At 62.3% G+C, this 56,951-nt stretch carries 51 protein-coding genes; 23 read left to right on the forward strand and 28 right to left on the reverse strand.

Annotated features, from left to right (window positions below):
* From AO064_RS01100 to AO064_RS01120, 5 genes are all read right to left on the reverse strand, one after another.
* On the reverse strand, positions 1–216 hold a 216-nt coding region (locus AO064_RS01100; RefSeq protein ID WP_279615275.1), incomplete at its 3' end, for a biotin carboxylase N-terminal domain-containing protein.
* 17 nt (positions 217–233) lie between these two features.
* Positions 234–695, reverse strand: coding sequence for an acetyl-CoA carboxylase biotin carboxyl carrier protein (accB, locus tag AO064_RS01105; RefSeq protein WP_012721998.1), 462 nt, complete (start codon positions 693–695; stop codon positions 234–236).
* 24 nt (positions 696–719) lie between these two features.
* On the reverse strand, positions 720–1,175 hold the full coding sequence (aroQ, locus tag AO064_RS01110; protein ID WP_012721999.1) for a type II 3-dehydroquinate dehydratase: 456 nt from the start codon (positions 1,173–1,175) through the stop codon (positions 720–722).
* Between the two features lie 297 nt (positions 1,176–1,472).
* Positions 1,473–2,021 carry a methyl-accepting chemotaxis protein gene (locus tag AO064_RS31605; protein WP_405121883.1) on the reverse strand — a complete coding sequence of 183 codons (549 nt, stop codon included), beginning with the start codon at positions 2,019–2,021 and terminating at the stop codon, positions 1,473–1,475.
* A 1,466-nt stretch (positions 2,022–3,487) separates the two neighbouring features.
* On the reverse strand, positions 3,488–5,158 hold the full coding sequence (locus AO064_RS01120; RefSeq protein WP_064052153.1) for a response regulator: 1,671 nt from the start codon (positions 5,156–5,158) through the stop codon (positions 3,488–3,490).
* Between the two features lie 388 nt (positions 5,159–5,546).
* Here AO064_RS01120 and AO064_RS01125 point away from each other — a divergent pair, with 388 nt between their 5' ends.
* The 5 genes from AO064_RS01125 (at position 5,547) to AO064_RS01145 (ending at position 10,655) form a co-directional block, all read left to right on the forward strand.
* Complete coding sequence (locus AO064_RS01125; protein WP_371916678.1) at positions 5,547–6,524, forward strand: DUF2333 family protein; 978 nt, start codon at positions 5,547–5,549, stop codon at positions 6,522–6,524.
* Positions 6,525–6,526: 2 nt separating this feature from the next.
* Entirely contained in the window at positions 6,527–7,063 is a 537-nt protein-coding gene (locus tag AO064_RS01130) for an NUDIX hydrolase (RefSeq protein WP_012722003.1), read from the forward strand.
* A gap of 194 nt (positions 7,064–7,257) precedes the next feature.
* Entirely contained in the window at positions 7,258–7,629 is a 372-nt protein-coding gene (locus tag AO064_RS01135) for a translation initiation factor Sui1 (RefSeq protein WP_012722004.1), read from the forward strand.
* 143 nt (positions 7,630–7,772) lie between these two features.
* Positions 7,773–9,686, forward strand: coding sequence for an arginine decarboxylase (speA, locus tag AO064_RS01140; protein WP_012722005.1), 1,914 nt, complete (start codon positions 7,773–7,775; stop codon positions 9,684–9,686).
* A 75-nt stretch (positions 9,687–9,761) separates the two neighbouring features.
* On the forward strand, positions 9,762–10,655 hold the full coding sequence (locus tag AO064_RS01145; protein ID WP_064052154.1) for an alpha/beta hydrolase: 894 nt from the start codon (positions 9,762–9,764) through the stop codon (positions 10,653–10,655).
* Here AO064_RS01145 and AO064_RS01150 read toward each other — a convergent pair.
* Positions 10,600–11,937 (reverse strand): MATE family efflux transporter, encoded by a 1,338-nt coding sequence (locus AO064_RS01150; RefSeq protein ID WP_064052155.1) that lies wholly within the window; start codon positions 11,935–11,937, stop codon positions 10,600–10,602. The two genes, AO064_RS01145 and AO064_RS01150, sit on opposite strands and share 56 nt — an antisense overlap.
* A gap of 300 nt (positions 11,938–12,237) precedes the next feature.
* On the opposite strand from AO064_RS01150, the gene AO064_RS01155 reads away from it, so the two are divergent.
* The gene (locus tag AO064_RS01155; protein WP_064052156.1) at positions 12,238–17,136 is read left to right on the forward strand and encodes an alpha-2-macroglobulin; all 4,899 of its coding nucleotides are present in this window, start codon (positions 12,238–12,240) and stop codon (positions 17,134–17,136) included.
* Positions 17,137–17,213: 77 nt separating this feature from the next.
* On the opposite strand, the gene AO064_RS01160 is transcribed toward AO064_RS01155, so the two are convergent.
* Complete coding sequence (locus AO064_RS01160) at positions 17,214–17,507, reverse strand: hypothetical protein (RefSeq protein WP_012722009.1); 294 nt, start codon at positions 17,505–17,507, stop codon at positions 17,214–17,216.
* Between the two features lie 90 nt (positions 17,508–17,597).
* On the opposite strand from AO064_RS01160, the gene pbpC reads away from it, so the two are divergent.
* The 6 genes from pbpC (at position 17,598) to AO064_RS01190 (ending at position 24,516) form a co-directional block, all read left to right on the forward strand.
* Positions 17,598–19,928 carry a peptidoglycan glycosyltransferase PbpC gene (gene pbpC, locus AO064_RS01165; protein WP_064052157.1) on the forward strand — a complete coding sequence of 777 codons (2,331 nt, stop codon included), beginning with the start codon at positions 17,598–17,600 and terminating at the stop codon, positions 19,926–19,928.
* A gap of 146 nt (positions 19,929–20,074) precedes the next feature.
* Positions 20,075–20,380 (forward strand): MazG-like family protein, encoded by a 306-nt coding sequence (locus tag AO064_RS01170; RefSeq protein ID WP_012722011.1) that lies wholly within the window; start codon positions 20,075–20,077, stop codon positions 20,378–20,380.
* Complete coding sequence (locus AO064_RS01175) at positions 20,377–21,126, forward strand: methyltransferase (protein ID WP_064052158.1); 750 nt, start codon at positions 20,377–20,379, stop codon at positions 21,124–21,126. Before AO064_RS01170 ends, AO064_RS01175 begins: the two co-directional genes overlap by 4 nt.
* A 24-nt stretch (positions 21,127–21,150) precedes the next feature.
* On the forward strand, positions 21,151–21,753 hold the full coding sequence (locus tag AO064_RS01180) for a DUF4136 domain-containing protein (RefSeq protein WP_064052159.1): 603 nt from the start codon (positions 21,151–21,153) through the stop codon (positions 21,751–21,753).
* Positions 21,754–21,798: 45 nt separating this feature from the next.
* Complete coding sequence (locus tag AO064_RS01185; protein WP_064052160.1) at positions 21,799–22,356, forward strand: DUF4136 domain-containing protein; 558 nt, start codon at positions 21,799–21,801, stop codon at positions 22,354–22,356.
* Between the two features lie 213 nt (positions 22,357–22,569).
* Entirely contained in the window at positions 22,570–24,516 is a 1,947-nt protein-coding gene (locus AO064_RS01190) for a pilus assembly protein TadG-related protein (RefSeq protein ID WP_064052161.1), read from the forward strand.
* Here the strand turns inward: AO064_RS01190 and AO064_RS01195 are convergent.
* Positions 24,501–27,239, reverse strand: a complete 2,739-nt coding sequence (locus tag AO064_RS01195) for a PAS domain-containing sensor histidine kinase (RefSeq protein WP_064052162.1) — start codon at positions 27,237–27,239, stop codon at positions 24,501–24,503. The two genes, AO064_RS01190 and AO064_RS01195, sit on opposite strands and share 16 nt — an antisense overlap.
* A complete protein-coding gene (locus AO064_RS01200; protein ID WP_064052163.1) occupies positions 27,236–27,679 on the reverse strand; it encodes a TadE/TadG family type IV pilus assembly protein in 444 nt (147 codons plus the stop codon). Before AO064_RS01200 ends, AO064_RS01195 begins: the two co-directional genes overlap by 4 nt.
* A 72-nt stretch (positions 27,680–27,751) precedes the next feature.
* On the opposite strand from AO064_RS01200, the gene AO064_RS01205 reads away from it, so the two are divergent.
* Positions 27,752–28,201: a prepilin peptidase gene (locus AO064_RS01205; protein ID WP_064052164.1), complete on the forward strand. Its 450-nt coding sequence runs from the start codon at positions 27,752–27,754 to the stop codon at positions 28,199–28,201.
* Positions 28,202–28,327: 126 nt separating this feature from the next.
* The gene (locus tag AO064_RS01210) at positions 28,328–29,116 is read left to right on the forward strand and encodes a response regulator transcription factor (protein WP_064052165.1); all 789 of its coding nucleotides are present in this window, start codon (positions 28,328–28,330) and stop codon (positions 29,114–29,116) included.
* A 12-nt stretch (positions 29,117–29,128) separates the two neighbouring features.
* Here AO064_RS01210 and AO064_RS01215 read toward each other — a convergent pair whose 3' ends face one another.
* Genes AO064_RS01215 through cpaB form a run of 8 tightly spaced genes read right to left on the reverse strand, consistent with a single transcriptional unit; the run spans position 29,129 to position 36,570 of the window.
* Complete coding sequence (locus tag AO064_RS01215; RefSeq protein WP_064052166.1) at positions 29,129–29,398, reverse strand: DUF3613 domain-containing protein; 270 nt, start codon at positions 29,396–29,398, stop codon at positions 29,129–29,131.
* Positions 29,399–29,401: 3 nt separating this feature from the next.
* Positions 29,402–30,142, reverse strand: coding sequence for a tetratricopeptide repeat protein (locus tag AO064_RS01220; protein WP_064052167.1), 741 nt, complete (start codon positions 30,140–30,142; stop codon positions 29,402–29,404).
* Between the two features lie 10 nt (positions 30,143–30,152).
* A complete protein-coding gene (locus AO064_RS01225; protein WP_064052168.1) occupies positions 30,153–31,040 on the reverse strand; it encodes a type II secretion system F family protein in 888 nt (295 codons plus the stop codon).
* A 1-nt stretch (position 31,041) separates the two neighbouring features.
* Positions 31,042–31,923, reverse strand: coding sequence for a type II secretion system F family protein (locus tag AO064_RS01230; protein WP_064052169.1), 882 nt, complete (start codon positions 31,921–31,923; stop codon positions 31,042–31,044).
* 10 nt (positions 31,924–31,933) lie between these two features.
* Entirely contained in the window at positions 31,934–33,205 is a 1,272-nt protein-coding gene (locus AO064_RS01235) for a TadA family conjugal transfer-associated ATPase (RefSeq protein WP_012722024.1), read from the reverse strand.
* The gene (locus AO064_RS01240; protein ID WP_064052170.1) at positions 33,202–34,395 is read right to left on the reverse strand and encodes a CpaE/TadZ family protein; all 1,194 of its coding nucleotides are present in this window, start codon (positions 34,393–34,395) and stop codon (positions 33,202–33,204) included. The genes AO064_RS01235 and AO064_RS01240 overlap by 4 nt, the downstream gene beginning before the upstream one ends.
* Entirely contained in the window at positions 34,392–35,609 is a 1,218-nt protein-coding gene (locus AO064_RS01245; protein WP_064052171.1) for a type II and III secretion system protein family protein, read from the reverse strand. The genes AO064_RS01240 and AO064_RS01245 overlap by 4 nt, the downstream gene beginning before the upstream one ends.
* A 19-nt stretch (positions 35,610–35,628) precedes the next feature.
* Positions 35,629–36,570, reverse strand: a complete 942-nt coding sequence (cpaB, locus tag AO064_RS01250) for a Flp pilus assembly protein CpaB (protein WP_064052172.1) — start codon at positions 36,568–36,570, stop codon at positions 35,629–35,631.
* Between the two features lie 342 nt (positions 36,571–36,912).
* Here cpaB and AO064_RS01255 point away from each other — a divergent pair, with 342 nt between their 5' ends.
* Together AO064_RS01255 and AO064_RS01260 are read left to right on the forward strand one after the other, a co-directional pair.
* Positions 36,913–37,104, forward strand: coding sequence for a Flp family type IVb pilin (locus AO064_RS01255; protein WP_012722028.1), 192 nt, complete (start codon positions 36,913–36,915; stop codon positions 37,102–37,104).
* Positions 37,105–37,162: 58 nt separating this feature from the next.
* Positions 37,163–37,579 carry a response regulator gene (locus AO064_RS01260; RefSeq protein ID WP_064052173.1) on the forward strand — a complete coding sequence of 139 codons (417 nt, stop codon included), beginning with the start codon at positions 37,163–37,165 and terminating at the stop codon, positions 37,577–37,579.
* A 388-nt stretch (positions 37,580–37,967) separates the two neighbouring features.
* On the opposite strand, the gene AO064_RS01265 is transcribed toward AO064_RS01260, so the two are convergent.
* The 4 genes from AO064_RS01265 to AO064_RS01280 form a co-directional block, all read right to left on the reverse strand.
* A complete protein-coding gene (locus AO064_RS01265; RefSeq protein WP_064052174.1) occupies positions 37,968–39,650 on the reverse strand; it encodes a ShlB/FhaC/HecB family hemolysin secretion/activation protein in 1,683 nt (560 codons plus the stop codon).
* Between the two features lie 185 nt (positions 39,651–39,835).
* Positions 39,836–41,332 (reverse strand): collagen-like triple helix repeat-containing protein, encoded by a 1,497-nt coding sequence (locus AO064_RS01270; protein ID WP_082893850.1) that lies wholly within the window; start codon positions 41,330–41,332, stop codon positions 39,836–39,838.
* Between the two features lie 303 nt (positions 41,333–41,635).
* Positions 41,636–42,484 (reverse strand): MaoC/PaaZ C-terminal domain-containing protein, encoded by an 849-nt coding sequence (locus AO064_RS01275; protein WP_064052175.1) that lies wholly within the window; start codon positions 42,482–42,484, stop codon positions 41,636–41,638.
* A 2-nt stretch (positions 42,485–42,486) separates the two neighbouring features.
* Positions 42,487–43,830 (reverse strand): 3-oxoacyl-ACP reductase, encoded by a 1,344-nt coding sequence (locus AO064_RS01280; RefSeq protein ID WP_064052176.1) that lies wholly within the window; start codon positions 43,828–43,830, stop codon positions 42,487–42,489.
* Positions 43,831–43,944: 114 nt separating this feature from the next.
* On the opposite strand from AO064_RS01280, the gene AO064_RS01285 reads away from it, so the two are divergent.
* Complete coding sequence (locus AO064_RS01285; protein WP_064052177.1) at positions 43,945–45,222, forward strand: acetyl-CoA C-acetyltransferase; 1,278 nt, start codon at positions 43,945–43,947, stop codon at positions 45,220–45,222.
* 134 nt (positions 45,223–45,356) lie between these two features.
* Positions 45,357–46,256 carry a PA4780 family RIO1-like protein kinase gene (locus AO064_RS01290; RefSeq protein ID WP_012722035.1) on the forward strand — a complete coding sequence of 300 codons (900 nt, stop codon included), beginning with the start codon at positions 45,357–45,359 and terminating at the stop codon, positions 46,254–46,256.
* Between the two features lie 83 nt (positions 46,257–46,339).
* Here the strand turns inward: AO064_RS01290 and cueR are convergent, their stop codons facing one another.
* From cueR to AO064_RS01305, 3 genes are all read right to left on the reverse strand, one after another.
* A complete protein-coding gene (cueR, locus tag AO064_RS01295) occupies positions 46,340–46,741 on the reverse strand; it encodes a Cu(I)-responsive transcriptional regulator (RefSeq protein WP_046033989.1) in 402 nt (133 codons plus the stop codon).
* Positions 46,738–48,939, reverse strand: a complete 2,202-nt coding sequence (locus AO064_RS01300) for a heavy metal translocating P-type ATPase (protein ID WP_064052178.1) — start codon at positions 48,937–48,939, stop codon at positions 46,738–46,740. The genes cueR and AO064_RS01300 overlap by 4 nt, the downstream gene beginning before the upstream one ends.
* 66 nt (positions 48,940–49,005) lie before the next feature.
* Complete coding sequence (locus AO064_RS01305; protein ID WP_064052179.1) at positions 49,006–49,386, reverse strand: hypothetical protein; 381 nt, start codon at positions 49,384–49,386, stop codon at positions 49,006–49,008.
* A gap of 147 nt (positions 49,387–49,533) precedes the next feature.
* On the opposite strand from AO064_RS01305, the gene AO064_RS01310 reads away from it, so the two are divergent.
* Together AO064_RS01310 and AO064_RS01315 are read left to right on the forward strand one after the other, a co-directional pair.
* Positions 49,534–49,731 carry a heavy-metal-associated domain-containing protein gene (locus AO064_RS01310; RefSeq protein WP_012722039.1) on the forward strand — a complete coding sequence of 66 codons (198 nt, stop codon included), beginning with the start codon at positions 49,534–49,536 and terminating at the stop codon, positions 49,729–49,731.
* An 85-nt stretch (positions 49,732–49,816) separates the two neighbouring features.
* Positions 49,817–51,010 carry a multidrug effflux MFS transporter gene (locus AO064_RS01315; protein ID WP_064052180.1) on the forward strand — a complete coding sequence of 398 codons (1,194 nt, stop codon included), beginning with the start codon at positions 49,817–49,819 and terminating at the stop codon, positions 51,008–51,010.
* An 8-nt stretch (positions 51,011–51,018) separates the two neighbouring features.
* Here AO064_RS01315 and AO064_RS01320 read toward each other — a convergent pair whose 3' ends face one another.
* From AO064_RS01320 to AO064_RS01330, 3 genes are all read right to left on the reverse strand, one after another.
* Positions 51,019–51,201: a hypothetical protein gene (locus tag AO064_RS01320; protein WP_064052181.1), complete on the reverse strand. Its 183-nt coding sequence runs from the start codon at positions 51,199–51,201 to the stop codon at positions 51,019–51,021.
* Between the two features lie 146 nt (positions 51,202–51,347).
* On the reverse strand, positions 51,348–52,361 hold the full coding sequence (locus tag AO064_RS01325; protein WP_064052182.1) for a zinc-binding alcohol dehydrogenase family protein: 1,014 nt from the start codon (positions 52,359–52,361) through the stop codon (positions 51,348–51,350).
* Positions 52,362–52,385: 24 nt separating this feature from the next.
* Positions 52,386–52,679 (reverse strand): putative quinol monooxygenase, encoded by a 294-nt coding sequence (locus tag AO064_RS01330; RefSeq protein WP_016977041.1) that lies wholly within the window; start codon positions 52,677–52,679, stop codon positions 52,386–52,388.
* A gap of 117 nt (positions 52,680–52,796) precedes the next feature.
* Here AO064_RS01330 and AO064_RS01335 point away from each other — a divergent pair, with 117 nt between their 5' ends.
* The gene (locus tag AO064_RS01335) at positions 52,797–53,723 is read left to right on the forward strand and encodes a LysR family transcriptional regulator (protein ID WP_012722043.1); all 927 of its coding nucleotides are present in this window, start codon (positions 52,797–52,799) and stop codon (positions 53,721–53,723) included.
* A gap of 136 nt (positions 53,724–53,859) precedes the next feature.
* Complete coding sequence (locus AO064_RS01340) at positions 53,860–54,549, forward strand: ArsR/SmtB family transcription factor (RefSeq protein ID WP_064052183.1); 690 nt, start codon at positions 53,860–53,862, stop codon at positions 54,547–54,549.
* A 102-nt stretch (positions 54,550–54,651) separates the two neighbouring features.
* Here the strand turns inward: AO064_RS01340 and AO064_RS01345 are convergent, their stop codons facing one another.
* Entirely contained in the window at positions 54,652–55,605 is a 954-nt protein-coding gene (locus AO064_RS01345; protein WP_012722045.1) for an adenosine deaminase, read from the reverse strand.
* Positions 55,606–55,799: 194 nt separating this feature from the next.
* Here AO064_RS01345 and AO064_RS01350 point away from each other — a divergent pair, with 194 nt between their 5' ends.
* Positions 55,800–56,891: a calcium:cation antiporter gene (locus tag AO064_RS01350; protein WP_012722046.1), complete on the forward strand. Its 1,092-nt coding sequence runs from the start codon at positions 55,800–55,802 to the stop codon at positions 56,889–56,891.
* The last annotated feature ends 60 nt before the right edge of the window (positions 56,892–56,951 follow it).

Raw genomic sequence — 56,951 nt, forward strand, 5'->3', positions numbered from 1 at the left:
GATGTTCGAGACTTTCAGGTACGAGTTCGTGGCCAGTGGCGGGCCGATGCAAATGCTTTCGTCCGCCAGTTTCACGTGCATCAATTCGGTATCGGCCGTCGAGTAAACAGCGACGGTCTTGATGCCCTCTTCCTTACAGGCGCGCAGGATACGCAGCGCGATCTCGCCGCGGTTGGCGATCAGGACTTTTTGCAGTTTCTTCGCAGGTTTCAACATCGAAGGCGCTCCGCGGTTCAAACGATGGTGAACAGCGGCTGGTCGTACTCAACCGGCTGACCGTTTTCTACCAGGATGGATTCGATGACGCCGGCTTTTTCAGCCGTGATGTGGTTCATCATTTTCATCGCTTCTACGATGCAGATGGTGTCGCCCACTTTCACGGTCTTGCCGACTTCAACGAAGGCTGGCGAGGTCGGTGCCGGGGTGCGGTAGAACGTACCGACCATTGGCGACTTGACCACGAAGCCGTTCAGCGCAGGCGCGGCTGGGGCGGCAGGTGCGGCGGCAGCAGGGGCGGCGGCCGGTGCAGCAGCGGCTGGCGCCGGTGCTTGCATCTGTGGCGCGTAGAACTGCTGGGCCGGGGTCTTGCTGTGACGGCTGATCCGTACGGACTCTTCGCCTTCCTTGATTTCCAGCTCGTCGATACCGGATTCTTCCAGCAGTTCGATCAGTTTCTTAACTTTACGGATATCCATGAATCATCAACTCCCAAGGGTCGGTCAGGGGCGCTTGGCCGGTTGTTCAAGCTGTTCCAGGGCGGCCTCCAGGGCCAGTCGGTAACCGCTGGCGCCAAGGCCGCAGATCACTCCTACCGCTACGTCGGAGAAGTAAGAGTGATGGCGGAAAGGTTCGCGTTTGTGCACGTTCGACAAATGCACTTCGATGAATGGGATGCTCACCGCCAGCAACGCGTCACGTAATGCAACGCTTGTGTGTGTAAAAGCGGCGGGATTGATCAGGATAAAGTCCACGCCTTCGCCGCGCGCGGCATGGATGCGATCAATCAATTCGTACTCGGCATTGCTTTGCAGGTAGAGCAGATGGTGGCCGGCTTCACGCGCCCTGCGTTCAAGATCGAGGTTGATCTGATCGAGGGTCACTGCCCCGTAGACGCCCGGTTCACGGGTGCCGAGCAGGTTCAGGTTGGGTCCGTGAAGAACCAGTAAGGTCGCCATCGGCTGTTCCTTGTTATTGATGTGGGTACGGCAGAACTCGGCGACTATGCCGCAAAGCCTTTGTGACTGTCCAGTTCTATGCAGTAGGCGGCACGATTAGCGAGGATTGCGCAAAATTTGTGACTACGGGCCGGGATCCGGTCATTGGCGATACAGCGTTGAATCCGGTGAAGATCAATGTGGAAGGGGGCTTGCTCCCGATGGCGGTGCATCAGTGAACACGTACAGTGGCTGATACCCCGCAATCGGGAGCAAGCTCCCTCCCACCTTTTGATCTCCACAGGGCAATAGATCAGGTCACACGCGGAAGGCCTGCACCGCCGTATTGAGCTGCCCACCCAGCACCAGCAAATGCTCGCCCTGGCTGCGGCCCTGGCCAATGCGCAGCAGATTATCCTCGCCCAACTGGTGAATCCGCTCGCTGTTGTCGCGAATCTCACTGACGGCACCACTTTGCTGTGCCGTCACATCCGCGATGCGCACGGCTGTTTCGGAAATGGTCTGGATGGCGCCGACGATTTCATCCAGCGCGCCGTCCGCGGCCTGGGCCTGCTGGGCGGTAGCTTCGGCGTGTTCGACCTGCGCGCGCATGCCTTGTACCGATTGGTGGGCGGCGCTTTGCAGACCGGCGATCAGGGTCTGGATTTCTGCGGTGGCGCCGGCAGTGCGCTGGGCCAGGGAACGGACTTCGTCGGCGACCACGGCAAACCCACGGCCGGCTTCACCGGCGCGGGCGGCCTCGATGGCCGCGTTGAGGGCCAGCAGGTTGGTCTGGTCGGCAATCGAGCGGATCACCGTCAGCACGCCGCCGATGGTGGCCGATTCCTCGGCGAGTTTTTCGATCATCTGCGCATTTTGCTGCACTTCGCCCACCAGGGCATGCAGCCCGGTCAGGCTCAAGCCGATCACACGCTGGCCTTGCTCCACCGCCTGGCCCGCGCTGCGGCTGGCGCCGGCGGCCTGGCTGGCATCGCCGGCGACTTGCTGGATGGTCGCTTCCAGTTCACCCAGCGAATCGCGGATCTGCGCCGTGTCCCCAGCCTGGCGTTCGGCGCCGTCGTGCAGGCCGCTGCTCAGTTCGGCGAGGGCGCGGCTGCTGCCCGCGACTTCCTCGGCATTGCCGCGAATCGTGCCGACCAGGTCCACCAGGTAGGCGCGCAGGCGGTTCAGCGAGGCTTCGATATCGTGGAGTTCGCGGTTGGTCTTGCCCAAGGCAATCGGCCGGCTGAAGTCACCTTCGGCCCAGGTCGACAGGGCGGGTGCCAGGTTGGTCAGCACCCGTGCCAAGCGTCGTTGCAGGGTGTCGATCAGCAGCGCGATCAGCAGGATCAGGCCGATCATCACCCCTTGCATCACACGCACTTCGCCTTGGATTGCACCATGCTGTGCGCGCACAACCGGTTCCAGGCCAGCAATGGCCTCCTGCACGGCGTTGATTTTCAGGCGGGTGCGGGCGGCCAGGTCAGCGCGTTGCTGGATTTGTTCGCGGGTGCGCTTGAGTTCAGCGGGATAGCGGGTCAGCAGGCTGTTGAGTTCGCGCTTGAGGTCGACGCCGGTGTCCTGGGCTTCAGCTTTTTCACTGTTTTCCAAGCCCATCATGGCGGAGAAGTCATCGGCGCCGGATTCGGCACTGGCCTTCACCCCCAGCAACGGCAGTTGCTCCAACAGGTCGGCCTGGGTGCGGATATTGGCGACTTCGCGCTCCACATCCGTGGCCAATTCCGCGCGCCCGCTGCTCACCAGTTTGTCGCGGGCCAGGGACAGCTTGGCCAGGTGCTGGGATGCCGCCAGCAGTGGGGGCAAGTAACGCGCAGCTTCGGCAGAATTCACGCCGCTGGCGTATTGGCTCAGTTGCTCCAGGTTCGCGCCCAATTCGCGCTCGGCCTGCAGCAGCAAGGCTTGTGGGTCGCCAGCCAGCTTGCCGGCAGCCAGCAAGTCGGTCTTGCTGAACGCATCCAGGTCGACCAAGCTGGGGCGCAGGTTTTGCGCGAGGTCCGCAGGCAGTTCATCCAGATGCTGCAACAGGCTTTCCAGGCTCTGGCCGGCGCTGCTCAGGCGCAAGGCATCGCCACTGGCCAGGTAGTCGTCGATGTTGCGTGCAGCCTGGTTCTGGAAGGTCTGCGACAGGCCCAGGTAACGTTCCATCAGCAGATAAGGCCGCTCCAGCGCCCGTTGCGACCACCACAGCGTCGCCCCCAGCGCCAGGCACACGGCCACCAGAAGAAGGGTATTGAGATTGGTCAGCAGCTTCAGGCGCATGCGTGGTATCAACCGACAGCAAAAGATAAGTGCCTGAAGTTATTGCGTTTGCGTTACAGCGTTATGACCGAATCAGTGGATTCCGGTGAAAAGATGGCACTTTGCTTTGATGCGCGCGCAGCCTGCACGCGGTTGCGCCCGGCGTGCTTGGCGCGGTACAGCGCCTCGTCGGCCTGGGCGGCCATCATCAGGCTGTCGGAGTCGTCGCACAGCTCCACCAGCCCGGCGCTGAACGTGCACCATAAATCCTGCGGTTGGGCCGGGTAGTGGATTTCGGCAAAGCGGCCACGGATTTCATCCAGCACCTTGCAGGCCGATTCCAGGTCGGTGTCCGGCATCACAATGGCGAACTCTTCGCCGCCGTAGCGCCCGATGTAGTCGGTCTTGCGCAGGCGCTGCTTGAGAAACAGCGCCAGGCTTTTGATCACGCGGTCACCCATGGGGTGGCCGTGGCTGTCATTGACCCGCTTGAAGTGGTCGATATCCAGCATGGCAAAGCTCAGCGGCTTGTTCTCGCGGCGTGCGCGGAAGCTGCAGTCTTCAAGCAGTTGCAGGATGTGGGTGTGGTTGTAGAGCCCGGTCAGGCTGTCGCGCACCATCCGCGCCTTGAGGTTGCGTGCGCGAGCGGCGCGGTTGCGCACGGTGGTGATCAGGTGGCGCGGCTTGATCGGCTTGGTGAGGAAGTCGTCGCCGCCTTCGCTCATGGCGTCCAGTTGTTTATCCAGGTCGTCCTCGGCCGACAGGTAGATGATCGGTACGCTGACATAACGGTCGTTATGGCGGATCACCTTGGCCAGTTCGGTACCGGTACAGGCGGGCATATACATGTCGAGGATGATCAGGTCGGGCTGGAAGTCCGCCAGTTCAGCCATGGCCTGGATCGGTTCGATCAGCGTGCGGGTGACGATACCGGCGCTGTTGAGCAGCCGCTCGGTGTGCAGCGCCTGGGCCCGCGAATCGTCGATGATCAGCACCTTATACGGCTCGTACTGGGCGACGCAGGCCAGCACTTCGATTTTTTCCAACAGGCTAGAGGCTTCCAGCGTCCCGGTCAGGAATTCCTGGCCCCCGGCGCGCACGGCGGCCAGCCGGGTAGGGGTGTCGGTCTCGTGCAGGCTGAAGAACAGCAGCGGCAGTTTGTGCTCCAGGCCTTCCTGGGCTTCGGCGGCGAGCTTGAGGCCCAGGCCGGTGCCGCAGAAATCCACGTCCATCACAATCGCCGAAGGCAGGCGCTCGGCCATCGCCGCCCGAAACGCGGCCACGCTGTCGAGGGATTGGGCGCTCAAACCGAAGAATTCCAGCTGCTTGGCCAGCCGCTCGGCGCGGTCGTGATCGGCCAGCATCACGTAGATCGGCTTGCGCATCGGCGGCAGGAAGGTTTGTTCCAGCTGGTCACCCTGGCGCAGGCCGGTGCGAGACAGGCGCTGCATCAAGCGATTGAGTTCGGTGATCAGGTGGCTGCTGAGGCGCCCACGGTTCTCGTCGACTGCCTTGAGGGAGTCGCCGATGTGTTGCGCCAGCTGGCGGTGTTCCGGTTGTTCGAAGCGCTCGGCAAACCGCAGCAGGCGCAAATTGGCCTCGCTGAGTTCGGAAAGGTCGGTGCCGGACCACTCGCTGCGTTGCAGGCGCTGCCAGATCTCAAGAATTTGACGTGCCTGATGAATTACCCGCTGGGCAAAATGCTGCTTGAGACGCTCACGGCTGGGGTCTTCTGGCTCGGTCATATCCTGACTACTAGTTAGGGTGCATGCTGAGGTCGACTGATGGCTCTATGCTAGCACCTCTTTTCCTTGGGATGAGTGTCATGCATCAATAAACTGTGTGTTCCGGGTATTCAGTTGCTGACCCGGTGGTCGCGCAGCGTAAAAAGCGTGCATCCTTTATAGTCGAATACCCTCTGTGCGCCAGTTTGGTGAAAAGCCCCGCACGGGCGGGCACGATGGGGTAGGGTTGTGGTCGGAGTGTTTGAACGCACGCCATCAATTCAAGTGCATGAACTCAAGTGATTGAAAGGATATCGCCATGCTGGACTGGAAAAACCGTGCAGGCAGTGCCAAAGGCCCCGCCCCTGAGCCCAAGTCGGCCAACCGCAGTTATCTTCGTACCGTGCTGATGAGCCGTGCCGTGCTCAGCGTGCTCGGCCTGTACCTGCTGGTCACCGGCGCCCTGGGCTGGTACTGGAGCGAAGAGCCGGCACTGTTTCCGGTCCAGCAGAACGCACAGATTGCCGCCGAAAAAGAAGGCAAGCAGATGGTGGTGGGCTTTACCACCGTCGAAACCCTCAAGACCGTGGTCGGCACCTTGCTGAACAAGCCCGGCGGCTACATTTCCAACGACCGTTTCCCGCCAGGCCTGTGGATGGACAACATGCCGAGCTGGGAATATGGCGTGCTGGTGCAGGTGCGCGACCTGACCCGCGCCCTGCGTAAAGACTTCGCCCGCTCGCAGTCGCAGTCGGCCGAAGACGCCGATCTGGCCAAGGCCGAGCCGCGCTTCAACTTCGACAATAAGAGCTGGGTGCTGCCATCCAGTGAGTCGGAATACCAGGAAGGCATTAATTCCCTGAGCCGCTATGAAGCGCGCTTGTCCGACCCGAACCAGCGCGGCGCACTGTTCTACGCGCGTGCCGATAACCTGAACAACTGGCTGGGCGATGTCGCCACCCGCCTGGGCTCGCTGTCGCAACGCCTGTCGGCCAGTGTCGGCCGGGTAAAACTCAACACCGCACTGAAAACCGAAGCCCTGGCTCCGGGTGAAGTGCCGCAGGTCGATGAAGAAGTGGTGGAAACCCCGTGGATGCAGATCGACAACGTGTTCTACGAAGCACGCGGCCAGGCCTGGGCCCTGTCGCACCTGCTGCGCGCCATCGAAGTCGACTTTGCCGACGTGCTGGCCAAGAAGAACGCCACTGTCAGCGTGCGCCAGATCATTCGTGAGCTGGAGGCCTCGCAAGAGCCGGTGTGGAGCCCAATGATCCTTAACGGCAGCGGCTTTGGCGTATTGGCCAACCACTCGCTGGTGATGGCCAACTACATTTCCCGGGCTAACGCTGCGGTGATCGATTTGCGTCAGCTGCTCAACCAAGGTTGATGATGGACGCTACTCAAAAGGAGGCCGCCCACCGCGCGGCTTCCGATGCCGAACTGATCTGCTGGGTCGATGAGCAGGACACTCTGCTCGGCAGTCTTGTCAGGGCCGATCTGCGCCAGCGCGGGTTGATCGGCCGTTGCACCTTTATCTTCCTGTTCAATTCGGCCGGTGAGCTGTGTGTGCACCGGCGCACCCTGAGCAAAGCCATGTACCCCGGTTTCTGGGACACGGCGGCGGGTGGGATGGTAGCGGCAGGTGAATCCTATGCCGTGTCTGCTGCCCGAGAGCTGGAAGAAGAGTTGGGTGTCGGCGGGGTGGAACTGGTCGAACACGACCATTTCTACTTCGAAGATGGCGACAGCCGGCTCTGGTGCAAATCCTACTCGGCAGTCTGGGATGGGCCGCTGCGCCTGCAGCCGGAAGAGGTCATGGAAGCGCGCTTTTTGCCTATAGGCACTGTCCTGCAGGAGGCCGAACAAAAGCCTTACTGCCCGGACGCCCAAGAGGGGCTGCGACGTTATCTGGCCTCACGTCGCTAAAGTTGCATAAATTGGCGCCATTTGGCTCTTAGCAAGTCAGCTTTTTGTGGTTACACTGCGCGACTTTTCACCCGAACCACCCTGGTGGTTCGGTAGCGCTGCCCCTGCCTGAGTGGGGCTTCGCGGTTGGTGACTCGCCTCTTTTAACCAGAGCCGAGCGCTGGCCAGTCTTTGTCCTCCCAAGAGGATTGCCGGTGGCCAAAAAAGCCGCATCCTTCGCCGCCCTTGGTGGCCTGGTATTTTCCACCGATGCAGGTCGACACTGCCCGGACTGTCGTCAGCCCGTGGATTCGTGTACCTGCAAACAGACCCTGATCCCTGAAGGCGACGGTATTGCCCGCGTGCGCCGCGAAAGCAAAGGCCGTGGCGGCAAGACGGTGACCACCATCACCGGCGTGCCGTTGGCCGAAGAGGCGCTGAAGGAACTGGCCACCACGCTGAAAAAGCGCTGTGGCACCGGTGGCGCGTTGAAAGACGGGGTCATCGAGATCCAGGGCGATCACGTCGAGTTGCTGTTGGCCGAGCTGATCAAGCTCGGGTACAAGGCCAAGAAGTCCGGCGGCTGAAAGCCTCTTCCCAACCTGTGTCTAAACTCTGTCCTGCGCGTGGGGTCTACCTTGCTTGCAGGCAAATCGTCATTTTCATTCTTTAGACTGCGCCAGCCTCGAACCAGGGGCGGTGCCTTCGACTTCATATATAGGGGACTTCGATGTCCGTACGACGCACACGCAAAGACGATGGCAGCCAATGGACAGTTGCGGACAGCCGCAGTGTTTACGGGATTCGCCATTGGGGGGCCGGTTATTTCGCGATCAATGAAGCCGGTCGCGTAGAAGTCCGTCCGAACGGTCCGAACAGTACGCCCGTCGACTTGTACGAGCAGGTCGATGAACTGCGTAAAAGCGGCCTGTCCCTGCCGTTGCTGGTGCGCTTTCCTGACATCCTGCAAGATCGCGTACGCCAATTGACCGGTGCCTTCGATTCGAATATCGAGCGCCTCGAGTACCAGAGCAAGTACACCGCGCTGTACCCGATCAAAGTGAACCAGCAGGAAGCGGTGATCGAGAACATCATCGCCACCCAGAACGTGTCCATCGGCCTGGAAGCCGGCTCCAAGCCTGAGCTGCTGGCGGTATTGGCCCTGGCGCCGAAGGGCGGCACTATCGTCTGCAACGGTTACAAGGACCGTGAGTTCATCCGCCTCGCGCTGATGGGCCAGAAGCTCGGCCACAACGTGTTCATCGTGATCGAGAAAGAATCTGAAGTTGAGCTGGTGATCGAAGAGGCTGCCAGCCTTAAGGTCAAGCCCCAGGTCGGCCTGCGCGTGCGCTTGTCGTCGCTGGCGTCGAGCAAGTGGGCGGACACCGGTGGCGAGAAGTCCAAGTTCGGTCTGTCGGCGGCGCAGTTGCTGTCCGTGGTCGAGCGCTTCCGCGCGGCGGGCCTGGACCAGGGCATCCGTCTGCTGCACTTCCACATGGGTTCGCAGATCGCCAACCTGGCCGACTACCAGCACGGTTTCAAGGAAGCCATCCGTTACTACGGCGAGTTGCGCAACCTCGGCCTGCCAGTGGACCACATCGACGTGGGCGGTGGCCTGGGCGTGGACTACGACGGTACTCACTCGCGTAACGCCAGCTCGATCAACTACGACATGGACGACTACGCCGGCGTGGTCGTGGGCATGCTCAAGGAGTTCTGCGACGCGCAGAGCCTGCCGCACCCGAACATCTTCTCCGAAAGCGGCCGTTCCCTGACCGCGCACCACGCCATGCTGGTGGTGCAGGTGACCGACGTCGAGAAACACAACGACGAAATCCCGGTCATCGAAAACAAGGAAAGCCTGCCGGAAACCGTGCAATGGCTGGTAGACCTACTGGGCCCGACCGACATCGAGATGGTCACCGAAACCTACTGGCGCGCCACCCACTACATGAGCGATGTGGCCACCCAGTACGCCGACGGCAAACTGACCTTGGCCGAAAAAGCCCTGGCCGAACAGTGCTACTTCGCCGTGTGCCGCCGCCTGCACAACTCGTTGAAAGCCCGCCAGCGCTCGCACCGCCAGGTGCTGGATGAACTCAACGACAAGCTGGCCGACAAGTACATCTGCAACTTCTCGGTGTTCCAGAGCTTGCCGGACACCTGGGCCATCGGCCAGGTACTGCCGATCCTGCCGCTGCACCGCCTCGACGAAGAGCCGCTGCGCCGTGCCGTGCTGCAAGACCTGACCTGCGACTCGGACGGCAAGATCAAGCAGTACGTCGACGAGCAAAGCATCGAAACCAGCTTGCCGGTACACGGCTTGAACGAAGGTGAAGACTACTTGCTGGGTATCTTCCTGGTGGGGGCTTACCAGGAAATCCTGGGGGACATGCACAACCTGTTCGGCGACACCGACTCGGTGAATATCTACCAGCGTGAAGATGGTTCGGTGTACAGCGCCGGCATCGAGACGCACGACACCATCGAAGACATGCTGCGCTATGTGCATTTGTCGCCGGAAGAGCTGATGACGCATTACCGTGACAAGTGTGCGAGCGCGAAGATCAGTGCGGCGGAGCGTACGCAGTTCCTGGATGCCTTGCGTCTGGGGCTGACGCGTTCGTCCTACCTGTCCTCGTAAAAAATCTGGGAGGGGGGCAAGCCCCCTCCCACTTTTGACGCAGTGCTAATCCTGAAATTGTCTGAGGGCTGAGCAATGTTGAGTCAATGGCTGCAGGTGCTCACCCTGGCAATGGCAGCATGCTTGGCCGCCTGCTCCCCGATCAAAGTCCTCAACGCCCTCACTCCTTCCAATACCTTCACCCAAACCGCTGCCATCGCCTACGGCGATGATTCCCGCCAGAAACTCGATGTCTACCGGCCTGCGCCTGCTATCTCCAACGCGCCGGTGGTGGTTTTTTTCTACGGCGGCAGCTGGAACAGCGGCTCCAGGGATGACTACGGTTTCGTCGGCGAAGCCCTGGCTTCACGTGGCATTGTCGTGGTGATTGCCGATTACCGGCTCTACCCTCAAGTGCGCTACCCCGCGTTTCTCCAGGACGGCGCCCGAGCGGTGGCCTGGACCCATCAGCACATCGCCGACTACGGCGGTGACCCGCAGCAGCTCTACCTGATGGGCCACAGCTCCGGTGCATACAATGCTGCGATGCTCGCGCTGGACGCGCGATGGCTTGAGCATGTGAACCTGTCACCGTCGATGCTCAAGGGCTGGATCGGGCTGGCGGGGCCTTATGACTTCCTGCCGATTGAAAACCCGGAGGTAAAACCGGTGTTTTTCTTCCCCGATTCACCGCCCGATTCCCAGCCGATCAACCACGTCAGCGCCGGCGCACCGCCGAGCCTGTTGATGGCCTCGACCGACGACAAGCTGGTCAACCCCTCGCGTAATACCGGCGGCCTGGCCAACACGTTGCGGGCGGCGGGCGTGCCGGTTGAAACCTTCTACTTCGGCAAGACCAATCACCAGACGCTGGTGGCCGCGCTCTCCAAGCCGCTGCGCTGGCTGGCACCGGTACTGGATCGGGTCACGGCGTTTATCCAAGCCACTGATCCTGCCGGTTCAATCGCCAGGCAATCGCCCACAAAGTGAGGCTGCGCAGGGCCATGAACAGCAGGAAGGTTATCCACAGGCCGTGATTCCCCAAGCCCTGCAACGCCCAGGCGATTGGCAACGTCAGCAACAGGGTCAGCAGCATGCCGTTGCGCATTTCCCGTGCGCGGGTCGCACCGATGAACAAGCCGTCCAGCAAGTAACTCCACACCGCAATCAACGGCAGTAGCGCCAGATAGGGCAAGTAGATGTCGGCGGTTTCGCGCACGCTGGGGATATCGGTCTGCATGGCGATAAACAGGTGGCCGGCGAAGGTGAACAGCACGGCAAAACCAACGCTGGCGATCAGTGACCAACCGCCGGCCACCACCAGCGAGCGGCGCAGGGATGGGCGGTCGTGGGCGCCGATCGCGTGACCGCACAGGGCTTCGACCGCGTGGGCCAGTCCATCCAGGGCGTGGGCCGTCAGTAACAGGCCGTTGAGCAATAGCGCGTTGGCCGCCACGGTAGCGTCGCCAAGGCGGGCGCCTTGCACCGTGATCATGAAAAACACCGATTGCAGCGCGAGGCTGCGGATGAAAATGTCGCGGTTGACCGCCAGCAGCGGGCGCCAGCTCTCCCAGCGTTTCAACGCCGCCCAGGCGAGATGGCCGGGGTAGGCGCGCAGGGCTTTTTGCGTGAGCGCCAGGCCGAGCAGGGCGCCGGTCCATTCGGCGACAACGGACGCGCGCGCCGAACCGACCACACCCCAATCCAGGCCAAGGACGAACCACAGGTTGAGGGCGATGTTGACCAGGTTGGTGGTCAGCAGGATCGCCAAGGGCGCGCGGGCGTTCTGCGTGCCGAGGAACCAGCCGACCAGTGCGTAGCTGGCCAACGCGGCGGGCAGGCCGAACAGGCGGGTGTGGAAGAAGTCTTGGGTCAGTTGATTCAGTTCGGGAGAGGGTTGCATCCATTCCAGGGCCAGATGGCTCAGGGGGATGCCCACTGTGCCTAATAGCATCGCCAGGCCCAGCGCCAGCAGCAGGCCTTGCAGCAGGATTTGCCGCAGTGCGGCGCCATCGTTGCGCCCGGCGGCTTGCGCGGCAAAGCCGGTGGAACCCATGCGCAGGAAGCCCATGGCCCAGGCAAGAAAGGTATACAGGCTGGCTCCGACCGCCACGGCGCCCAGTTGATGGGCATGGGGCAGGTGGCCGATGACCATGCTGTCGACCAGGGCCACCAGTGGCACCGAGATATTCGACAGGATCATCGGCGCAGCCAGGGCCCAGACGCGGCGGTGGGTGGGGCGGTGGCGCCAGTCAGTGAGTAGGGCGTGCATGCGGGCTCCTTCAGAGGAGCGGCATTGTAACGGGCCCTTAATGTCACTGCAGAACCAATGTGGGAGGGGGGCTCGCCCCCGATGGCAGTCTGTGAGTGGGTGAATCTGGAGCTGACCCACCGCCATCGGGGGCAAGCCCCCTCCCACATTTGGATCGTCAGCGTTTGTGGGATTTGGCTCCGCTCGCGTTCCCTCAAGAACCAAACCACCCTCCGTCGGTCAATGTGACCGGCACCTCATCGGCCCCACTCGGGCTGATATATAGTTCACCCCTCGGATCCCTCTCACGACGAGTTCCCCATGCTTAACAAAGGACTGTTCCTTGCCTGCGCGCTGGCCCTGCTGAGCGCCTGTGATTCCTCCGATAAACCGGCTGCTCCGACCGCGCCTGCGGCGGCGACGGTTGCCCCCAAGCCGGCCAAGGCCGCCGTGGATGTGGCGGCGCTGAAGCAGCGCTACGCCGGGCGTGAATTGAGCGTGGTGGATGTGTCCGAGGTGCAGCTCGACGGGGCCAGTACCTTGTCGGTGAGCTTTTCCATTCCGTTGGATCCCGATCAGAAATTCGCTGACAAACTTCACTTGGTCGACAGCAAGTCGGGCAAGGTCGATGGTGCCTGGGAAATCTCCGACAACCTGATGGAGCTGCGCCTGCGTCACTTGGAGCCGCAGCGCAAGTTGGTGCTGACGGTTGACCCCGGCGTGAAGGCCGTGAATAACAACCTGCTGCCCGCCGAGTACATCGCCCGCCTGGAAACCCGCGACCTGCAAGCCACCGTCGGTTTCGCCAGCCGTGGCACGCTGCTGCCGACGCGCCTGGCCGAAGGCCTGCCGGTGATCGCGCTGAACGTCGACAAGATCGACGTCGAGTTCTTCCGCATCAAGCCCGAGTCCTTGCCGTCGTTCCTGGCGCAGTGGGGGCGCAACACCAGCCTGCAAAGCTATGAGTCCCGCGCACTGCTGCCGCTGGCCGATTTGGTCTACGGCGGTCGTTTCGACCTGAACCCGGCGCGTAACACCCGCGAAACCCTGTTGCTGCCGATCGCCGGCCTCAAGCAATTGCAGCAGCCGGGCGTGTACCTGGCGGTGATGCGTGCCTCGGGCACCTACAACTATTCCCAACCGGCGACGCTGTTCACCTTGAGTGATATCGGCCTGTCGGTGCACCGCTACGCCAATCGCCTGGACGTGTTTACCCAGGCGCTGGAAGGCGGCAAGGCGCTGGATGGCGTCGACCTCGAAGTGCTCGACGCCGAGGGCCGCGTGCTGGGCCAGGGCAAGACCGAGAAGGGGGGCCACGCTGAGTTGCCTTTGCCGAAAAAGGCCCAGGTGCTGCTCGCCAAGCAGGGCGAACAGACCAGTATGCTGCGCCTCGACAGCGCCGCGCTGGACCTGGCCGAGTTCGACATTGGCGGCCAACCGTCCCACCCGTTGCAGTTCTTTGTCTTTGGTCCGCGCGACCTGTATCGCCCCGGCGAAACCGTGCTGCTCAACGCCTTGCTGCGGGACAAGGATGGCAATGCCGTCAAACCGCAGCCGGTGAGCGTCGAAGTGCGTCGCCCGGATGAACAGGTGAGCCGCAAATTCGTGTGGGATGCCGATGCCTCCGGCCTCTATCAATATCAACTGCAACTGGCCGGCGAAGCACCGACCGGGCGCTGGCAGTTGGTGTTCGACCTGGGTGATGGCAAGCCGCAGTTGTATGAATTCCTTGTCGAAGACTTTTTGCCTGAGCGCCTGGCGCTGGAACTCAAGGGCAGTGACACGCCGTTGAGCCCGGCAGACGACGCGGTGATCCAGGTCAACGGTCGTTACCTGTACGGCGCGCCTGCGTCGGGCAACCGGGTCAGCGGGCAAGTCTATGTGCGGCCGCTGCGCGAAGCGGTCAAGTCGCTGCCCGGTTACCAGTTCGGTTCCGTCACCGAAGAAGAGCTGAGCCAGGATTTCGAGCTGGACGAGAGCGTGCTCGACGCCAAGGGCCAGGAAGCACTGACCCTGGAAAGCAAATGGGCCGAGGCCAAGTCACCGCTGCAACTGATCGTACAGGCCAGCCTGCAAGAGTCGGGCGGGCGGCCGATCACGCGGCGCCTGGTGCAGCCGATCTGGCCGGCCGAGCAACTGCCGGGCCTGCGCGGGTTGTTTGACGGCACGGAAACCAACGGCGATGGACCGGCGGAATTCGAAGTGCTGCTGGCCAACCAGGACGGGCAGAAACTCGCCGCGCCAAACCTCAAGGTGCGCCTGGTGCGCGAGCGTCGCGATTACTACTGGAACTACTCCGAGAATGATGGCTGGAGCTATCACTTCAACGAGAAATTCCTCAACCTCGACGAACAGACCCTGAACATCAAGGCCGGCGACACCGCCAAGGTCAGCTTCCAGGTGGAGTGGGGCCCTTACCGCGTTGAAGTGGAAGACCCGCAGACCGGCTTGGTCAGCAGCTTGCGTTTCTGGGCCGGCTACCAGGCCCAGGACAACACCGAAGGCGGTGCCGTGCGGCCGGACCAGGTCAAGCTGGCGCTGGATAAACCAGCGTATGGCGATGGCGACACAGCCAACGTCACCGTCACGCCGCCGGCGGCCGGTAAAGGCTACCTGCTGGTGGAGTCTGCCGAAGGGCCGCTGTGGTGGCAGGAAATCGATGTGCCGGCCGAAGGCAAAAGCTTCGCTGTGAAGCTCGATCCGACATGGTCGCGCCATGACCTGTACGTGAGCGCCTTGGTGATTCGCCCGGGCGAGCGCAAAGCCAATATCACCCCAAAACGTGCAGTAGGCCTGCTGCACCTGCCGCTGGATCGCACCCAACGCAAACTGGGCGTGACCCTCACCGCGCCGGAAAAAATGCGCCCCAAACAACCGCTGACGGTGAAGATCGCTGCTAAAAATGCCGATGGCAGCGTGCCCAAGCAGGTGCATGTGTTGGTGGCGGCGGTGGACGTGGGCATCCTCAATATCACTGAATACCCGACGCCGGACCCGTACTCCAGCCTGTTCGGCCGCAAGGCCTACGGCGTGGACCAATTCGATATCTATGGCCAGTTGATCGAAGCCGGGCAGGGCCGCCTGGCCAGCCTGGCGTTTGGTGGCGACGCGGCGTTGGCCAAGGGCGGCAAGCGCCCGGACACCAGTGTGACCATCGTCGCCCTGCAAAGCGCGCCGGTGACCTTGAATGAGCAAGGCGAGGGCGAAGTCAGCGTCAACATTCCCGACTTCAACGGCGAACTGCGCCTGATGGCCCAGGCCTGGACCGATGATCGTTATGGCATGGCCGAAGCCAAAACGGTGATCGCCGCGCCGCTGATCGCCGAGCTGTCGGCACCGCGCTTCCTCGCCGGGGGGGACCAGACGACGCTGGCGCTGGACCTGTCCAACCTGTCGGGCAAGGCGCAGAAGCTGGAGGTGCAACTGAGCGCCGACGGGCAGTTGGAGTTGGTCAACAGTGGCGCGCAAACCGTTGAGCTGAAACCAGGCCAGCGCACCACCCTGCGCATCCCAGTGAAAGCCTGGGGCGGATTGGGCCAGGGCAAGGTCAAGGTGACGGTGAACGGCCTGGACCTGCCGGGCGAGACCCTGCCGCCGTTTACCCGTGAGTGGACTCTGGGCGTGCGGCCTGCGTACCCGGCGCTGCTCAAGCATTACCGTGCGGTGCTCAAGGATCAGGCATGGACTCTGCCGGTGGGCACCCTGGATCAATTCGATGCCTCGGGGCGCCAGGCACTGCTGAGCCTGTCGAGCCGGCCACCGCTGAACCTCGGTGCGCAGATCAGTGCACTCAAGGCCTACCCCTACGGTTGCCTGGAGCAGACCGCGAGCGGCCTGTACCCGTCGCTGTATGCCGACGATGCATTGCTCAAAGGCCTGTCGATCAAAGGCGAGTCGGACAGCGAGCGTAAACGCAAGATCGACCTGGGCATCGAACGCCTGCTGGGCATGCAGCGCTACAACGGCAGCTTCGGTTTGTGGGGCGCTGATGGCGAAGAAGAATACTGGCTGACGGCTTACGTCACCGACTTCCTGCTGCGTGCCCGTGACCAGGGTTTTGCGGTGCCGCCTGAAGCGTTGAAAAAGGCCAGCGAGCGCCTGCTGCGGTATGTGCAGGAGCGTAATCTGATCGACGTCGACTACAGCGATAACGCCGACCACACCCGCTTTGCCGTGCAGGCCTACGCCGGCATGGTGCTGGCGCGCAGTCAGCAGGCGCCGCTGGGGGCGCTGCGCAGCATCTTCGAACGACGCAGCGATGCGCGCTCCGGTTTGCCGCTCGTGCAGTTGGCCATCGCGTTGCAGAAGATGGGCGACCAACCCCGCGCGGACCAAGCCTTGCTCGCCGGGCTGGCGGCACAGCGCAATGCCAATGAATGGCTGGCCGACTACGGCAGCCCGCTGCGGGACCAGGCGATGATCCTGGCGCTGCTGGAAGAGAACGACCTGGCCAAAGGTAAGCGTGAGGAGCGCTTGTTCACCCTGTCGGACCAGTTGGCCGCCAGCCCGTATCTGTCGACCCAGGAGCGTAACGCGCTGTTTCTGGCCGGGCGCCTCGGGTTCGCCAAGCCGGATGCGAACTGGCAGGTGTCGCTCACCGGCAGTGGCGGTGTGCAGGAATTGAATAATCAGCAACCGACGCTGGCGTTGGAGGGCAAGTGGCTGTCCAGCGACTTGAGCCTGAGTAATCAGGGCGAGACGCCGGTGTACCAGCAACTGACGATCTCGGGTTATCCACAGGTGCCACCCGCGCCTGGCGGTGACAACCTGAGCATCCGTCGCGAATACCTGGGCATGAACGGCCAGCCGCTGAACCTGCGCAGCCTCAACAGCGGCGATCTGGTGCTGGTGCATCTGGCGGTCAGTGCCAAGCAGCGTGTGCCGGATGCCCTTGTGGTGGATTTGCTACCGGCCGGTTTGGAGCTGGAAAACCAAAACCTGGCGCAAAGTGCCGCCAGCCTGGAAAACGCCAGCAGCCAGGTGAAGGAGTGGCGTGAGTCGATGCAGAACGCGTCGCTCAAGCATCAGGAGTTCAGGGACGACCGCTACGTGGCCGCGATCAATCTGGAAGGCTCTGGCACGACGCACCTGCTGTACCTGGCGCGTGCCGTGACACCGGGGACTTACCGCGTGCCGCCGCCGCAGGTGGAGTCGATGTACCGGCCGAACTGGCAGGCGGTGGGAGAGACGCCGGCGGATCTGGTGATCAAGGGGCGCTGATATTTAAATGACGGAACTGGGTGCAAATGTGGGAGGGAGCAAGCCCCCTCCCACAGGTGATGTGTGGTGCTTTTGGGTCAGTGGACGACCCAGCTCAGGAGCCACAGGCCCAGCAGCAGCCAGATGATGCCCATGATGATCGAGGCGCGCATGAAGGCACGCACGGCCGAGTACAGCAGCATCAGGCCGATGATCAGGGTAATGATGCTGATGATCGAGGTGTCCATGCCCAGCGTGCGGGACAGGCCGTCGATGAAGTTGCCACCGGCGTTGGTCAGGGCACCGAACAGGCCGCTGAGTCCGTCGACGATAAAGCGGATGACGGAACCGAGCGCCTGGCCCAGCCATCCGAAAAAGCTTTCTACCTGCATGTGTGTGTCCTGATGAGAGGGTGGGCGTGTCTGTGCCTTTGGTTGTTATTACGACAGGCTAGTTCCCTATAAGCATAGAGGTTTGCCAGTTTGAGTTTGCGTTTAGTTGCCCGCTGGACCCTGGCCAGCCTTTTGTTGGTGATCGCCTTGCTATGGCTGGCCGACCGCATCTGGCCGTTGCCCCTGCCCCAGGACGATCTGGCGCGGGTGGTGCTGGCTGAGGATGGCACGCCGTTGTGGCGGTTTGCCGATGCCAATGGGGTGTGGCGTTATCCGGTGCAGACGCGCGAGGTGTCGCCGTATTACCTGGAGGCGTTGCTGACCTATGAAGACCGTTGGTTTTACCAGCACCCCGGCGTAAACCCACTGGCGCTGGTACGGGCGACGTGGCAGAACCTCACCGGCACGCGGGTGGTGTCGGGCGGCAGCACCTTGTCGATGCAGGTGGCGCGGTTGTTGGATCCGCATTCGCGCACGTTCCATGGCAAGTTGCGCCAGTTGTGGCGCACGGCGCAGTTGGAATGGCACCTCTCCAAGGCAGAAATCCTTAACCTCTACCTGAACCGCGCACCGTTTGGCGGTACGTTGCAAGGCGTGGCGGCTGCCAGTTGGGCGTATCTGGGTAAATCGCCTTCACAGCTGACCCATGCCGAAGCCGCCTTGCTCGCCGTGCTGCCCCAGGCGCCCAGCCGTTTGCGTCCGGACCGTCACCCGCAACGCGCCCAGGAGGCCCGTGACAAAGTGTTGCGTCGACTCGCCGAGTTCCAGGTGTGGCCGCAAGCTGCCGTCGACGAAGCCCTGGAAGAACCGCTGCTGCTTGCCCCGCGCCTGGAACCGAGCTTGGCGCCGTTGCTCGCTCGCCGCCTGAACCGCCCCGACAGCCCGCCGCTGATTCGCACCACCCTGGACGCCACCCTGCAACGCCGCCTTGAAGACCTGCTGCTGGGCTGGCGCGCGCGTTTGCCGGAGCACACCTCTGCCGCCATTCTGGTGGTGGAGGAAGAAACCATGGCCGTGCGTGCCTACCTCGGCTCGGTGGACATCAATGATGCCAAGCGCTTTGGCCATGTAGACATGATCAGCGCCCTGCGTTCGCCGGGCTCCACCTTGAAACCTTTCCTCTATGGCATGGCCCTGGACGATGGGCTGATTCACTCCGAATCCCTGTTGCAGGACGTACCCAGGCGTTATGGCGATTACCGGCCGGGCAACTTCTCGATGGGTTTTACCGGTGCGGTGCCGGCGAGCACGGCGCTGTCCAGTTCGCTCAACCTGCCGGCGGTGCAGTTGTTGGAAGCCTATGGGCCGAAGCGGTTTGCCGCCGAGATGCGCATCGGCGGCGTGCCTCTGGCATTGCCCGCATTGGCCGAGCCGAACCTGGCGCTGATCCTGGGCGGCGCAGGCAGTCGCCTCGAAGATCTGGTGAGCGGCTACAGCGCCTTCGCCCGGGACGGCAGGAGCGCCAATATTCGATTACAGCCGGACGATACGCTTAGGGAGCGACCGTTACTGTCGCCAGGGGCCGCCTGGATTGTGCGGCGCATCCTCAGTGGCCAGGCGCGGCCGGACCGCGACCCACGTGCCGAGTTGGTGCAGCGTCCCGTGCTGGCCTGGAAAACCGGCACCAGCTATGGCTTTCGCGATGCCTGGGCGATTGGCGTCGGCCCGCGCTATTTGATCGGTGTGTGGATCGGCCGGCCGGACGGCACACCGGTGCCCGGCCAGTTCGGCCTGGCCTCCGCAGCGCCGTTGATGTTGCAGGTGCACGATGTGCTGACCAACCGCGACAGCCAGCGGGGCATCAGCGCGCCCGTCAAGCCGGTGCCGGCGAATGTCGGCGTGGCGGCGATCTGTTGGCCGTTGGGCCAGCCCATGAGCCGCAGCGACCCCAATTGCCGTCGCCAGCGCTTCGCCTGGACGCTGGACCACACCACGCCGCCGACCTTGCAGGCGCTGGACCAACCGTTGAGCGTGGGCTTGATGGAAAGTGTGTGGGTGAATGCCAAGGGCTTGCGGGTCGACGCCCATTGCCCTGGCGCCGAGCCCAAGACCATCGCCCTGTGGCCGGCGCCTCTGGAGCCCTGGCTGCCCAGGGCCGAGCGCCGCGAAGCGCGCATCCCCGCGGCTGACCCCGATTGCCCGCCACCGGCGCTGGCCGCGTCGTCACCGCTGTCGATTGTCGGTATCCGCGAAGGTGACCAACTGCGCCTGCCTGCCGCCAGTCAACAAGCCCTGCGCCTGAAAATCTCCGCCCTGGGCGGCAGCGGGCGGCGCTGGTGGTTCCTCAACGGCGCGCCCCTGGGCGACAGCGCTAACCAGGACTTCATCAACGCCAGTTTCGAGCACTTGGGCCGCTATCAACTCAGCGTCCTCGACGAAGCCGGGCAGACCGCGCGCATCGAGTTCAGCGTCGTTGATTAGATCGCCATCGGGGGCAAGCCCCCTCCCACCCTTGGATGTGTTCACCTGCCAAAGGTGGGAGGGGGCTTGCCCCCGATAGCGATCTGAAGGTTCACTTGCCTTCAAGGCCATTCCCCCCGAAGCTATCCACCTTCAGGAGCCCCCGCATGAACCTCGAACACCTCACCGAACGCCTGCACCGCATCCGCGATAACAACGACTGGAAGCCATTCCACAGCCCGAAAAACCTGGCCATGGCCGCCAGCGTCGAAATGGCCGAGTTGGTGGAAATCTTCCAATGGCTGACCGAAGACCAATCGCGCCAGCTCTCTGCCGATAAGCTCGCCCATGCCGGGCAGGAAGTCGGCGATATCGTGCTGTACCTGCTGTTGCTGTGCAGCGAGTTGGGCCTGGACATGAACGAGGTGGTGCGCGCCAAACTGGCCGACAGCGAACGGCGGTTTGCACAATGAGTGACCGCCATTTCGACCAGTTGGCCACGCGTTTCGCTGAGAAAATCTACGGCGGTGCCAAAGGGGCGATTCGCCTGGCAGTGCTCCAGGCCGACGTGACCGAAGCCCTGCCCAAGCGCCCCTTGCGTGTACTGGATATCGGCGCGGGGCTGGGCCATATGTCGCTGTGGCTGGCCGAGCAAGGCCACGCGGTCACCCTGGCCGAACCTGCCGAGCCGATGCTCGAAGGCGCCCGCCAACGTTTCGCCGACGCCGGGCAGACCGCAACTTTTATCCATGCGCCATGGCAAGCGCTGCTGGGCCAGCTCACCGAACCCTACGACGTGGTGCTGTGCCACGCCGTGCTGGAATGGTTGGCCGAACCCCATGCGATCCTGCCGGTGCTGCACCAACTCACGGTCCCCGGCGGCTGGCTGTCGTTGGCGTTCTACAACCGCGATGCGCTGATTTATCGCAACCTGCTCAAAGGCCACTTCCGCAAAATGCGCAAGAACGACATGGCCGGCGAAAAGCAGAGCCTCACGCCGCAACAACCACTCGACCCGCGTGAGTTGGCGGCGCAACTCGTAGACCTTTGGCAGGTCGAAAGCCAAAGTGGTGTGCGGGTATTTCATGACTATATGCCGGTGGAATTCCAGGCCCGCGCGGATTTGCAGGACCTTCTGGAGATGGAACTCGCTCACCGTCGTCACCCAAGCTTTGCCGGACTTGGGCGTTATTTGCACTGGATCTGCCGTCCGGTTTAAGCGGCCCAGTCTGCGGAGGTCGAAATGCGTCGTCTCTGTTTGATCCTGTTGTCCCTGGGGTTGGGCGCCTGTTCAAGCCCCAACCCTTATGTCGCCACCTCGGCGCCGATCCCGCCGGCGCCGCCCCAGGCCGCCAACACCTTTGATGCCAGCGCCTACCCGGCGCCGGTGCGCGACTACGGCGCTTACCGCAATTGGGCCTGGCGCAACGGCCAACTGCCGGCAGGCACGGCCTGGGCGGATTCGGCACAGATTGCCGAGGCGGTCAGCGGTGCCCTCGACCAACGCGGCCTGCGGCCCCTGCATGACAACCGCCCTGCGGACCTGCTGGTGAGCGCCGACGTGCGCCTGGAGAAGCGCCTCAAGCAGGTCCAGGACGACTACGGCTATGGTTACGGCGGCTATAACCGCTATGGCAATGGCTACGGCATGTACAACTCGGTGCCGATCGTGCGCACCTATGAGGTCCAGGTCGTGGTGGTTCGCGTCAACCTGTTCGATGCCCGCTCCGGGCAGCCGGTGTGGAGTGCCAGCGCCGAAACCGGCAGCCAGGGCAGCCTCAGCGAGCGGAGCGATGCCTTGCGCCAGGCGGTGCAAAAGGCGATGACGGCGTACCCTCCCAGTTAACCGCTATTCTCATCTCAAGCGCGGGTCGCTCTTTGGAGAACAACCATGTTTCGTCGTATCGCTACGCTAGCTGTCGTCCTGTTGCTGGGCGGTTGCCAGACCAGCCAGGTCAACCACGACTTTGATGCCAGTCGAGACTTCGGCGCCTACCGCAGTTGGGCCTGGAAAGACCCGGCCCTGCAATACCGCCCCGATGATCCGCGCATCAAGAGTGACCTCACCGAACAACGCATCCGCCAAGCCGTGGGTGAACAGCTTGATCAGCGCGGCCTGCGCCCAGCCGCGCCGGGCAGCAAGGCTGACCTCAATGTGCAGGCCTACCTGATCGTCGAAGATCGCCAGCAACAAGTCACCACCAACTACGGCGGCGCCTGGGGCGGCCCATGGAATGGCTACTGGGGCGCGCCGATGTACAACGAAACGCGCAACATCACTTACAAAGTGGCGACCGTCCAGATCGACCTGCTCGACGGCAAGGACGGCAAACTGGTCTGGCGCGGCAGCGACGAACAAATGATGGCCAGCTCGCCCAACCCCCAGGATCGCGACAAAGCCATCCGCACCACCGTGACCCGCATCCTCTCCAGCTACCCACCCCACTAAAAAACCACACAAACCCATTGTGGGAGGGGGCTTGCTCCCGATAGCGGAGTGTCAGCCAGCTCAGCTGTTACTGATACACCGCTATCGGGAGCAAGCCCCCTCCCACATGGGTTCTCTGCCAGCCTTCAACCCTGTTAGTCGTTCCTCTGGCGACTGGCCAGCCTTTGTCTACACTCCAAGCAACTACGGAGAGTAAGCGCTAAGGAGTGCCTGATGTCTCCCCGACTTCGTTCCAGGCAGCGCGGTGCGATTGGCTTGATGGCAGCGGGCACCCTGGCGGTGGCGCTGGTCTTCATGCTACTGGTGGTGGACAGCGGCCGCCTGTACATGGAAAAGCGTAAGTTGCAGTCCATCGCCGACACGTCGGCCCTGGAAGCCGCCGGTCGTGGCGGCCTGTGCAGCCCCACCACCACCGCGAACGACTACGCCAAGGAAAACGCCACGCGCAATGGCTTCACCGTGGTCGCCGGCGACAACAGTCGTGGCCTGGTCGTGACCTGCGGCCTATTAACGACCAATGCCAACAGCGTGCGTGTGTTTACCCCTGACGCGACCAAAAACGATGCCGTACGCGTGGTTGCCACGCGCAGCGTGATGACCAGCATTGCCACGGGTATCTGGAGCATGTTCAGCGGCGCCCCGGTTTCCAGCCAGATGATGCTGAGTGCGACCGCCGTGGCCGCGTATGCGCCGCCAGTGGCGCAGCTGACGATTCGCAGCACATTGGGCACGATTGACTCCAGCAAGTCAGCCATTTTGAACGTGGTGATCGGTCGCTTGCTGGGGGGCACGCTTACGCTCGATGCGACCAGTTGGAAGGGGTTGGCGGATACCAGCGTAAACCTGCTCGGCTATCTGGACCAGTTGGCGCTCAAATTGAACGTAAAGGCGGGTGACTACGAAGCTTTACTGGCGACCGCTGTTTCAGCTAACGACTTGATCGATGCCGTGGTGAAGGTGATGCAAAAAAACGGTTCTGCGGTAGCGGCCGTGATCAACGATACGATCAAGATCCAGGCGATTGCGCCCAATACCAAGTTGCTGACCGTCGGCGATTTGTTGAAGGTGACGACAGGCACGCCGGCGGCTGCCTTGAATACCAATATCCAGTTGTTCCAGTTGCTACAGACGGCGGCGCAGCTTTCCAGCAGCAAGAATGCGGTGAACGCGGCGGCCCAGTTGAATATCCCTTTGGTGGGCAGTGTTTCCATCCAGACCAAAGTCATCGAACCACCCCAGATGTCGGCGGTTGGTAATCCCGCGAAGGCCAAGGCGGGGTTGTCGAAGAACCCGCCGACGGATCAAATTTATGTACGGACCGCGCAGGTCAGGACCTTAATTTCCATCGAATTGCCCGTATTGAAGACGGTTTCTGCACTGGCTTCGGCAGTCACAAGCCTGGCAACGCCCATTGCCGGTGTGGTCAACAACCTGCTGCATTTGAATCTTGCCGGCGTGGTGAGCTCGGTACTGTGTGCGGTCGCATGTGACTCCACCGATGTCGAGATCGCCAGCAAGCTCGATATTCTGATTGAAGCGGGTGGCGCGGAAAGCCACGTCACTGATTTCAGTTGTGTTAGTAGCGCAACGAAATCATTGACCGTACAAGCCAGTACCACGCTTGCCACGCTGACGGTCGGCAGTATTGATGCGGCTGCTGCCTTTGCTTCGACGGCACCCGTTGCCGTCCAGCCCATACGCCTGATCGATATCGGCTCCAGGCATTGCCTGCTGGTGGTCCTTTGTGGCGCACGAACTGCCAACGTAGGGGGCGGGCTTATGTTGAAAGCCCAATCCACTATCGGTTCTCAAACGGGCAACCTGTTCTATTTACCGGTCGCAGAGATGAATCTGGCACCGACCTATCAGACGCTGCTGCCGACGGGCGATATCGTTGCGAGCCTCAGCGGGACCTTGGCCGGTCTCCAAGTGACCTATGCACCGCCCAGCGGATCTGTTTCAAGCGGCGCGCTTGCCGGGGTCGCAGGCCTTTTGACGACGATCACGACGACATTGGTCGGGGCAATCCAGAACCTTCTCGCGCCGATTCTGGACCCCATCGTCAACACCTTGCTCAAAGCCCTGGGCATCAGCCTCGGCAACGCCGAAGTCGGCGCCAACCTCAGCTGCCATATGGGCCGCGCCTACCTGGTGATCTGATCCACCGGCAGCTCCACACAAAACCGTGCCCCTGCCGGCCCATTGACGACGCTCAAGCGTCCGCCCATGTTCTCCACAATCCCGTAACTCACCGACAACCCCAACCCCGTGCCCACGCCGATCGGTTTGGTGGTAAAGAACGGCTCGAAAATCCGCTCGATCAACCGGGGATCGATCCCGCCGCCGTTGTCTTCCACCCAGAGCCGCACATGGCGGCTGTCATGTTCGCAATGCAGTGCGATCCACGGGCGGAACGCCGGGTCCTTTTCGTGTTTGCTCAACAACGCGTCACGGGCATTGACCATCAGGTTGATCAGCACCTGCTCAAGCTGGTCGACATGACCTTTGACCTGCACCGTAAAGTCCGCCGGGGTGACGCGCACGTCCACACCTTTACCGCGCAGCCCTTCGCCCAGCAGCGACAGCGTGCCTTCCACCGCCTGTGACGGGTCGAAGGGCTGTTGTTCGATTTCCGAGCGGCGGCCAAACACGCGCATATGGTCCACCACCCGCGCCGCCCGCTGTACCTGGGCGTCGATACGCTGCAGTTTTTCGGTGAGGTAGTCGACCTGCGCATCACCGCTGGCCAGGCGTTTGAGCACATTGACGATGGCCATGCGCATCACGTTGAGCGGCTGGTTGATTTCATGGGCGAGGCCCGTGGCCATTTCGCCCAAGGTGGCCATCTTCGCGCTCTGGGTCAGTTGCTGCTGGGAGCGGCGCACTTCGGTGTTGTCGCGGCCCACCGCTTGCACTTCCACCAGCACGCCTTGTTCGTCAAATACGCCACGGTCCGACCACACCCACCAGGCATGTTCGCGGCCGGGCAATTCCAGGCTGATCTCGGCGGTGCTGACCGGGAATTCCGGGGTCAACTGGCTGATGCGCTGCACAAAGTGCTGGCGTTGTTCATCCGACAGCCAATGGCCCAGGTTCAACCCCGGCAGTTGTGCAGGCAGGCACTCCAGGTAGTTGGCCAGCGGCGTGTTGCCGAAGGTCAGGGTCAGGTCCGGGCGATAGCGGCAGATCATTGCCGGCGAGTCTTCAACCAGGATGCGGTAGCGCTCTTCGCTCTGCTTGATCTGCTCGGCGGCCAGGGTCGCCTCGGTGACATCCAGCCACAGGCCGACGGCTTCCAACGGCAACCCGAGGTCGTCGCGCAGTAATTTGGCTTCATCCAGCAGCCAATGGTAGTGGCCCTGTTTGTCGCGCAGGCGGTAGCGGCTGCGCACGGCGCCTTCGCGCAGGAGTCGGCGGGTACGTTCAAAGTAAAGGTCGCGGTCTTCGGGGTGGATCAATGACGCCAGGCTGTCGTGGTTGCAGTCGTCCAGCGTCCAGCCCAACAGCGGCAGCAGGCTGTCACTGAAAAACGCCGGGTGCAGGGCGCCGCTGACATAACGCTGCACATAGATCACCGCCGGTGAACTGGCGATGAGGTTATCCAGGCGCGCATGGGCGGCCGCGGCTTGCAGTTGCTGGTTCTTGATGTCGCTGATGTCGAGCATGAAACCGACCCAGCGTCGTTGATCGCCCATCCCCAGCACGTGGCCCTGCAGGCGGTACCAGAGGGGGTTGTGCTCGGCGTCGGTGCGTTGCAGGCGCACGCTGGTCAGCAGCGGTTTGTCGAGGGTTTGCAGGTCGTGCAGGCGGCTGGTGAGTGCCTGGCGATCGGCGGGGTGTATCTGTTCCAGCCATACACCCAGCGCCTGGCGAGTCGGGCCGTCCTCCAGGCTGAGGCTGTGCTGTAACTGCGGGGCCAGCTGGATTTCCTGGGTGGCGGGCAGCAGTTCCCACCAGCCGGTGCCGAGCAGGCCTTGCAGGGCATCCATGCGGTCGAGCTGTTGGTGATCGCGTTGCTCGCGCAAGCGGCTCAGCAGCGGGGCGGCGAGGGCGGCAGTCAGGTTCAGCCATTCCCGGTCGCGGGTGTGTTGCTGGCCATTGTAGAGGCCGCAGAGCAACCAGGCGGCGACGCCCTGACTATCGCGATAGGGCACCAGGAACCCGTCGGCGTTGCCGAAAATACCGTTCAGGCTTGGGTGTTCGCGGCGCGCCTGGGCCAGGCTCAATGGCGCGCTGCCATTGGCGCTGTCCAGCAGTGTGCCCAGGTGCTGGCCGGTCTGCCACAAGGCGGGCGCGTCGTGGGCGGTGTAGTGGCTGTAGATACGCCAGCCTTGGTCTTCTGCATCGAACAACGCCAGGGCCACACAGGGGATCTGCCAGTGCTGGGCCAGGTTGCGCAGGTGCTCGTTGAACACCTCGGGCAAGCGACTCAGGCTGCACAGCTGCAGTTGCTCGCTCATCCGGCTGATGAGTTGATGGTTCTGCTCGCGGTGCTGGGCCAATTGCCGGTCGGCGAGCAAGTCTCCCACGTCGAGCAGGCGCAGGCTCCAGCCATCACCTTCGGGTTCGACCCAGCCACGGGTGTGCAGCAACTGGCCGGTTGTGCTCTGGAAGTCCAGGTCCAGGCTCTGGTGTTGCCAGTCTGCGGGGCGGCCTTCGACACTCAAGGCGCTGCCGGCACACAGCAGTTCACGCAGCAGCGGCGGGGTCCCACCCATCCCGTGCGTCGCGAGCTGTGGGCGCAGGGTACCGCTGATACTCAGCACGTGGCCTTGAGGGTCCAGTTGCAGGTGCAGCCCTGGCACGGACACGCCGGGTGTGTCGAGGGGCGGGGCGCCGGTGCGGCCGAGCAGGCGCCCGAACAGGTTATCCCCCGAGGTCAAAACTGAAGACTCGAACGCGCGGACAGGTTGGCCGGCAGATTCGGCACCGTGCCGATGCCCGGCACCACCAGTACCGGGAACACGGAATAGAGGAGGTGGGTGGGGTAGCTGATCGTGACGTTCAGTGTGGTGCCGGTGTAAGTCGCGCTGACGAAATCACGTGAAAATTGAAAACTGGTGGGGATCCAGTCCAACTGGGTCATGACGGTATCTTTGGCGCGCTCGGTGACTTTCGTCGGATAGGTGTCTGCGGCGGCCACCGGGTCCACCGCCATGGCCTGACGCACGGCCTCCAACGCCGCTTGGTTGAAGGACTGCATCAACAGCAATGGCAGGGTATAGCTGATCAACCCATAGAACACTGCAAAAAAGATCCCGAAGACCAGGGCGAATTCTATCGCCGCAGCTCCTTTTTGTTTTCTGGGGAGGCTTGTTTTCATGACTGCGTCTACCCTGACGGCTACTACCTGATATCAGCATAGAATCATTCAACGAAAAGGGATGTTTTTTACGTGATCCATGGCGTGGTGATAGTGCTCTGGCTGGGGCTCTGTGCGTTGCAGGATGGGTGTCAACGGCAAATTTCCAACGGCTTGACGCTGGGTGTGGCGCTGCTGGCGTTGCTCTACTTGGCGTGGATGGGCACTACCTGGTTGGGGGCGCCCGCCAGCGAAGGGGGCTGGGCCTTTACCGTGGCGCTGCTGCTGACGTTGCCCGGTTATGCGCTGGGCCGTTTTGGCGCGGGGGACGTGAAGCTGTTGGCCGCCTTGGCCCTGGCCAGCACGCTGGATGCGGTGTTGTGGTCGCTGATCGGTGCCGCGCTGTTCCTGAGCGGCTGGGGGCTTATCAGTCAAAGGCTTAGCGCGCGTCGGCTAACCCCGGCGACTGAAGCGTCAAAAAAACAGCCGTTTGCTCCGTTCGTATTGACAGGGTTTGCGCTGTACTGGTTTTGGATCCACTAGTCGCACAAGGCCTCTATCGATATGTACAGAGTCGAAAAGTAGGTCTACGTTTATTGAATGAGAGTCTAGGATTTTTCGTCAAAAGGGATCGGTCAATCTTTTGGCTTGCCAGGCATGGAGTAGCGCGTGAACAAGCTAACCTCAGCGGTAAAAGTGCTCGTGGTCGACGATCAGCCGTTGATCGTGGAAGAGCTCTGCGAATTTCTCGAAAGCAGTGGTTACCGTTGCGTGCCGTGTGAGTCCAGCCGACATGCGTTGCAGCGCTTCAGCGAAGAGGCCGAGATCGGCCTGGTGCTGTGCGACCTGCACATGCCGGACATGGATGGCATCGAGTTGGTGCAGGCCATGCAAAAAGTCGCCGGCAAGCAGCGGGCGTTCGAGGCGATCATGCTCACTGGGCGTTCCGACAAACAGGACGTGATCAAGGCCCTGCGCGCAGGGATCTCGGATTACTACCAGAAACCGATCAACCTCGATGAATTGCTCGAAGGCGTGCAGCGCCAGGAAGCGGCGTTGGAAGAGCGGCAAAAAGAGCTGCAGCTGGGGCACCTGAACCTGAAGCTGCAATACCTCTCAGAATCCATCAATGACCTGTACCAGGACCTCGACAAAGTGCGCCGTAGCCCCGGCGCCGGCGTGGCGGATGAGGGCGAGCCGGTTGCCGAAGACGCCGGGCCGATCGAGATCCCGACCATTTTCAACCAGCTGTCGCCGCGCCAGCTGGACGTTGCGCGCCTGGTGGGCAAGGGCCAGACCAATTACCAGATCGCCTGTGAACTGGGGATCACCGAAAACACGGTCAAGCTCTACGTGTCCCAGGTGTTGCGCCTGACCCATATGCATAACCGCACGCAGTTGGCACTGGCGCTGTCGCCGAATACCTCGGCGATGCGCCAACGGGTGACGGCGCACTGACGCGCCACGGTGTTATTGACTGTTCCCACCTTTAGACGACCCACCGGACGGCGATTCAAAAAACTCCGGGATCGGATGTTTGTGACTGTCCAGCCAGCGCTGCAAGGACTGCTCGCGTTCTGCGGGCGTGGTCCTTTGCGGCGTGGGTGAAGCGGCACGGCCATTGATCTGCAAGGCCATCCAGTTTTCGGTTTCCGCTTGCTGCGGTGACGACGGGCCCGGTTCGATGGCCAGTGCGCTCAGCGGTAGCAGTGCCAGGCCGACAAGGTAATGTGCTTTCATCGATCACTCCTCACTTGATAGCCACCGTATGGCATCGCTGACCGCGGCGATTTTGCGCGCCGGCGCACTGGGGCTTGGGCTGGGGCTTGGACTTGGACCCTTGAGTTTTTCCGCGCGGGCCTGGGCATCGGTGACCTGCTCGGGGCTCAGGCCCAATTGGCTGGCCACCTTTGCCGCTTGCCCCCAGTTGTCCTGATAGATCAGCAAGGTCACCAGGTTGACGGCCGCCAGCGGGTCGCTTTGCTTGAGCTCGATGGCGGTCATGAATTCAAAGCGCGCGTCTTCCATGCGCAACTGGTTGAGGTACACCACGCCCAGGTCATTGCGGATTTTTTCGTCGGTGGGCGCCAACTGCGCCGCCCGTTGCATATGCGCCATGGCCTGGCCGTTGTCGCCCCTGGCAGCCGCCAATTGCCCCAGGCCGTGCTCGCCTTCGGCGTTCATGCAGGTACCGAGCAGGCTGCGGTACAACGGCTCGGCCTCGCTACGCCCGAGCAGGCGGTAGTTGCGGGCCTTGCGCTGGCGCACCTGGGGCAAGGCCTCGGGCAGGCTTTGCAGGTTGGCCAGGCTGGCGTGCAGCTTGCCTTCGTTGGCCAGGTCATCGGACAGGTTGAGTGCCAGTTCCTGGTCCGAACTCGGCTTGGTGCAACTGTTGGATGAGGTCAACGCCGCCCAGGGGGATTGGCCATTGGTGGCGCAGCCGCCGAGCATCAGCAGGGCCAGGCCGGCAATCAGTGCTTTCATCAACGACTCCTTAAAAGTGACTCAACGCGCGGGCGATGCCGATAAAGGCCGGGCCGCCGAGCACGATCAGCAAAGCAGGGAACAAGAACACCATCATCACCACCGACATTTTTGCCGACATCTTCGAAATGTATTCCTGCAGGCGGGTCAGGCGTCGGTCGTCGAGCAGTTGCTTGAGGGCCAGCAGGGACTTCATCGCGCCGCCGCCCTGCTGGATCAATTGCTGGAGGATGATGCAGGTGTCGGTGAACTCATCCACCTCCAGCACGTGGACGGTCTTGCCCAGTTCCTCGCTCAGCTCCAGGCCGGAATCGACCCGCGCCAGGATCAGGCGCAGTTCGTGCGTGAGGTGGGGGAGTAAACGCTGGGCCTCGTTGCCCAATACACGCAGCGATTGCTCAACCGCCATGCCAGACTCGAACAGAATGCGCAGCAGCGGAATGAAGGTGGAAATTTCTTTGGCGATGGCTTGCTGGCGATGTTTGGCGGCCGCCGCAAGCACGCGTTTTGGCAGCAGGTAGCCGATGCCCAGGGCAAACATCGGGGCAATCCAGGCGGGGTCCGCGTGTGGGAACAACAGTTGCTGGCCGAGGAGGGTCAAGCCCAATAACACGATGGGCGTACCGATCTGGAAGGCTGCAAACAGCGAGCGTTGGCTGGACTTGCGCCAGCCAACCCGATTGAGCAGGGCCTGGGTTTCGTTGTCCAGGCTGACCGAGCGCTGGGCCAGCGAGCTTGCGCCCAGTTGGCGGATGAGCGTGCCGAGTCTGTTATCGCTGACCATCTTGCCTTGCAAGCGCTCAGCGACCCGCCGTTCGCGGCGGCGATGCTCGAGCAATTGCCCGCCCACCAATACCGCTGCGGCGAGCAACAACAAAGCACAGGCCAGAAGCGCCATCTCAGACACTCCTCAGCATGCGCCACATGATAAAGGTGCCGCCGAGGTCCATTGCCAGCGCGCCGAAGAGCATGATGCGCCCCGTGCCGTCGTGCCACATGTTCATCAAGTAGCCGGGGTTGACCACCAGGAAGTAGCCCACGATCAGCACCGGCAGACCGCCCAGCACGTAGGCGGTCATGCGTGTTTCGCCGGTCATGGCCTTGAGTTGACGGGCACCCTGTTCCCGCTCGCGAATCATTTTGATCAGGTTTTCCAGCAGCTCGCTGGCGTTGCCGCCGTAGCGGTGGTTGACCTTCAGGCCAAGGGCGAACAGGCGGAACTCGTCCTGTTCGTAGAACTCGGCGAAGTCGCTGACCGAATCCGGCAGGCTGACGCCCATGCGCACATTGCGTTGCACGCGGCCCATGGCGTCCCTGAGTGGGTTTTCAATGCTCTCGACCCCGCCCAGTACGGCGTCTGCCAGGGTTCTGCCGGACTTGAGGCTGCGCACGCTATGGTCCAACAACTGCGGCAGTTGCTCGACCATGCGCTGCACGCGTTGTTGATAACGCCAAGCGATAAACACGCGCAATGCCAGGGGCGGCCCCACGATCATGGCGATCAGGCCCAGCCCGTCGGCGAGCATCCAACCCAGCAGCGCGCCGATCACCCAGGCGCTCGCCCACAGGCCCAGGCGGTCTGTGGGTTTGCCCAGCCCGGCACGCTGGAACATGCGCTCGAGGCCCGTCCATGTGGTCGTGGTTTCCTGTGCCTCGGGCTGGCCGTTGCCGAGGCGCTCCAGCACACGGGCCGTCTGGGCCTTGCGCAGGCCATGGTGAAACTGCCAGAACGACAGACCAATCAGCAGCAGGCAGATAAGCAACAACACCGGTCCTGTCATCAAGCGCTCCCTATGACTGCAACGCCGATTCGCGACGCAGTTTGTCGCCGGCCGGGTTGAGCGCTTCGCGCAGGAAACCGAAGCCGGTGCGCCGATCCAGGCGGAACAGCGTATTGGTGACATACACGTCATCGCGCACGCCGACCACTTCCACCACCTCGCTTACGCAGCGGCGGCCATCGGGCATACGCGTCAGTTGAATAATCACGTCCAGCGCGGCGCAAATCATCTGGCGCAGGGTTTTTTCCGCGATCACACGGCCGGTCAGGCCGACCAGGGTTTCCAGGCGCAACAACGCATCCTGGGCATTGTTGGCGTGCACGGTGCTCATGGAGCCGTCGTGGCCGGTGTTCATCGCCGTCATCACATCGAGCACTTCCACGCCACGGATTTCGCCGAGGATGATGCGGTCCGGGCGCATCCGCAGGGCGTTGCGGATCAGGTCGCTGGACCTGACCTCGCCGTGACCTTCGGCATTCGGCGGGCGGGTTTCCAGGCGGACCACGTGGGGGTGGCCCAATTGCAACTCGGCGACGTCTTCGATGGTCACCAGGCGCTCGTGGGGGTTGATCAGTTGGCTGAGGATATTCAGCAGCGTGGTCTTGCCGGTACCCGTGCCGCCGCTGATCAGGATATTGCAGCGCTTGCCCACGGCCTCCTGGAAGAACTCGAAAATGCTCTGGTCGATGGTCTGCATGGCGACCAGGTCGCTGCTCTTGAGCATGTCCTTGCGGAATTTTCGAATCGACAGGCATGGCCCGTCGAGGGCAATCGGCGGGATGATCGCGTTGACCCGGCTGCCGTCGGGCAGCCGTGCATCCACCATCGGCGACGACTCATCCAGGCGGCGGCCCAACGGCGCGAGGATGCGCTGCATCACGCGTTCCACGTGATGGTCGTCGATGAAGCGCAGGTCACTTTGGTGCAGCAGGCCGTCGCGCTCGATAAACACCCGGTGCGGCCCGTTGACCAGGATCTCAGTCACCGAAGGGTCACGCAGCAGCACTTCCAGCGGGCCGAACCCGGTGAGTTCGTCGACGATCTCTTCGGCCAGGCGCTCCATTTCATAGCGCGAGATCGCCAGGCGCATGCGCGTGATGTACTCGGAGACCTTGTCGATGACAAATTGCGCCAGAGACTGGCGTGTGCCTTCGAGCAGGTTCTTACCCGACTCCTCGATGGCGTCGATGATGTAGCGATGCAGCACCAGTTTCAGGCCATCGTGATCGCTGTTGCCTCCGGCGCTGCGGGCCGGGCCGCCAAACAGTTTTTCGCCGTTCATCGTCCCGCCCCCAGGATGCGTTCAAACCAGCGCATGGAAGGTTTTGCCAGGCCCTCGGAGCGTTTGGCCAGGCGCTCGCCCAAGGCGCGTACGGCTTGGGTCAACGGCTCACGAGGGGCCAATGCGAACAGGGTTTGGCCCTGATTTTTCACATTCAGGCGCAGTTCGGCACTCAGGGGCAGCACGGCGACGCATTCGAGGCCGAATCTTTTTTCCAGGGCCTCCGTGTCCGGGGCACAAGCCTTGATGTAGCGGTCCACCACCAGTTTGGCGTGGTCGAGTTTCATGCCTTTATCGCGCCAGCGACTGAGCACGGCAAGGTTGCGGCGACAGTCCAGCACGTTCTGGTCGGTGCACCACAGCAGTTTGTCGCAGTGGCTGACAAAGGTGCGCAGCGCTTCGCTGTCCGGCTGCCCGGTGATGTTCACGACGATGTGCTGGAAGTGTTGGCGCAGTGCGCTGAGCAACATGAACAACTCGGCGGCGCTGGTCAGTTTGAGCGGCTCGTCACCGGTGGCGTACGCCAGGATGCGCAGGCCATCCAGCGCCGTGGTGAAGGCGCTGTTGATCAACGTCGTATCGAGGCGACGCAGATGCCGCAACGCATCGCCGAAATTGAACGTGCTCTCCAGGCCCAGCAAGGCCAGGCTGTCACTGCGTGGCAGGCCCAGGTCGAGCAGCAGGGTTTGCTGCCCGCTCTTCTGCACCACCAGTGCCAAGTGCGTCGCCAGCATGGCGCCATCGGCGTTGCTCTGGGTGCCAAACAGCACGGTCAGACCGCCCAGCTGCGCATTGTGGGCGACGGTTGGCAAGCGCTTGCTCAGGCGGCGCACCAGCCCCGCCACTTCGCTGGAGCGTGAGCCGTAGGCCACGAAGTCGCGGGCGCCGGCCCGCATGGCGTTCAGAACAAGCTGGTTGTCCATGCCATCGCCGAGGGCGACCACCGCGAGCATCGGCTTGGCCTCCAGGGCACCTTCGATCAGTGCGCTCTGGGTGACCACGTTTTCCCGGTCGAGGCCGACAAACACCAGGCTGGCGAACGTCACGTCCACCAGCGCCAGCAACTCGTCCAGGCTGCCGGTGCCGGCGCTGACGACCTGGCCAAGGGGCGCCAGGGCGCCCTGCAGCCACTCCAGGTCGGTGGCGTTGCGGGTGATGGCGAGGAAGGTCTGGCTCAGGCTATCGCTCATTGGGAAAGTCCACTGCGACGGTCGAAATTACCGTTTTCCAAGAAGAACAGCCGGAACCAGTTCGGGTCGTAGCTGCGCAGTTTCTCGCCGGGCAACGAGGGCAGTTGGGCGTTGGCGGCCAACGGCTGCACCAGGTGCGGGGTGACGATCATCAGCAGTTCTTTCTCTTCGCGGCTGATATTGGAGTCGCGGAAAAACGCCCCCAGGATCGGGATATCGCCCAGCCCTGGAAACTTGCTGATCGTGGAGCGGTTGTTGGTGCTGATCAGGCCGCTGATCACAAAACTTTCGCCATCGGCCAGGGACACGCTGGTGTCGGTGCGGCGCACGGTGAGTGCCGGCACCTGGATGCCCTGGATGATGACGGCGTTGCTGTAGTCCAGCTCGCTGACTTCCGGCGCCACCTTGAGGGTGATGCGGTTGCGGTCAATCACCGTGGGGGTCAGGGTCAGGCGAATGCCGAACTCCTTGTACTCGATGGAGATGGTGTCGCTGCCGGCGCTGGGCACCGGGACGGGCACTTCGCCGCCGGCCAGGAAGGAAGCACTCTGGCCGCTCATGGCCACCAGGCTGGGGCGCGCCAGGGTGTAGGCAAAGCCGCTGCGTTCCAACGCGTTGATCATGGCCGAGACCCGGCCGCCGCCAAAACCGACGTTGAAGCTGTCAGTGCTCACCGGCAATTTGAAGACCCCCTCCGAGGGTGACAGCAGGTTGGGGCTGCCGAGGAAAAAGTTTTTGCCGGTGCCTAAGAGTCGGGTGCTGGCCTCCTTGAGCTTGGTGCGGCTGACTTCCACAAAGCGGATGTCGGTCTGCACCTGGCTGGGCAGCAGGGGATCTTCCGACGGCGACAGCGACAGGCTGGTCAGCGCCGAAGTGGCCTTGCCCTTGACGAACACCATGCTTTGACGCGGCGTGCTCGCGCAGGCGGTCCATACCATCAGGCTGGTGGCGCCGGACGCGACCCCGGTGAGCAGGAAATGGCGGTCGCCATTGACCCGCACGTCGGCGATTTTAGGGTCACCGATGGCCAGGCGCGTGATTGCCACCGGCGATTGCAGCTCCTGTTGCAAGCCTTCTCCCACCTCGACCACGGCCGGCAACTGGCCCAGGGCGCTGCAGTTTCCCGGTGCAGCCAGGGCCATGCCGACGGGCAGGCTCGAGAGCATCAGGGCCCAAGCCATCTGCATGAACAGGGGTGCGTAGCGCTGGCTCATTCAAGGCATCCTTGCTCGATCACGGAGTTTGTGGCGCCCCTTGGGCACCGCGAATCACTTCAATGCCTCGGCGCACGCTCGGTTCGCCACCGGCTGGCGCCATGCGTTTGGGCGGGCCGATCAGGGCCAGTTGGGTGAATTGGTAGAGATCGCGGTTGGCACTTTCGATCTTCTGCGGTGCTTCGCCCTCGCCGGCCCAGTAGCGGCTGAGCAGGTGTTCCTCGGCGCTGCGTACGGCCAGGCGCAGGGTCCCGGCTTGAGCCGCGAGCATCAGGCGGCTTAACAGTGGCTCCGGTACGGCGAGCACCACGGTACGCGCGGCGGCTCGACGTTGGGCGGCCTGGGCGCGTTCTTCAACCGTGACCGGTGGTGGCACCGCGGGCTGGCCATCGTTGGCCAAGCCCAGCTGGTCGCCGACGCTGAGCAGCCGCATGGCCGGAAGCACGATCTGGGCCGACTGTTCGGCATTACTGGCATCCTGGCGCAGGAACAACAGCACATCCACGTAATCGCCGGGGGTCAATTGGCCGGCGGCGCCGATCACTTCATCCACGGCCACCGCCAGTGCACGCTCGTCGGGGCGGATCATGCGAGCGAGCGGGCCGCCGCCGGTAAAGCTGTCTTCGGTGAGCCAGGTGCCTGCGCCAAGCGCGCGCAGCGGCATGCGGCCGATGGCCTGGTCGAGCTGAGTGAGGCTGCCGACGGGCACGGTGCGCAGTCTTTCCACGGCCAGGTCGGCAGCGGTCAGCGCACGGTAGGCAGGCACGTCATGCACCAGGACCACCACCGGTTGGCGGGTCTGGTCTTCGGCGGCAGCGATGGTTTTTTCAACGGAAACGACAGGTGCGGCAGGGACTGCGACAGGCTCCGGTGCGCGGCTCAACACTAACCCCCAGTACCCGGCGATCAATGCCCCGATCAGCAACAAGCCGGCCAGGACCATGCTGATGCGACTGTTCATGACGGCTCTCCCTTTCCCGTTGCACTGCACGCCCGTGTAATCCCAACGGGTTAATCCGCAACCTGGCTGTGATGAACATCTAACGATTTGGCTATTTGACGGTAGCTCAGCTAGGACGAAATGCCATTACCCCGGGAAAAATTTATCGAAACTATAATCAGGACTCTAAACGTGCCCCTTTAAATGGCGGGATGCCTGGCGTCGACTTTTCGACTAATACTTTGTGATTAATCCGTTCTTACAGTTGTGAGGCTGAGGTTTGTTGACAATGCTCTAGTGGCACGCCGCGGACATCGTGCTAGAGCCGTACCGGCTCTTAATGGCGTTTTAGGGAGAAGTCTTATGTTCCTTGACCTGATGTTGAAGCTTTATGTTCAGACACAACTATTCTTTCAGCGCAAAGAGGGCGCGTCGGGGATCGAATACGCGATTATCGTAGCGATGGTTGCACTGGTGATCGTCGGTGCCGGCTCGGGGCTTGGAACTAAGATCAAATCCATTTTCGATAGCGTTGCGACCAAAATGACAACTTGATAGTCCGCTGAAAAATGTGGGAGCCCCTAATCAAAGTTTCTCCAGTTCAGGTACTGCCATGAGCGTTTATCCGCCTTCCCGCCAACAAATTCTTTTGGTGGACGACGAAGAGGACGCGCTGATCGAACTCGCCGAATCCCTCGAACACGAGGGATTTGTCTGTTTTACCGCCACCTCCGTCACCTTCGCGCTGCAAGAATTGACACTCCATCCTGATATTGCCCTGGTCATCACCGATCTGCGCATGCCCGAGGAAAGCGGCATCTCCTTGATCAAACGCTTGCGCGAACACACCTCGCGTTCTCACCTGCCGGTGATTGTGATGTCCGGCCATGCCGAAATGGATGATGTAAGCGACATGCTGCGCCTGCAGGTGCTGGACCTGTTTCGCAAGCCGATCTACCTGGTGCGGCTCATCGACACCTTGAATAGCCTGTTTCCCCTCTCAAATCCCACCCTTAATCGAACTCTGTAGTGAGCGGGCTTGCCCCGCGCTGGGTGGCGAAGCCGCCCCAAATCCAAGCGACTCAGCTCTAACCAGGGAGACTCAATGCACCAGGAGATGGGGCGGCTTCGCCGCCCAGCGCGGGGCAAGCCCGCTCACTACAGGTCAGAGTTGGTAGCTGAAACTCAATAAATACCGTGGCCGTCGATCAATACCTTGAACAGCCTGTGTCCCCTCTCCACCCCCCACCCTTAAGCGAACATTGTAGTGAGCGGGCTTGCCCCGCGCTGGGTGGCGAAGCCGCCCCAAACCCAGGCGACTCAGCTCTAACCAGGGAGACTCAATGCTCCAGGAGATGGGACGGCTTCGCCGTCCAGCGCGGGCGGTGCGACGATTCGACGAGCCCGCTCACTACAAATCAGAGTTGGTAGCTGAAACTCAATGAATACCGTGGCCGTCGATCGAAGCTGTCCAGTGCCACGTCCGACATCGGCTTGGCGACTTCCAGCGCGACGTTGTAGTACTTGGCATCGCCAAAGCGCAGCCCCACCGCCGCCGATGACATGCCGTTGCCCTTGACCGGCAGGTCGTTGAACCAGGTCTTGGCGCGGTCGAGCACCACGTAGGGTTGCAGGATCCTCACCCAATCGCCCGCGCGGTTGTAGCTGTAGTTGACCTCGTAGGCCGCGCCCCAGCCTTTGTCGCCCGTGCCCTGGTCATCGGGGTAGCCGCGCCCGAAGCTTTGCCCGCCGAAGGTCGCGCGCTCGCTGTCGGGCAGGTTGTCGTTGCTCCAGTAGAGCGCGCCGGACAGCACGCCTTGCCAGTTATCGAAGAGTTTGTTGCTCTGCACGCCGGACAGGCGCAGGCGGAAGAAGTCGAGGTCGGGCTTTAGGCCACCGAAGTCCGTATGGGTCTTGGCGCCCATGCCATTGATGCCTTGGTACACGCCGCCGCTGATGATGCGCAGTTGGGTGGTGTCAGCTTTACGCCAGTCCCCTTCGAAGGCCAGGGCGCGCAGGTTGGTTTGCAGCTCAAAGCGCTGGGGGAAACCTTCCAGTGTGTAACGGTTGGTCTGGTCGACGGCGTAGAGGCGCGTACCGAGGCTCAGCGACTCGCTGGGCGAGGCGATAAAGGGGTGGCTGACGCCTATGGAGTAACGGTCGATCTGCTGGTGCGGCTTGAGTTCAAGGCCGTCGCCCAACTGCAGGCGGGTGCTTGGGTCCGCGCGGTAGCGTTCCCCCGAGAGTGCAAGCTGGGTGCCTTCAGCGTTGATGAACTGGCTGTAGGACGCGCGGTAGTAATGTTCTTTGTCCTCACCCGGCGGGAACAGGCCGCTGACGCTCAGTTGTTCGCCCATCGACGTCCACGAGTTGCTGGTGCCGGTCAGCAAGGCCTGGGTACCGCCACGGCTCGCCTCGTTGAGGCTCATGCTGGTGGTGAAGGGCTTGCGGCTGGCACTGATCTGCATGTGCGTGCCTCCATCGGTGGTGCTCGGAGGCGGCACCTGAGCTTGCACGGTCACGCCTGGGATGGCGCTCATCAGCGTGGTGTAGCGTTCGAACGTCTTGCGCGTGAGCGGGCGTTCGGCCTTGAGTTTTTCCGCCAGTTTGTCGACGTAGGACGAGACCGAACCGATGTCGCCTTGCAGTTGGTAATCACGGATGTAACCCTCCACCAGCACCACATGCACCAGGCCGCCTTCGAACCGTTGTTCCGGCAGGAAGGCGTAGGACAGCAGGTAGCCGTCTTCCTGATAGCGCCGGGTGATGCTGCGGGTGGCTTCGATCAATTGCGCCAGGTTGGTTTCATGACCAATCAAGGGTTCGAATACCTGGGCGACTTCTTTGAGCGGGTACACCGTGCCGCCGTCGATCTGCAGTTTGCGGATGGTCACTTTGGTGTCCATCAGCAAGGGCTGCTCGGCCGTCGCCGCAGGCACCGGCACCTGGGTGGGCGTGGCGGCCGGTCGGTAGGCGTCGGCGGGCAGGTTGGGCACCGGCAGGTTGCGGATGGTGTCGTTGCTATTGAGGAAGCTGGGCAGGGTATCGGCGTGGGCGTAAGCACTGAGGGTGAGCAATAACAACGGCGTCAAAGCGCGCATAGGACACTCCATGGTCAATACTGCAGCGGCGTTTCGCAGATGCCCGCCGGGCACTGGGGGCGCGGTTCGGGGGCTTTTACGGATCGATCATTGATCCATAAAAAAGACGAGAGACTTAGTGGGTCTCTCGTCTCAACCAAGCGTAGGCGCTGTAGGTGAGGCCGTCTAATCGGCCAGGTGCAATTCTATTTTTTGCCGCCCAGGCCACCCAATAGCCCGCCCAGAAGACCACCGTTTGCGCTTGCGCCAGCACCGGCAGAGGCGCCAGCGCCTACATTCAGGCCACCCGCGAGCAAACCGCCGCCGGTATTGGTGCCGCCAGTGACCAGGCCGCCGATCGACGCCACGGTGCCACCCACGGCGGTCACGGTACCGCCCAGGGCGTTGGTGACCGGGTTGGCGTTGGTGCCGCTGATGTTGCCGCCCAGGTTGCTGACCGCACCGCCGACACGGGTGACCAGGCCGTTGACCGGAGCACCGAGGCCAGTGGCACCGCCGATGTTTTGAGTCAGGCTCTGTACGCCGCTGGTGACAGGGTTGAGTGCATTGCCGATCGGGCCGGTCAGCCCGGCGACCGGAATGCTGGTTTTAGTGCTGGGTGTGCCGCCACCGAGGGCCGCCACGGTGGTGCCCGCCTTGACGCCGGTAACGCCCGCCGCGCTGATCACGCCATTGGTGCTGCCCGCATCCAGGCCGCTGCCGGCTCCGGCGATCACGCCACCGATGAGTTCGGCCAGGCCGAGTTTGCCGATGCCGCCGCCGGTACCACCGCCGGTACCACCGCCATTGCCGCCGCCACTGCTATCCGCATCCGGGTCGACATAACCGCTGGCCTTGCCGACCGCGGTGCCGACACCATTGAGCACATTGCCCACCGCGTCGGTCACCGGGTTGCCGGTGCCGCCGGTGTCGGCGACTTTATCGCCCAGGCCGTCGACGGTATCGCCGACTTTTTTCAGCAAGCCGCCCACGGGCGAGTCAAGACCGGTCGCGGTGCCGACTTTGCCGGTGGTGTTTTCCACCAGGGACACCACAGGCACCAAGACTTTTGCGCCGACGGTGTGGGTGACCGACCCCAGTGGGCCGGTGGTGCTGGCGGTGCTTAAGGTGTCGCCGAGCATCGTCACGGCATTGCCAACCTTGCCCACCACGTTGCCGACCACGGGGGCGGCGCCGCTGACCACTGGCACATTCCCCAGCAACGTGGCGACGTTGGCACCGGTAACGGTCACGCCATCACCCAGGTCGGAAACACCGTTGGCCACGCCGGCAACGGTTTTGCCCAGGGCGTTGCTGTCAGTGCCCAGTGAACCCAGGCCATCCGAAAGGCCGTTGCCGATGCTGCCGACGGCGTTGCCGGCCGCAGTCACCAAGTCGCCAGCCGTTTCGCCCACGATCGGCAGGCTGCCGAGGGTGGTGCCCAGACTGCGGACGGTGCGGCTGAGGCGGGTCACGGTATTGCCGGCGGTGTCGACGACGGTGGCGGTGACCAGCGGCGAGGCGGTGCCGCCGGGGTTGGTGCCAGGGTCAGTGCCGCCACCCCCCGTGCCACCGCCAGCGCCAGCATCCGAGGAGCCACCACTGTGGTGCCCGCCACCCCCGCTGCTGCAGCCGCCGAGTGCCAGTGTGACTGCCAGGGCCAGCGCGGTACTTGTTTTCCAAAACACGACGTGAGTATTCATGATTGAGTTCCTCGCACCTGTACAACCTTGGTTGTCTTCAAACGCTCACTTTTTCTTGGGCTAGCGATGCGTTTGTCCGTGTGGCTATAACAGTCCCGGAGGTGCGTTCTCTCAATGCTCTACTTGGTATTAACGATTTATATAGAACAGGGATGTACCGTTTAAGTGACTAATGCCAACGGTATAAGGTGAGGATGTATCAAGATGTATATCTGTTTTTTAATAATGACTTAGAAGAAAAAAGCGGACTTCAAAAAGTCCGCTATTACTTAGGGTGTATATATACAATTCATCAGTCTTATTTCAGGCAATCGGCTGCCACTTGCCTACCATATGTTCAATATCGCCCGCGCCTTTGAGCCACAACGCTCCGCTGGAACCGGCGCCACTCGCTAATAACGTCACTTCACTGGGCAGGCGCACGGGTTTCCTGAACTCGACGTGTATCTCCATATTGGCGGCGGGCAAGTGTTCGCCGAGGGCGGCGAGGGTGTGCGCCTTGTTCCACAGCCCGTGGGCGATGGCCTGGGGAAAGCCGAACAGCTTGGCGGTCAGGGCGCTGAGGTGGATCGGGTTGTAGTCGCCGGAGACCCGCGCATAACGGCGGCCGATATCGGCGGGCGCCTTCCAGCGGGACAGTTCACTGACCTGGGCGGGGGAGGGTTGGGCGATATTCTCTGCCTCACCTTCCAATTTCACCCCACGGCAGAGCATTCGGCTCTCGGCTTCCCACAGCAGGCCCAAGGAATCTTCGACCGTGGTTACCAGGTCAAAGGTCGCACCCTTGGGATGAGGCTTGAGGTTCTGCGTGTGTACGCCGACAGACAATTCGCTGACACCACCGAGGGGGCGATGGACGCGGATGCGGTTACTCAGGTGAATCAGCCCCAGCAGCGGGAAGGGAAAGCTTTTATCGGTGAGTAACTGCATCTGCAGACCGAACGCCAGGACGTGCGGATAAGTCGCCGGCAAGAGAGGGCTGTCGGCAAAACCGCAGACCTTGCGATAGGCCGCCACCTGCTTGGGGTTGATGCTCACCCGGCAGCGCAATCCGTGTTCAGGCAAGGTGCTGCCGGTGATCTTGCGTTTGAGCGCCGCGCGCCAATACAGCGGCGGCAGAAATGGCGTAGTGCCCAGCGTCTTCCATTGCATGCTTACGCTCCCAAGAGACTTTGCCCACATACCCGCAGCGCTTGCCCGCTGACCGCACCGGAACCCGGTTGGCCCAGCCACGCCACCGCTTCGGCGACGTCCTGCGGCAGGCCGCCCTGGCCCAGTGAACTCATGCGTCGCCCGGCTTCACGCAAGGCGAACGGAATATGTGCGGTCATCTGGGTTTCGATAAAACCCGGCGCCACGGCGTTGATGGTGATGCCGCGCTCTTTAAGCAGCGGCGCCCAAGCCTGTGCGAGGCCGATCAACCCCGCCTTGCTCGCCGCATAGTTGGTCTGCCCACGGTTACCGGCGATGCCGCTGATCGACGCCAGCAATACCACGCGGGCGTTGTCGTGCAGGGTGCCGCTGTCGAGCAGCGCCTGGGTCAGTACCTGTGGCGCATTGAGGTTGACCGCGAGCACCGCGTCCCAGTACTCCGGGGTCATGTTCGCCAGGGTTTTGTCACGGGTGATACCGGCGTTGTGCACCAGGATGTCCAGCCCATCGGGGAGGTGCTCGATCAATTGACGGGCGGCGTCTTCAGCACAGATATCCAGCGTGACGGTGCGTGCACCCAGGCGCGCGGCCAGGGCTTCGAGGTCGGCCTTGGCCTGAGGCACGTCGAGCAGGATCACGTCGGCGCCGTCGCGGGCCAGGGTTTCCGCGATGGATGCACCAATGCCTCGTGCGGCACCGGTGACCAGCGCCTTGCGCCCGGCCAGGGGGCGCGTCCAGTCTTCGACCGGCGTGGCGCAGGCCTCCAGGCGAATCACCTGGCCAGAGATGTAGGCGCTTTTCGGTGAGAGGAAAAAGCGCAGTGCGCCTTCCAATTGGTCCTCGGCACCGTCGCCGACGTAGAGCAATTGCAACACGCCGCCATTGCGCAGCTCTTTCGCCAGGGAGCGGCTGAAACCCTCCAGGGCGCGCTGGGCGCTGGCGGCGAAGGGGTCGCTGAGGCTTTCCGGCGCACGGCCGAGGATCACCAGGTGCGCGCTGTTATCCAGGTTTTTCAGCAGCGGTTGGAAGAATTCACGCAGCTGTTTGAGTTGATCAGTGTGTTGCAACTCGCTGGCGTCGAACACGACCGCCTTGAGTGTGGGGCCATGGCCGGGAATCCACGTCGACGTCTCGGCGCCGTAGGTGTAAATGGCGTCGGTGAGCCGGTTGGCAAATGCCTGTACCTGAGTGGCCAGCGCACCGCCGCCCAGCAGCAATGCGCCCTCCACCGGACGCAGGCGCCCGGCCTGCCAGCGTTCCAGGCGTACCGGTGACGGCAGGCCAATGGCGGCGACCAGGCGATGGCCGAGGCTTGAGTTGGCGAAGTCGATATAACGGTCAGACATGGAACGCTCTCCGAAGGCTGGGGTTCAAAGGGTGGACCACCCCGGGGTGGCAGTCGTTCGATTGAGCCTAGGCTAGGCTTGGTGATTCCACCTACAACCATCAGGGAGCTTTTCATGACTCAATTGCGCCGTGTAGCGATCATTGGCGGTAACCGCATTCCTTTCGCCCGCTCCAATGGCCCCTATGCCACGGCGAGCAACCAGGCGATGCTGACCGCCGCCCTGGAAGGCCTGATCGAGCGCTACAACCTGCACGGCCTGCGCATGGGCGAAGTGGCTGCCGGTGCGGTGCTCAAGCATTCGCGGGACTTCAACCTCACCCGTGAATGTGTGCTGGGCTCGCGTCTGTCGCCGCAAACCCCGGCCTATGACATTCAGCAGGCGTGTGGCACCGGCCTGGAAGCCGCGTTGCTGGTGGCCAACAAGATCGCCCTGGGGCAGATTGAGTGCGGGATTGCCGGTGGGGTGGACACCACTTCCGACGCGCCGATCGGTCTAAATGAAGGCCTGCGCAAGCTTCTGCTGCAGGCCAACCGCAGCAAGTCCATGGCGGATAAATTAAAACTGCTGTTACAACTTCGTCCCCATCACCTCAAGCCGGAACTGCCGCGTAACGGCGAACCCCGTACCGGTTTGTCCATGGGCCAGCACTGCGAGTTGATGGCGCAGACCTGGCAGATCCCCCGCGCCGAGCAGGACCAGTTGGCCCTCGAAAGCCATAAGAAAATGGCCGCGGCCTACGCCGAAGGCTGGCACAACGATTTGCTCACACCGTTTCTGGGCCTGACCCGCGACAACAACTTGCGTCCCGACCTGACCCTGGAAAAACTCGCCGCGCTCAAGCCCGCCTTCGAGCGCAGCGAAAAGGGCACGCTCACCGCCGGCAATTCCACGCCGCTCACCGATGGCGCGTCGCTGGTGCTGCTGGGCAGTGAGGCCTGGGCCCAGGCGCGTGGTTTACCGATCCTCGCGTATTTGCGTGATGGCGAAGCGGCGGCGGTGGACTTCGTCAACGGCGCCGAAGGCCTGCTGATGGCGCCGGTGTACGCGGTGCCGCGACTGCTGGCGAGAAATGGCCTGACGCTGCAGGACTTCGATTACTACGAGATCCACGAAGCGTTCGCTGCCCAAGTTTTGTGCACGCTCAAAGCCTGGGAAGATGCGGACTACTGCAAGACGCGCCTCGGGCTGGACGCACCCTTGGGGTCCATCGACCGCAGCCGACTGAATGTGAAGGGCAGCTCCCTGGCCGCCGGGCACCCGTTTGCCGCAACGGGTGGGCGTATCGTCGCCAACCTGGCCAAGTTGCTGGATGCGGCGGGCAAGGGGCGTGGCCTGATTTCGATCTGCGCGGCGGGTGGCCAGGGTGTTACGGCGATCATTGAGCGTTGATTGCGGCGAAAATTGGCATATTGGATGCATTCTTGAGCGGTCAGAGGTCGGTAGCCTCTCCCACCGGCGAGCCGATTGCCGTATAACGAGTGCCATACGCGTATTTGGTAATAAAGGACCCACAATAAAAGCTGATGAAGACTCCTAAACGCATTGAACCCCTGATCGAAGACGGTCTGGTCGACGAAGTGCTGCGCCCACTCATGAGTGGTAAAGAAGCAGCTGTTTATGTGGTGCGCTGCGGCAACGAATTGCGTTGCGCCAAGGTTTACAAGGAGGCGAACAAACGAAGTTTTCGTCAAGCGTCCGAATACCAGGAAGGCCGTAAGGTCCGTAACAGCCGGCAGGCCCGGGCCATGGCCAAGGGCTCAAAATTCGGTAAGAAAGAAACCGAAGATGCCTGGCAGAACGCTGAGGTGGCGGCGTTGTTCCGCCTGGCCGGTGCGGGCGTTCGCGTGCCCAAGCCGTACGACTTCCTTGAAGGCGTGCTGCTGATGGAACTGGTGGCCGACGAGTACGGTGACGCGGCGCCGCGTCTGAATGACGTGACACTGGAACCGGACCAGGCGCGTGAATACCACGCCTTCCTGATTTCCCAGATCGTGCTGATGCTGTGTACCGGCCTGGTGCACGGTGACTTGTCCGAGTTCAACGTGCTGCTTACGCCAACGGGCCCGGTGATCATCGACCTGCCCCAGGCGGTGGATGCGGCGGGCAATAACCACGCGTTCAACATGCTGGAGCGGGACGTGGGCAACATGGCTTCCTACTTCGGGCGTTTTGCCCCGGAGTTGAAGGCGACCAAGTACGCCAAGGAAATGTGGGCCCTGTACGAAGCCGGCACCCTGCACCCAGCCAGCGTCTTGACCGGCGAGTTCGACGAGCCGGAAGAGTTGGCGGACGTCGGCGGTGTGATCCGCGAGATCGAAGCGGCGCGGCTGGATGAAGAGCGCCGCCAGGCGATTCGGGCTGCCGATGATGCGCCTCCGAGCAAGGTGCCGGACGAGCCCCCGCCGCCGCCTTGGATGCAGTGATGTCCAGATAAGTGGAGATCAAAAATGTGGGAGGGGGAAGCCCCCTCCCACATTTGGTTTTGTGTGTGTCCAGTTAGATCCGCTCAGGCGCAGCAGCTTCCGGAGGCCAACTCCTTGAGTATCGGACAATCCGGCCGATCATCGCCCTGACAGTGCTCCACCAGGTCTTGCAAGGTATCGCGCAATTGCCCCAGTTCCAGGATCTTCTGGTTCAGCGCTTCAATATGCTGGCGCGCCAACGCCTTCACATCGGCACTCGCCCGTTGCCGGTCCTGCCACAGGGTCAGCAGCTTGCCAACCTCTTCCAATGAAAACCCCAAATCCCGCGACCGCTTGATAAACGCCAGGGTGTGCAAGTCCTCGCTGCCGTACACGCGATAGCCACTGTCGGTGCGGTGGGCAGCCTTGAGCAGGCCGATGGACTCGTAGTAGCGAATCATCTTGGCGCTGAGCCCGCTCTGGCGTGCGGCTTGGCCGATGTTCATGGGCGTTGATCCTCCAAGTTCTTAGGCTTCCACGTCTTCAACAGTAATGCATTGCTCACCACGCTGACGCTGGACAAGGCCATCGCTGCACCCGCGAGTACCGGGTTGAGCAGGCCGAACGCCGCCAGGGGAATGCCGATCAGGTTATACACAAAGGCCCAGAACAGGTTCTGGCGGATTTTGGCGTAGGTCTTGCGACTGATCTCCAGCGCAGCAGGCACCAGGCGCGGGTCGCCGCGCATCAGGGTGATACCGGCCGCGTGCATGGCCACGTCGGTACCGCCGCCCATGGCGATGCCGATATCGGCGGCGGCCAGGGCCGGGGCGTCGTTGATGCCGTCGCCGACCATGGCCACCACGCCGGTTTTTTTCAACGCGACGACGGTGGCGGCTTTGTCGGCGGGCAGCACTTCGGCGTGCACATCGTCGATGCCCAGCGCCTCGGCGACCACACGGGCGCTGCCGCGATTATCGCCGGTGAGCAAATGGCTGCTGATGTGCCGGGCCTTGAGTTGCTCCACCGCCTCCAGTGCACCGGGCTTGAGTGTGTCGCCAAACGCGAACAGCCCCAGCACACGTGGTTGCGCACCTTGCTCGATCAGCCAGGACAACGTGCGGCCCTCGGCTTCCCAGGACGTGGCGGAGTCGGCGAGGTCGCCTGCGCTCAAGCCGCTTTCTTCCAGCAGGCGACGATTGCCCAAGGCCAACGGCCGGCCATCGAGCGTGCCGGCGATGCCGCGTCCGGTCAGGGATTGGCTGCCCGTCACATCGGCCACGGTCAGGCCTTTTTCGTTGCAGGCATCCAGTACGGCCTTGGCCAACGGGTGTTCGCTGCCGCGTTGCAGCGCGCCGGCTTGCTGCAGCAGTAAGGCTTCGTTGCCATCCACCGCGGCCAGGTGGGCAATCCTGGGCGTGCCGGAAGTGAGAGTGCCGGTCTTGTCGAAGACCACGGCGTTCACTGCATGGGCACGTTCCAGGGCTTCGGCGTCCTTGATCAGGATGCCGTGGCGCGCGGCAACGCCGGTGCCGGCCATGATCGCGGTCGGTGTGGCCAGGCCCAGGGCGCAGGGGCAGGCGATCACCAGTACGGCGACGGCATTGATGATCGCCGTTTCCAGGGGTGCGCCATACAGCCACCAGCCCACCAGCGTGACCAACGCCAGCACCAGCACGGTCGGGACGAAGACCTGGCTGACTTTATCCACCAGCTTCTGGATCGGTGCCTTGGCGGCCTGGGCGTCCTCGACCAGGCGGATGATCCGCGCCAGCACGCTTTCGGCACCGAGGGCCAGGGTGCGTACCAGCAGGCGGCCTTCGCCGTTGATGGCGCCGCCGGTGACGTTATCGCCAGGTTGTTTGGGTACGGGCAGGCTTTCGCCGCTGATCAAGGCTTCGTCCGCGTGGCTTTGACCCTCCACCACCTCACCGTCCACCGGGAAGCGTTCGCCGGGTTTTACCAGTACCAGATCATTGAGCTTGAGGGCGTTGATGGCGACGTCTTCTTCACGACCGTCGAGTACTCGAATCGCCCGCTCAGGACGCAGGGCTTCCAAGGCGCGGATGGCGCTCGCGGTCTGGCGCTTGGCGCGGCTCTCCAGGTATTTGCCCAGCAGCACCAGGGCGATCACCACCGCTGAGGCTTCGAAGTACAGGTGCGGCGCCATGCCGGGGTGAGCGGTGAGCCATTCATAAATACTGAGGCCATAACCGGCGCTGGTGCCGATGACCACCAACAGGTCCATGTTGCCGGCACCGGCACGCACGGCTTTCCAGGCGGCGATATAGAAGCGCGCGCCGAAGATGAATTGCACCGGTGTGGCCAGGGCGAATTGTGCCCAGGCGGGCAGCATCCAGTGCAGGCCTAAGGGCTCGACCAGCATCGGCAGCACCAACGGCAATGCCAGCAGGATCGCCAGCAGCAGCGCCCAGCGCTCGTGGTGCAGGCGCTGGGCTTGGTTGGCGTCGGTGGTCGATTCGCTTTGGGGCAGGCTGGCGGTGTAGCCGGCCTTGTCGACAGCGGCGATGAGCACGCCGGGGTCCATCTGGCCCAGCACTTCAACGTGGGCGCGCTCATTGGCCAGGTTGACGCTGACGCTTTGCACCCCCGGCACCTTGCCCAGCGCGCGTTCGACCCGGCCGGCACAGCTGGCGCAGGTCATGCCGCTGATGGGCAGGTCAAAGGTGGTGGATCCATTCATGGGGCAGTCCTCCAGAAGACGTTGCCCGTAGGATCAACCTTGACCTGTGGGGAAGGTCAAGTGCCTTTAGTATTCCAGTGCGGCGGGTTTGAGATACATGCCGTCCGGGCCCTGGGCGATGCGCAATTTGCGCACGTCACCGGCCTTGAGTGTGATGTTCTGCGCGGGCGGTGCCAGCAGTCCCGGCAGGCAGCCTGGGGTTTGGCCCGGCAGCAGTTTCAGGCGCAAGGATAGGTTGCCCGCCGGCAGGTTGAACGACGTGGCCTGTTCCTGGAACAGCCGGCCTGCCAGTTGGTCATTCAGGTACAGACCGATTTCGCAGTTGGTCGGCACTTCCAGGCGTTCCCGGGAAATGATCAGCACCGCATAGTCTTCTGCGGCGATGGCTTGGGGCGCAGCGGCGGACAGGCTCATCAGGCCGAGAAGGGCAAAAAACGACCAGCGCATGGCGAATGCTCCGTGGTGTGAATCAAAGATGGGTGAAGCTTGGCCGACGATGCCGCCGAATACCAGCCCGGCAGCTATTCGAGGAACTTGACCTTACCATCGTGGCAAGGTCGAGACTGGGTTCAACCCCATCAAAGGAGTCATGTCATGCAAGTATTCAGCGTTGAAGGAATGACCTGCGGCCATTGCGTTCGTGCGGTGACCCAGGCGGTGCAGAGCCAGGACCCGGCGGCCAGTGTGAAGGTCGACCTGGCGGCAAAGGAAGTGGGCGTCGACAGCCGCTTGTCTGCCGAGCAAGTGATCGCGGCGATCACCGAAGAGGGTTACAGCGCCAAGCTGGCCTGATGCGAACAAATAGTTAGCGAGCTATCGTGTTCAATGCACCCAAGCGCGGCTAGACTATCGGGCTGCCGTCTCACTTGGGTGCCCGATGAACCTTCGCATAATCCTGATTCTGGGGGCCTTGAGCGCCTTCGCGCCGCTGGCGATCGATTTTTACCTGCCGGGCTTCCCGGCCATGGCCACGGCCTTCGCGACCGATGAAAAACACATCCAGCTGACCCTGGCGGTGTATTTCGCTGGCCTGGCCATCGGCCAATTGATCTATGGCCCGCTGGCGGACCGCTTTGGTCGACGCGGCCCGCTGCTCAGTGGGGTCACCTTGTTTACCTTGGCGTCCTTTGCGTGCGCCTTTGCACCTTCGCTGGAGTGGCTGATCGCAGCACGTTTTGTGCAGGCCCTGGGGGGCTGCGCGGGCATGGTGATTTCCCGTGCGGTGGTCAGCGATAAATGTGATGCCGTGGGCTCGGCCAAGGTTTATTCACAGTTGATGCTGGTGACGGGCCTGGCGCCGATTCTCGCGCCGTTGGCGGGTGGGCTGATGGTCGGTGTGTGGGGCTGGCAGTCGATTTTCCTGGCGTTGTCCCTATTCAGCGTGATGGCGGCCATCGCCGTGGCGGTCGGTTTGCCGGAAACCTTTCCCGCCCACCAGCCGCGTCAGCCGCTGTCCGGGTCGCTGCGACGCTATGGGGCGCTGTTGTCCGATCGGGTTTACCTCGGCTATGCCTTGACCGGTGGTATTTCGATTGCCGGGATGTTTGCCTACATCGCCGGTTCACCGTTCGTGTTTATCAAGCTGTACGGCGTACCCGCCGAGTACTACGGCTGGCTGTTTGGTTCCAACGCGGCGGGCTTCATATTGGTGGCGCAGGTCAACGCGCGGCTGCTGGCCAAGCGCGGCCCGGCTTTTTTGCTGTCGCGCACGGTATGGGTGTACCTGCTGGCGGCGTTGACGTTGCTCGGCATCGCGGCCTTGCGCACCGATGCGCTGTGGCCATTGCTGGTGCCGTTGTTTATCTGTATCGCCAGCCTCGGCTGCATTTTGCCCAATACCTCGGCGTGTGCCATGAGCGGGCAGGGTGCGCGGGCTGGTAGCGCTTCGGCGTTGCTCGGCTGCATCCAGTTTGGCGTGGCGGCGGGGGCTGCGTCGTTGGTGGGCGTGTTGCACGACGGCACGGCGATGCCGATGGCGATGGTCATCAGTTTGTGCGGGGTATTGGCCGTGACGATTGCGATGTCGACCCAGCGCCTGCAACGCAAACGGGCCTTGCAGGCGCAGGTCTGAACAGTGGTTCAGCCAGCGGCGGAGCGTTGCTGGCTGTTTGGAAAACGGTGGGGCGCCTGGATACGGGTTTGCAGGGTGTCGGCAAAGGCACGCGCCTCGGCCTCGGTGCGGAAGGTGAACGCGTCCTGGTCGAGACGGACCTGCCATTTATTGCCTGCGGATTTTGCTAACGCTTTTATCAGGATCTTCATTGCTGACTTCCTCACGTAAAAGAATCGTGGCAAAGGCGGCCAATATAAACCCGAATACGCTCACAAATATGACAAAGATCAACTCTCGGACTAGTGGTGTCGTCCATTACTCACATGAATAATGGACGACCCTGACAGCCGTTTTTTCAGAACCCTTCCAGCACGATCTTGCCTTTGGCCTTGCCGCTTTCCAGCAGTGCATGGGCGCGCCGCAGATTCTCTGCATTGATCACACCGAAGTGCTCGCCCACCGTGGTTTTCAGGGTGCCGGCGTCGATCAGGTCGGCCACGCGATTGAGCAGGTTGTGCTGTTCGATCATGTCCGGCGTCTCGAACATCGAACGCGTGTACATGAACTCCCAGTGCAGCGACAGGCTCTTGCGCTTGAGCTTGCTGACGTCCAGTGCCTTGGGATCGTCGATCAGTGCCAGCTTGCCCTGGGGTTGCAGGGCTTCCACCAGTTGGTCCAGGTGATGATCCGTCTGGGTGAGGCTGGCGACGTGGGTCACTTGCGGGTGTCCGGCGGTTTTCAGCGCTTCGCTCAGCGGTTGGCTGTGGTCGATCACCAGGTCCGCACCGAGTGACTTGGCCCATTCCTGGGTTTCCGGGCGCGACGCCGTGCCGATCACGGTCAAGGCGGTGAGCTGGCTGGCCAATTGCGTCAGGATCGACCCCACGCCACCGGCAGCGCCGACGATCAGCAGGCTCTGGCCTTCATCCTTTTTGCCTTCACGCACTTGCAGGCGTTCGAACAACAATTCCCAGGCGGTAATGGCGGTCAGCGGCAGCGCAGCGGCGTCGCTGAAACCAAGGCTTTTCGGCATGTGGCCGACGATGCGCTCATCCACGGCGTGCAGTTCGCTGTTGCCGCCCGGGCGCACCAGGGAACCGGCGTAGAACACCTTGTCACCGGCCTTGAACAACGTCACTTCGCTGCCGACGGCCTTGACCACGCCGGCCACGTCCCAGCCCAGCACTTTGGCGGCGCCGTTTTCCGGGGCGACGTTCTGGCGCACCTTGGTGTCCACCGGGTTGACCGAGATGGCTTTGACTTCCACCAGCAGGTCGCGCGGGCCGGCGACGGGTGCCGGCAACTCGATGTCTTGCAGGGCGTTTGGATCGTTGATCGGCAGTGAGGCGTAGTAGGCAATAGCTTTCATGATGGCTCCGGAGAAGGGCGGTGATCAGGCGAGGAATTTCAGGCGCTTGAGTTCGAAGTGTTCGAGCACATCAGCCGCCTTGGCGCGAAAGCTCTGGATGTGTGCGCTCTGGTCATGGTCGGCCAGCGCGGCGTCATCGCTCCAGCGTTCGAGCATGTAGAAGGTTTCGGGGTGTTGCAGGTCTTGGTGCAGGTCGTACTGCTCGCAACCGGCTTCCAGGCGCGTGGGTTCCAGCAGGCCACGCAGCAAGGTTTCCAAGGTGGCCTGTTGGCCGGGCTTGGCGATCAGCGTGGCGATGACGTTAAAGGCTGTGGACATATTCAACTCCAGACACGTGATAAGCGGGATGCACAGATGATTGGCTATTTCCCGCCGCGATAAAAGCGGCTAAAACAGCACTCTGTTTCAATAAAATTTTGATAATGGGCGGGATGCATGCTGCGTTTTGATGATTTGCAGTTGTTCGTGCGGGCGGCGGACTTGGGCAGCCTGTCCGCTGCGGCACGGGTGATGGACCTGTCGCCTGCGGTGGCCAGTGCGGCGCTCAAGCGTATCGAGCAGCAACTGGGCGCGCGCTTGCTGGCACGCTCCACGCGCAGCCTGCGCCTGACCGCCGAAGGCGAGGGTTTCCTGGAATACGCCCGCGCGGCGTTGAGCTCGCTGGATGAAGGACGACGCTTGTTGGCCAGCGGCCAGGACCATGTCAGCGGGGTGCTGCAACTCTCGGCCCCTTCGGATTTCGGGCGTAACCAACTGCTGCCGTGGCTGGACGAGTTCCAGCGTGAGTACCCGCAGCTCACCGTGCGCCTGCTGTTGGGCGATCGTATTGCCGATCTGTTCCGTCAACCGGTGGATATCGCCCTGCGTTACGGTGAGCCCGAGGATTCCAGCCTTGTCGCGCTGCCTGTCGCACCGAATAACGTTCGCGTGCTGTGTGCCTCCCCCAGTTACCTCGCTCGGCAGGGTGAACCTCGGCATCTGGAGCAATTGGCCCAACACAATTGCCTGCTGTATATGCTCGGCAGCCGGGTCCACGATCACTGGAGCTTTCACGATGGCAAACGTGAAGTCAGCCTGACGGTCAGCGGAGACCGTTTCAGTGACGATGCCGACGTCGTCCGCCGTTGGGCGGTGGCGGGTGTGGGCATTGCCTACAAGTCCTGGCTCGATGTCAGCACCGACGTGCTGGCTGGGCGATTGCGCGTGATCCTGCCTGAACTGCGTGGCGAGCGCACGCCGCTCAACCTGCTGTGCGCCCACCGTGCGCAACTGAGCAAGCCCATCAACCTGTTGCGGGAAATGCTCGTGTCCCGTTGTGCGACGTTGACCGCCCAGTTGTCGGAGCGATGGCACGCGAGGTAACGGCTTCCATCACAGTAGGAAATTTCACTCAGATCCCGTCCCTATCCACGCTGTCAGACGCGGTGGAACTGCGGGTGGGAGCCCCTATACTTTGGCGCCAACCTCATCAGAACAATAAATCGACAGGGAGTGAAAGATGGAAGCAGCGCCTTGTATCAGTCAGATCGCCAGCTTGCTCGCCGAGCCCAAACGCACCGCCATGCTGTGGGCCTTGATGGATGGCTCGGCCAAGTCACCGGTAGAGTTGGCGACGCTCACCGGGTTGTCGGCGACCTCCGCCAATGCGCATCTGGCGCGACTGACCGCGGGTGGTTTGTTGCGGGTGGAGGCCCGGCGTGGCAAGCGCTTGTTTCGCGTGGCCGCGCCTGATGTCAGCGCCGCCATCAATGCCATGGCCAGGACCACCATGGCCTGCGCCGTACGCAATGCGCCGGACACGTTACCGCAACCGCTGGCGGCCCCGCCGTCGTTGCGCCATGCCCGGCTGTGCCATGGGCACCTAGGCGGCGAGCTGGGAGCGCAGCTGTATCAACATATGCTGGAGGCGGGGTGGATCGAGCGCTACGAGCAACGTACCGATGTCACGGTAAAAGGCGCGCAGCATTTGGCGGGCCTGGGTATTTTCACCCAGGCGCTGGCGTCGCCGCTGGTGTGTAACTGTTTCGACTGGAGCCAGCAGCAGCCGCACTTGGGCGGTGCGTTGGGGGCGGGGTTGTTGCAACTGTTTTTACAGTCGAATTGGATCAGCGTGATCAACGAGTCACAAGCCTTGCAGGTCAATGATCTCGAGCAGTTGGAAATCACCCGATTGACCCTGCCTGCGTGATCCTGCGCGGTGGCGGCAGAGGGCAAGGCTTAGCCGTTGTGGGAGCGGCGGTGTGACGTGCTCGCTCCCACAGTTAGCCTGCATTCACTCAGTGAATGAGGTTTATGGCTTGACCAGACGCGCATCCAGGCTGTTCTGCGCCAGGCGTTTGGCTTGGTCCTGGGTCATGCCCAGCGAGGTATACAACGCGTGGAAGTTCTCGGTGACATAACCGCCGAAGTAGGCCGGATCATCCGAGTTCACCGTGACCTTCACGCCGCGCTCGAGCATGTCGAGGATGTTGTGTTGGGCCATGTCGTCGAACACGCACAGTTTGGTATTGGACAGTGGGCACACGGTCAGCGGAATCTGTTCGTCGATGATGCGCTGCATCAGGCGCTCGTCTTCGATGGCGCGTACGCCATGGTCGATGCGCTGGATTTTCAGCAGGTCGATGGCTTCCCAGATGTATTCGGGCGGGCCCTCTTCGCCGGCGTGGGCCACGGTGAGGAAGCCTTCGTGGCGGGCACGGTCGAACACACGCTGGAACTTGCTCGGCGGGTGACCCATTTCCGAACTGTCCAGGCCCACGGCCACGAACGCATCACGGAACGGCAAGGCCTGGTCGAGGGTTTTCTCGGCTTCGGCTTCGCTCAGGTGGCGCAGGAAGCTGAGGATCAAACCACTGGTGATACCCAACTGCTGCTCGCCATCTTTCAGCGCAGCGGCGATGCCGTTCAGCACCACTTCGAACGGAATGCCACGGTCGGTGTGGGTTTGCGGGTCGAAGAAGGGTTCGGTGTGGATCACGTTCTGCTCTTTGCAACGCAGCAGGTAGGCCCAGGTGAGGTCGTAGAAGTCCTGGGAGGTGCGCAGCACATCGGCGCCCTTGTAGTACAGGTCGAGAAACTCTTGCAGGTTGTTGAAGGCATAGGCCTTGCGCAGGGTTTCGACGTCGTTCCACGGCAGCGCGATCTTGTTGCGCTCGGCCAGGGCGAACAGCAGCTCCGGCTCCAGCGAGCCTTCCAGGTGCAGGTGCAGTTCAGCCTTGGGCAGGGCATTGAGCCAATCGTACATTTTCTAAATTCTCATCAGGTGCAATGGCGGCATTCTACAGGCCATGGCCGAAATAATCGGCAAAACCTGACCAGCAGGAGAGTTTTGCTTTTATTTACGCAAGGGCCGTGTGAACTAAGGTGTAACGAAACGTTAGCGGCTTGGCGCAGTCTGTACCCCATCAATGACTGATTTGCCGTACTAAAAGGCCCGTAATGCTCACATCCCTCAAGCAAGAAAAATTCATGCTGCTGGCGCTGATTGCCGCCATCGCCGCCTACCCGTTGGAGCACTGGATGCTCCATAGCGGGCAAATGGTGGCGCTGCTGGCCGGCGTGGCGCTGATCGGCTTTATCGTCGTGGCATCGATGCGCGTGGCTCATCACGCCGAGCAACTGGCGGAAAAGGTCGGCGACCCTTACGGCACCATGATCCTCACGCTCGCTGCGGTGCTGGTGGAAGTGGTGATCCTGGCGATCATGATGAGTAATGAACCGTCGCCCACCCTGGTGCGCGACACCATCTACTCGGCGGTGATGCTCGACATCAACGGGATTCTCGGCCTGGCCGCGCTGATGGGCGGCATCAAGCATGGTGAACAATCCTACAATGACGATTCGGCGCGCACCTACAGCGTGATGATCCTCACCGCCATGGGCGTGTCGATGGTGGTGCCGGAATTTATCCCCGAAGCCGACTGGAAAATTTACTCGGCCTTCACCATTGGCGCGATGGTGGTGCTTTACACCCTGTTCCTGCGCATGCAGGTGGGGCCGCACAGTTATTTTTTCAGCTACAGCTATCCGGAAAAACGCCGTAAGAAGCAGCCGCAAGAGCAGGACGCACCGTCGGTCAACCTGGCGTTCTCCATAGGCACCCTGGTGTTCGGGGTGATCGTGATTGGCGCGCTGGCCGAGGTGATGTCCAAGACGCTCGACCTGGGCCTGGAAGGTACGGGGGCGCCGCCGGTTATCACGGCGATCGTGGTCGCGGCTATTTCGGCGGCGCCGGAGATTTTGACCGCGTTGCGCGCTGCGTTGGCGAACCGCATGCAGTCGGTGGTGAATATCGCGTTGGGTGCATCGTTGTCGACGGTGATCTTGACGGTGCCGGTGATGGAGGCCATGGCGCTCTACACTGGCCAGCCGTTCCAGATGGCGATGACGCCGGTACAAACGGTGATGGTGTTTATCACGCTGATTGTCAGCGCGATCAACCTCAACGATGGCGAAACCAATGCCATTGAGGGTATGACGCATTTTGTGTTGTTTGCGACCTTTATCATGTTGTCGCTGCTGGGGTTGTAACCGGTTCTTCAAACCACCACAAAAACGAAGGTGGGGGCTTGCTCCCGATGGCGGAGTGTC

The organism is Pseudomonas marginalis, assembly GCF_001645105.1.
GTDB lineage: Bacteria > Pseudomonadota > Gammaproteobacteria > Pseudomonadales > Pseudomonadaceae > Aquipseudomonas > Aquipseudomonas petroselini.

What these genes read in the sequence shown, in the direction of transcription:
- accB (WP_012721998.1), bottom strand. Translation starts at nt 695, where the DNA reads ATGGATATCCGTAAAGTTAAGAAACTGATCGAACTGCTGGAAGAATCC.
- aroQ (WP_012721999.1), bottom strand. Translation starts at nt 1,175, where the DNA reads ATGGCGACCTTACTGGTTCTTCACGGACCCAACCTGAACCTGCTCGGC.
- AO064_RS31605 (WP_405121883.1), bottom strand. Translation starts at nt 2,021, where the DNA reads ATGATCGAAAAACTCGCCGAGGAATCGGCCACCATCGGCGGCGTGCTG.
- AO064_RS01120 (WP_064052153.1), bottom strand. Translation starts at nt 5,158, where the DNA reads ATGACCGAGCCAGAAGACCCCAGCCGTGAGCGTCTCAAGCAGCATTTT.
- AO064_RS01125 (WP_371916678.1), top strand. Translation starts at nt 5,547, where the DNA reads ATGAGCCGTGCCGTGCTCAGCGTGCTCGGCCTGTACCTGCTGGTCACC.
- AO064_RS01130 (WP_012722003.1), top strand. Translation starts at nt 6,527, where the DNA reads ATGGACGCTACTCAAAAGGAGGCCGCCCACCGCGCGGCTTCCGATGCC.
- speA (WP_012722005.1), top strand. Translation starts at nt 7,773, where the DNA reads ATGTCCGTACGACGCACACGCAAAGACGATGGCAGCCAATGGACAGTT.
- AO064_RS01145 (WP_064052154.1), top strand. Translation starts at nt 9,762, where the DNA reads ATGTTGAGTCAATGGCTGCAGGTGCTCACCCTGGCAATGGCAGCATGC.
- AO064_RS01150 (WP_064052155.1), bottom strand. Translation starts at nt 11,937, where the DNA reads ATGCACGCCCTACTCACTGACTGGCGCCACCGCCCCACCCACCGCCGC.
- AO064_RS01155 (WP_064052156.1), top strand. Translation starts at nt 12,238, where the DNA reads ATGCTTAACAAAGGACTGTTCCTTGCCTGCGCGCTGGCCCTGCTGAGC.
- AO064_RS01160 (WP_012722009.1), bottom strand. Translation starts at nt 17,507, where the DNA reads ATGCAGGTAGAAAGCTTTTTCGGATGGCTGGGCCAGGCGCTCGGTTCC.
- AO064_RS01170 (WP_012722011.1), top strand. Translation starts at nt 20,075, where the DNA reads ATGAACCTCGAACACCTCACCGAACGCCTGCACCGCATCCGCGATAAC.
- AO064_RS01175 (WP_064052158.1), top strand. Translation starts at nt 20,377, where the DNA reads ATGAGTGACCGCCATTTCGACCAGTTGGCCACGCGTTTCGCTGAGAAA.
- AO064_RS01180 (WP_064052159.1), top strand. Translation starts at nt 21,151, where the DNA reads ATGCGTCGTCTCTGTTTGATCCTGTTGTCCCTGGGGTTGGGCGCCTGT.
- AO064_RS01185 (WP_064052160.1), top strand. Translation starts at nt 21,799, where the DNA reads ATGTTTCGTCGTATCGCTACGCTAGCTGTCGTCCTGTTGCTGGGCGGT.
- AO064_RS01190 (WP_064052161.1), top strand. Translation starts at nt 22,570, where the DNA reads ATGTCTCCCCGACTTCGTTCCAGGCAGCGCGGTGCGATTGGCTTGATG.
- AO064_RS01200 (WP_064052163.1), bottom strand. Translation starts at nt 27,679, where the DNA reads ATGAAAACAAGCCTCCCCAGAAAACAAAAAGGAGCTGCGGCGATAGAA.
- AO064_RS01215 (WP_064052166.1), bottom strand. Translation starts at nt 29,398, where the DNA reads ATGAAAGCACATTACCTTGTCGGCCTGGCACTGCTACCGCTGAGCGCA.
- AO064_RS01220 (WP_064052167.1), bottom strand. Translation starts at nt 30,142, where the DNA reads ATGAAAGCACTGATTGCCGGCCTGGCCCTGCTGATGCTCGGCGGCTGC.
- AO064_RS01225 (WP_064052168.1), bottom strand. Translation starts at nt 31,040, where the DNA reads ATGGCGCTTCTGGCCTGTGCTTTGTTGTTGCTCGCCGCAGCGGTATTG.
- AO064_RS01230 (WP_064052169.1), bottom strand. Translation starts at nt 31,923, where the DNA reads ATGACAGGACCGGTGTTGTTGCTTATCTGCCTGCTGCTGATTGGTCTG.
- AO064_RS01235 (WP_012722024.1), bottom strand. Translation starts at nt 33,205, where the DNA reads ATGAACGGCGAAAAACTGTTTGGCGGCCCGGCCCGCAGCGCCGGAGGC.
- AO064_RS01240 (WP_064052170.1), bottom strand. Translation starts at nt 34,395, where the DNA reads ATGAGCGATAGCCTGAGCCAGACCTTCCTCGCCATCACCCGCAACGCC.
- AO064_RS01245 (WP_064052171.1), bottom strand. Translation starts at nt 35,609, where the DNA reads ATGAGCCAGCGCTACGCACCCCTGTTCATGCAGATGGCTTGGGCCCTG.
- cpaB (WP_064052172.1), bottom strand. Translation starts at nt 36,570, where the DNA reads ATGAACAGTCGCATCAGCATGGTCCTGGCCGGCTTGTTGCTGATCGGG.
- AO064_RS01255 (WP_012722028.1), top strand. Translation starts at nt 36,913, where the DNA reads ATGTTCCTTGACCTGATGTTGAAGCTTTATGTTCAGACACAACTATTC.
- AO064_RS01260 (WP_064052173.1), top strand. Translation starts at nt 37,163, where the DNA reads ATGAGCGTTTATCCGCCTTCCCGCCAACAAATTCTTTTGGTGGACGAC.
- AO064_RS01265 (WP_064052174.1), bottom strand. Translation starts at nt 39,650, where the DNA reads ATGCGCGCTTTGACGCCGTTGTTATTGCTCACCCTCAGTGCTTACGCC.
- AO064_RS01270 (WP_082893850.1), bottom strand. Translation starts at nt 41,332, where the DNA reads ATGAATACTCACGTCGTGTTTTGGAAAACAAGTACCGCGCTGGCCCTG.
- AO064_RS01275 (WP_064052175.1), bottom strand. Translation starts at nt 42,484, where the DNA reads ATGCAATGGAAGACGCTGGGCACTACGCCATTTCTGCCGCCGCTGTAT.
- AO064_RS01280 (WP_064052176.1), bottom strand. Translation starts at nt 43,830, where the DNA reads ATGTCTGACCGTTATATCGACTTCGCCAACTCAAGCCTCGGCCATCGC.
- AO064_RS01285 (WP_064052177.1), top strand. Translation starts at nt 43,945, where the DNA reads ATGACTCAATTGCGCCGTGTAGCGATCATTGGCGGTAACCGCATTCCT.
- AO064_RS01290 (WP_012722035.1), top strand. Translation starts at nt 45,357, where the DNA reads ATGAAGACTCCTAAACGCATTGAACCCCTGATCGAAGACGGTCTGGTC.
- cueR (WP_046033989.1), bottom strand. Translation starts at nt 46,741, where the DNA reads ATGAACATCGGCCAAGCCGCACGCCAGAGCGGGCTCAGCGCCAAGATG.
- AO064_RS01300 (WP_064052178.1), bottom strand. Translation starts at nt 48,939, where the DNA reads ATGAATGGATCCACCACCTTTGACCTGCCCATCAGCGGCATGACCTGC.
- AO064_RS01305 (WP_064052179.1), bottom strand. Translation starts at nt 49,386, where the DNA reads ATGCGCTGGTCGTTTTTTGCCCTTCTCGGCCTGATGAGCCTGTCCGCC.
- AO064_RS01310 (WP_012722039.1), top strand. Translation starts at nt 49,534, where the DNA reads ATGCAAGTATTCAGCGTTGAAGGAATGACCTGCGGCCATTGCGTTCGT.
- AO064_RS01315 (WP_064052180.1), top strand. Translation starts at nt 49,817, where the DNA reads ATGAACCTTCGCATAATCCTGATTCTGGGGGCCTTGAGCGCCTTCGCG.
- AO064_RS01320 (WP_064052181.1), bottom strand. Translation starts at nt 51,201, where the DNA reads ATGAAGATCCTGATAAAAGCGTTAGCAAAATCCGCAGGCAATAAATGG.
- AO064_RS01325 (WP_064052182.1), bottom strand. Translation starts at nt 52,361, where the DNA reads ATGAAAGCTATTGCCTACTACGCCTCACTGCCGATCAACGATCCAAAC.
- AO064_RS01330 (WP_016977041.1), bottom strand. Translation starts at nt 52,679, where the DNA reads ATGTCCACAGCCTTTAACGTCATCGCCACGCTGATCGCCAAGCCCGGC.
- AO064_RS01335 (WP_012722043.1), top strand. Translation starts at nt 52,797, where the DNA reads ATGCTGCGTTTTGATGATTTGCAGTTGTTCGTGCGGGCGGCGGACTTG.
- AO064_RS01340 (WP_064052183.1), top strand. Translation starts at nt 53,860, where the DNA reads ATGGAAGCAGCGCCTTGTATCAGTCAGATCGCCAGCTTGCTCGCCGAG.
- AO064_RS01345 (WP_012722045.1), bottom strand. Translation starts at nt 55,605, where the DNA reads ATGTACGATTGGCTCAATGCCCTGCCCAAGGCTGAACTGCACCTGCAC.
- AO064_RS01350 (WP_012722046.1), top strand. Translation starts at nt 55,800, where the DNA reads ATGCTCACATCCCTCAAGCAAGAAAAATTCATGCTGCTGGCGCTGATT.